49 protein-coding genes, 3 rRNA genes and 1 pseudogene (1 of these 53 only partly in view) are annotated in these 57,671 nt (G+C 68.7%); 17 read left to right on the top strand and 36 right to left on the bottom strand.

Features of this window, described 5'->3' with window-relative positions:
- The 3 genes from PBV52_RS27805 to PBV52_RS27795 form a co-directional block, all read left to right on the top strand.
- A protein-coding gene (locus PBV52_RS27805; protein ID WP_274241920.1) for an HAD family phosphatase crosses the window boundary here: on the top strand, positions 1-287 show its end. The gene continues 634 nt to the left of window position 1, outside the view; only the last 287 of its 921 coding nucleotides appear in the window; the start codon falls outside the window, past its left edge; its stop codon occupies positions 285-287.
- Positions 288-1,219: 932 nt separating this feature from the next.
- Positions 1,220-1,993, top strand: a complete 774-nt coding sequence (locus PBV52_RS27800) for an ECF subfamily RNA polymerase sigma factor, BldN family (RefSeq protein WP_078916693.1) — start codon at positions 1,220-1,222, stop codon at positions 1,991-1,993.
- 250 nt (positions 1,994-2,243) lie between these two features.
- Positions 2,244-3,491, top strand: a complete 1,248-nt coding sequence (locus tag PBV52_RS27795; RefSeq protein WP_274241918.1) for a DUF5667 domain-containing protein — start codon at positions 2,244-2,246, stop codon at positions 3,489-3,491.
- Positions 3,492-3,585: 94 nt separating this feature from the next.
- Here PBV52_RS27795 and PBV52_RS27790 read toward each other — a convergent pair whose 3' ends face one another.
- From PBV52_RS27790 to PBV52_RS27735, 12 genes and pseudogenes are all read right to left on the bottom strand, one after another.
- Complete coding sequence (locus tag PBV52_RS27790; protein ID WP_274241916.1) at positions 3,586-4,638, bottom strand: lysophospholipid acyltransferase family protein; 1,053 nt, start codon at positions 4,636-4,638, stop codon at positions 3,586-3,588.
- A 14-nt stretch (positions 4,639-4,652) separates the two neighbouring features.
- Positions 4,653-5,714 (bottom strand): NAD-dependent epimerase/dehydratase family protein, encoded by a 1,062-nt coding sequence (locus PBV52_RS27785; RefSeq protein ID WP_274241915.1) that lies wholly within the window; start codon positions 5,712-5,714, stop codon positions 4,653-4,655.
- A 269-nt stretch (positions 5,715-5,983) separates the two neighbouring features.
- Positions 5,984-6,082, bottom strand: coding sequence for a 30S ribosomal protein bS22 (locus PBV52_RS27780; protein WP_003948845.1), 99 nt, complete (start codon positions 6,080-6,082; stop codon positions 5,984-5,986).
- Positions 6,083-6,239: 157 nt separating this feature from the next.
- Entirely contained in the window at positions 6,240-6,452 is a 213-nt protein-coding gene (locus tag PBV52_RS27775; protein WP_004984898.1) for a helix-turn-helix domain-containing protein, read from the bottom strand.
- A gap of 129 nt (positions 6,453-6,581) precedes the next feature.
- Positions 6,582-7,397 carry a phosphatase gene (locus PBV52_RS27770; protein ID WP_274241821.1) on the bottom strand — a complete coding sequence of 272 codons (816 nt, stop codon included), beginning with the start codon at positions 7,395-7,397 and terminating at the stop codon, positions 6,582-6,584.
- A gap of 442 nt (positions 7,398-7,839) precedes the next feature.
- The gene (locus tag PBV52_RS27765; protein WP_274241819.1) at positions 7,840-9,012 is read right to left on the bottom strand and encodes an acetoin utilization protein AcuC; all 1,173 of its coding nucleotides are present in this window, start codon (positions 9,010-9,012) and stop codon (positions 7,840-7,842) included.
- Positions 8,981-10,192: an MFS transporter gene (locus PBV52_RS27760; protein ID WP_274241818.1), complete on the bottom strand. Its 1,212-nt coding sequence runs from the start codon at positions 10,190-10,192 to the stop codon at positions 8,981-8,983. Before PBV52_RS27760 ends, PBV52_RS27765 begins: the two co-directional genes overlap by 32 nt.
- Positions 10,189-10,659, bottom strand: a pseudogene (locus tag PBV52_RS51835) (VC0807 family protein); the annotation flags it as partial. The gene PBV52_RS27760 and the pseudogene PBV52_RS51835, both read right to left, overlap by 4 nt.
- A gap of 6 nt (positions 10,660-10,665) precedes the next feature.
- Positions 10,666-11,310 (bottom strand): HAD family phosphatase, encoded by a 645-nt coding sequence (locus PBV52_RS27750; protein ID WP_274241817.1) that lies wholly within the window; start codon positions 11,308-11,310, stop codon positions 10,666-10,668.
- 76 nt (positions 11,311-11,386) lie between these two features.
- Positions 11,387-11,503 (bottom strand): 5S ribosomal RNA (rrf, locus tag PBV52_RS27745).
- 89 nt (positions 11,504-11,592) lie between these two features.
- A 23S ribosomal RNA gene (locus PBV52_RS27740) occupies positions 11,593-14,712 on the bottom strand.
- A 307-nt stretch (positions 14,713-15,019) separates the two neighbouring features.
- A 16S ribosomal RNA gene (locus PBV52_RS27735) occupies positions 15,020-16,547 on the bottom strand.
- The 16S, 23S and 5S rRNA genes sit together here, the layout of an rRNA operon.
- 838 nt (positions 16,548-17,385) lie before the next feature.
- Here PBV52_RS27735 and trpS point away from each other — a divergent pair.
- A complete protein-coding gene (gene trpS, locus PBV52_RS27730; RefSeq protein WP_274241816.1) occupies positions 17,386-18,411 on the top strand; it encodes a tryptophan--tRNA ligase in 1,026 nt (341 codons plus the stop codon).
- A gap of 43 nt (positions 18,412-18,454) precedes the next feature.
- Here the strand turns inward: trpS and proC are convergent, their stop codons facing one another.
- The 6 genes from proC to PBV52_RS27700 form a co-directional block, all read right to left on the bottom strand.
- The gene (proC, locus tag PBV52_RS27725) at positions 18,455-19,267 is read right to left on the bottom strand and encodes a pyrroline-5-carboxylate reductase (RefSeq protein WP_274241815.1); all 813 of its coding nucleotides are present in this window, start codon (positions 19,265-19,267) and stop codon (positions 18,455-18,457) included.
- Positions 19,268-19,374: 107 nt separating this feature from the next.
- The gene (locus PBV52_RS27720; protein WP_274241814.1) at positions 19,375-20,166 is read right to left on the bottom strand and encodes an ABC transporter permease; all 792 of its coding nucleotides are present in this window, start codon (positions 20,164-20,166) and stop codon (positions 19,375-19,377) included.
- The gene (locus PBV52_RS27715; protein WP_274241813.1) at positions 20,163-20,963 is read right to left on the bottom strand and encodes an ABC transporter ATP-binding protein; all 801 of its coding nucleotides are present in this window, start codon (positions 20,961-20,963) and stop codon (positions 20,163-20,165) included. The genes PBV52_RS27720 and PBV52_RS27715 overlap by 4 nt, the downstream gene beginning before the upstream one ends.
- 244 nt (positions 20,964-21,207) lie before the next feature.
- Positions 21,208-21,978 carry a class I SAM-dependent methyltransferase gene (locus PBV52_RS27710; protein ID WP_274241811.1) on the bottom strand — a complete coding sequence of 257 codons (771 nt, stop codon included), beginning with the start codon at positions 21,976-21,978 and terminating at the stop codon, positions 21,208-21,210.
- A 352-nt stretch (positions 21,979-22,330) separates the two neighbouring features.
- Positions 22,331-22,834 (bottom strand): EamA/RhaT family transporter, encoded by a 504-nt coding sequence (locus PBV52_RS27705; protein ID WP_274241810.1) that lies wholly within the window; start codon positions 22,832-22,834, stop codon positions 22,331-22,333.
- A 134-nt stretch (positions 22,835-22,968) separates the two neighbouring features.
- Positions 22,969-23,331 carry an SH3 domain-containing protein gene (locus PBV52_RS27700; protein ID WP_274241809.1) on the bottom strand — a complete coding sequence of 121 codons (363 nt, stop codon included), beginning with the start codon at positions 23,329-23,331 and terminating at the stop codon, positions 22,969-22,971.
- Positions 23,332-23,511: 180 nt separating this feature from the next.
- Here PBV52_RS27700 and PBV52_RS27695 point away from each other — a divergent pair, with 180 nt between their 5' ends.
- Positions 23,512-25,698 carry a serine/threonine-protein kinase gene (locus PBV52_RS27695; protein ID WP_274241808.1) on the top strand — a complete coding sequence of 729 codons (2,187 nt, stop codon included), beginning with the start codon at positions 23,512-23,514 and terminating at the stop codon, positions 25,696-25,698.
- Between the two features lie 96 nt (positions 25,699-25,794).
- On the opposite strand, the gene ilvD is transcribed toward PBV52_RS27695, so the two are convergent.
- The 4 genes from ilvD to PBV52_RS27675 all read right to left on the bottom strand — a co-directional run bounded on the left by ilvD (position 25,795) and on the right by PBV52_RS27675 (position 30,764).
- Positions 25,795-27,648, bottom strand: coding sequence for a dihydroxy-acid dehydratase (ilvD, locus tag PBV52_RS27690; protein ID WP_274241807.1), 1,854 nt, complete (start codon positions 27,646-27,648; stop codon positions 25,795-25,797).
- 136 nt (positions 27,649-27,784) lie between these two features.
- Complete coding sequence (locus PBV52_RS27685; RefSeq protein ID WP_274241806.1) at positions 27,785-28,426, bottom strand: TetR/AcrR family transcriptional regulator; 642 nt, start codon at positions 28,424-28,426, stop codon at positions 27,785-27,787.
- On the bottom strand, positions 28,423-29,247 hold the full coding sequence (locus PBV52_RS27680) for a sugar phosphate isomerase/epimerase (protein WP_274241804.1): 825 nt from the start codon (positions 29,245-29,247) through the stop codon (positions 28,423-28,425). The genes PBV52_RS27685 and PBV52_RS27680 overlap by 4 nt, the downstream gene beginning before the upstream one ends.
- 584 nt (positions 29,248-29,831) lie before the next feature.
- Positions 29,832-30,764, bottom strand: a complete 933-nt coding sequence (locus PBV52_RS27675; protein WP_274241802.1) for a Ppx/GppA phosphatase family protein — start codon at positions 30,762-30,764, stop codon at positions 29,832-29,834.
- 74 nt (positions 30,765-30,838) lie between these two features.
- Here PBV52_RS27675 and PBV52_RS27670 point away from each other — a divergent pair, with 74 nt between their 5' ends.
- On the top strand, positions 30,839-31,723 hold the full coding sequence (locus tag PBV52_RS27670; RefSeq protein ID WP_274241801.1) for a hypothetical protein: 885 nt from the start codon (positions 30,839-30,841) through the stop codon (positions 31,721-31,723).
- 59 nt (positions 31,724-31,782) lie between these two features.
- Here PBV52_RS27670 and PBV52_RS27665 read toward each other — a convergent pair whose 3' ends face one another.
- Positions 31,783-33,591: a hypothetical protein gene (locus PBV52_RS27665; protein ID WP_274241800.1), complete on the bottom strand. Its 1,809-nt coding sequence runs from the start codon at positions 33,589-33,591 to the stop codon at positions 31,783-31,785.
- 182 nt (positions 33,592-33,773) lie between these two features.
- Between PBV52_RS27665 and radA the strand changes: the two genes are divergently transcribed.
- Positions 33,774-35,183, top strand: a complete 1,410-nt coding sequence (gene radA, locus PBV52_RS27660) for a DNA repair protein RadA (protein WP_274241798.1) — start codon at positions 33,774-33,776, stop codon at positions 35,181-35,183.
- 81 nt (positions 35,184-35,264) lie between these two features.
- The gene (gene disA / locus PBV52_RS27655) at positions 35,265-36,389 is read left to right on the top strand and encodes a DNA integrity scanning diadenylate cyclase DisA (RefSeq protein ID WP_128433552.1); all 1,125 of its coding nucleotides are present in this window, start codon (positions 35,265-35,267) and stop codon (positions 36,387-36,389) included.
- Positions 36,390-36,475: 86 nt separating this feature from the next.
- Here disA and PBV52_RS27650 read toward each other — a convergent pair whose 3' ends face one another.
- The gene (locus PBV52_RS27650) at positions 36,476-37,300 is read right to left on the bottom strand and encodes a hypothetical protein (protein WP_274241796.1); all 825 of its coding nucleotides are present in this window, start codon (positions 37,298-37,300) and stop codon (positions 36,476-36,478) included.
- A gap of 198 nt (positions 37,301-37,498) precedes the next feature.
- On the opposite strand from PBV52_RS27650, the gene PBV52_RS27645 reads away from it, so the two are divergent.
- Positions 37,499-38,128, top strand: coding sequence for a phosphatase PAP2 family protein (locus PBV52_RS27645; RefSeq protein ID WP_274241794.1), 630 nt, complete (start codon positions 37,499-37,501; stop codon positions 38,126-38,128).
- A gap of 22 nt (positions 38,129-38,150) precedes the next feature.
- Here the strand turns inward: PBV52_RS27645 and PBV52_RS27640 are convergent, their stop codons facing one another.
- Complete coding sequence (locus PBV52_RS27640) at positions 38,151-38,807, bottom strand: response regulator transcription factor (RefSeq protein ID WP_274241793.1); 657 nt, start codon at positions 38,805-38,807, stop codon at positions 38,151-38,153.
- Entirely contained in the window at positions 38,804-40,300 is a 1,497-nt protein-coding gene (locus PBV52_RS27635) for a sensor histidine kinase (RefSeq protein WP_274241792.1), read from the bottom strand. Before PBV52_RS27635 ends, PBV52_RS27640 begins: the two co-directional genes overlap by 4 nt.
- A 265-nt stretch (positions 40,301-40,565) precedes the next feature.
- Here PBV52_RS27635 and PBV52_RS27630 point away from each other — a divergent pair, with 265 nt between their 5' ends.
- The 5 genes from PBV52_RS27630 to cseC all read left to right on the top strand — a co-directional run bounded on the left by PBV52_RS27630 (position 40,566) and on the right by cseC (position 45,400).
- Positions 40,566-41,501 carry an A/G-specific adenine glycosylase gene (locus PBV52_RS27630; RefSeq protein WP_274241790.1) on the top strand — a complete coding sequence of 312 codons (936 nt, stop codon included), beginning with the start codon at positions 40,566-40,568 and terminating at the stop codon, positions 41,499-41,501.
- Positions 41,502-41,843: 342 nt separating this feature from the next.
- Positions 41,844-42,383, top strand: a complete 540-nt coding sequence (locus PBV52_RS27625; RefSeq protein WP_030961701.1) for a SigE family RNA polymerase sigma factor — start codon at positions 41,844-41,846, stop codon at positions 42,381-42,383.
- Between the two features lie 86 nt (positions 42,384-42,469).
- Complete coding sequence (locus tag PBV52_RS27620; protein WP_274249624.1) at positions 42,470-43,129, top strand: hypothetical protein; 660 nt, start codon at positions 42,470-42,472, stop codon at positions 43,127-43,129.
- 124 nt (positions 43,130-43,253) lie between these two features.
- Positions 43,254-43,958 (top strand): two-component system response regulator CseB, encoded by a 705-nt coding sequence (gene cseB, locus PBV52_RS27615; RefSeq protein ID WP_274241789.1) that lies wholly within the window; start codon positions 43,254-43,256, stop codon positions 43,956-43,958.
- Positions 43,847-45,400 carry a two-component system sensor histidine kinase CseC gene (gene cseC, locus PBV52_RS27610; RefSeq protein ID WP_274249622.1) on the top strand — a complete coding sequence of 518 codons (1,554 nt, stop codon included), beginning with the start codon at positions 43,847-43,849 and terminating at the stop codon, positions 45,398-45,400. The genes cseB and cseC overlap by 112 nt, the downstream gene beginning before the upstream one ends.
- Positions 45,401-45,416: 16 nt before the next feature.
- Here the strand turns inward: cseC and PBV52_RS27605 are convergent, their stop codons facing one another.
- From PBV52_RS27605 to PBV52_RS27595, 3 genes are all read right to left on the bottom strand, one after another.
- The gene (locus PBV52_RS27605) at positions 45,417-45,851 is read right to left on the bottom strand and encodes a VOC family protein (RefSeq protein ID WP_274241786.1); all 435 of its coding nucleotides are present in this window, start codon (positions 45,849-45,851) and stop codon (positions 45,417-45,419) included.
- 61 nt (positions 45,852-45,912) lie between these two features.
- Positions 45,913-46,353, bottom strand: coding sequence for a helix-turn-helix transcriptional regulator (locus tag PBV52_RS27600; protein WP_274241785.1), 441 nt, complete (start codon positions 46,351-46,353; stop codon positions 45,913-45,915).
- Positions 46,354-46,558: 205 nt separating this feature from the next.
- Positions 46,559-48,151, bottom strand: a complete 1,593-nt coding sequence (locus PBV52_RS27595) for an MDR family MFS transporter (protein ID WP_274241783.1) — start codon at positions 48,149-48,151, stop codon at positions 46,559-46,561.
- Between the two features lie 128 nt (positions 48,152-48,279).
- Here PBV52_RS27595 and PBV52_RS27590 point away from each other — a divergent pair, with 128 nt between their 5' ends.
- Positions 48,280-48,867: a TetR/AcrR family transcriptional regulator gene (locus tag PBV52_RS27590; RefSeq protein WP_274241782.1), complete on the top strand. Its 588-nt coding sequence runs from the start codon at positions 48,280-48,282 to the stop codon at positions 48,865-48,867.
- Positions 48,868-48,880: 13 nt separating this feature from the next.
- Here the strand turns inward: PBV52_RS27590 and PBV52_RS27585 are convergent, their stop codons facing one another.
- Positions 48,881-49,498 (bottom strand): M23 family metallopeptidase, encoded by a 618-nt coding sequence (locus tag PBV52_RS27585; protein WP_274249620.1) that lies wholly within the window; start codon positions 49,496-49,498, stop codon positions 48,881-48,883.
- A 505-nt stretch (positions 49,499-50,003) separates the two neighbouring features.
- On the opposite strand from PBV52_RS27585, the gene PBV52_RS27580 reads away from it, so the two are divergent.
- On the top strand, positions 50,004-50,663 hold the full coding sequence (locus PBV52_RS27580) for an HAD family acid phosphatase (protein ID WP_274241781.1): 660 nt from the start codon (positions 50,004-50,006) through the stop codon (positions 50,661-50,663).
- Positions 50,664-50,740: 77 nt separating this feature from the next.
- Here the strand turns inward: PBV52_RS27580 and PBV52_RS27575 are convergent, their stop codons facing one another.
- Positions 50,741-53,266 carry an ATP-dependent Clp protease ATP-binding subunit gene (locus PBV52_RS27575; protein ID WP_274241780.1) on the bottom strand — a complete coding sequence of 842 codons (2,526 nt, stop codon included), beginning with the start codon at positions 53,264-53,266 and terminating at the stop codon, positions 50,741-50,743.
- 430 nt (positions 53,267-53,696) lie between these two features.
- Here PBV52_RS27575 and PBV52_RS27570 point away from each other — a divergent pair, with 430 nt between their 5' ends.
- Positions 53,697-54,404, top strand: coding sequence for an SCO3374 family protein (locus tag PBV52_RS27570; RefSeq protein ID WP_274241778.1), 708 nt, complete (start codon positions 53,697-53,699; stop codon positions 54,402-54,404).
- 19 nt (positions 54,405-54,423) lie between these two features.
- Here the strand turns inward: PBV52_RS27570 and PBV52_RS27565 are convergent, their stop codons facing one another.
- From PBV52_RS27565 to PBV52_RS27545, 5 genes are all read right to left on the bottom strand, one after another.
- Positions 54,424-54,759 (bottom strand): Lsr2 family protein, encoded by a 336-nt coding sequence (locus PBV52_RS27565; protein WP_030959275.1) that lies wholly within the window; start codon positions 54,757-54,759, stop codon positions 54,424-54,426.
- Between the two features lie 225 nt (positions 54,760-54,984).
- Entirely contained in the window at positions 54,985-55,548 is a 564-nt protein-coding gene (locus PBV52_RS27560; RefSeq protein ID WP_274241776.1) for an amino-acid N-acetyltransferase, read from the bottom strand.
- Positions 55,549-55,557: 9 nt separating this feature from the next.
- On the bottom strand, positions 55,558-56,124 hold the full coding sequence (locus tag PBV52_RS27555; protein WP_373922028.1) for a BlaI/MecI/CopY family transcriptional regulator: 567 nt from the start codon (positions 56,122-56,124) through the stop codon (positions 55,558-55,560).
- A 197-nt stretch (positions 56,125-56,321) separates the two neighbouring features.
- A complete protein-coding gene (locus PBV52_RS27550) occupies positions 56,322-56,501 on the bottom strand; it encodes a hypothetical protein (RefSeq protein ID WP_274241774.1) in 180 nt (59 codons plus the stop codon).
- Positions 56,502-56,582: 81 nt separating this feature from the next.
- Positions 56,583-57,287 (bottom strand): hypothetical protein, encoded by a 705-nt coding sequence (locus PBV52_RS27545; protein WP_274249618.1) that lies wholly within the window; start codon positions 57,285-57,287, stop codon positions 56,583-56,585.
- Between the last annotated feature and the right edge of the window lie 384 nt (positions 57,288-57,671).

Genomic DNA, 57,671 nt, shown 5'->3' with positions numbered 1-57,671 from the left:
CGGAGGCGGTTCGCGCCCTGGCCTCGGCGGAGGGCCTGGACCTCTCCCGCTGCGCGGCGTACAGCGACTCGCACAACGACATCCCGATGCTCTCCCTGGTCGGCCACCCCTACGCCATCAATCCCGACACCAAGCTCCGCAAACACGCCCGCAAGCTGGACTGGCGCCTACGCGACTACCGCACGGGCCGAAAGGCAGCGAAGGTCGGCATCCCGGCGGCCGCGGGAGTAGGGGCAGTGGCCGGGGGGACAGCTGCGGCGATCGCACTGCACCGACGCCGCCGGTAGCCTCCGGCGGTTGGGCAGGGGTGCCTGCGGCGGCCTGTGCGGGGTGGTTGGGGGTGCGCGTAGCGCCTGCGGGTGCGTTGTGGGTCGGGGCCGTGCCGGGGGGTGTCCGTCCTCAGTCCGGCGGCTCGGTTCCTCAGAAGCGTGCCGTGTGTTGACGCCGACCGCTGCGGGCGGACACCCCCGGCACGTCCCCTTCCCGCCGTACGCGACTGCGGGCGGTGGAGGCACCGGCCCAATCCGCAATCCCAGCCCCATCCGACGCCATCTCGAACCCTCACCCCACTGGGGGCAGCACACGCTGCGAACGGTCACCCTCGACACCGGTCCAGGCACTCCATCCGGTCCGGCACTTGAGGACGACACCCCACCATCCCTAGCCCCCACCCACCCGCTGGGGGCTTCGCCTCTCGTCACTGCCGGTCGCTTCGCAGAGCCGGTCGGCATCATTCAGCCCGTCTGGGGGTGCCCCCTCTGGGGGAGTTTGAGGACGAGGCCCGTTCAGGGCCGAAGCGGGGGTCTGGGGGCCGCAGGCCCCCAGGGACCGGGGTGGAAGGGGCAGCGCCCCTGGGGGATGGGACGGGTAGGGGCGGCGGGGGCGAGGACTGCTCTTGGGCCACGCCCGGCCGAACAGCCAATCCGCACCCCATACCCCCACAACCCCCTGTCCAGTCCCCTTGGCTGCACACGGCCACAACACGCCCCGGAGTCAGCCGGAACACGGACGACTTCGATCAACAAACGGTCACTCTGCGGCACTTGATCGGGCGTCAATCGGTTACAGAAGAGACGCAATCGGTGATTTGAGCAACTGGGCGTAGCAGTGCCTGCACGAAGCGTTATTCTCCTCAGACGCAAACCGGTACCCCTCCGTCGCTACGACGGGTGAACGGTCCCGCACTGCACGTGATGGAAGCTCTGCCTCTGGGAGTCCCGTGTACCCACACGTCGGGGTTGACGCCTCGGGCCTGGCTACGCTGCGCGCAACGGTCAAAGACCTGTTGCGCGGCTTCGTCCCCACCGCGTACGCCGTCCCCGCCCTCGCCGTAACCACCGCGCCCGTAGGCCCGTGCTACGCGCTCGCCGACGGCAGCGCCGCCGTCGGCAGACGGGGACGCTCGGCCGGTGCGGCAACCGCTCGTCGGCCTGCCGCGGACAGCGACAGCGCTCGAATGATGGATCTCGTGGAACGCGCACAGGCCGGCGAGGCCGACGCGTTCGGAAGGCTCTACGACCAATACAGCGACACCGTTTACCGCTACATCTACTACCGAGTCGGAGGGAAGGCCACCGCCGAGGACCTCACGAGCGAGACCTTTCTGCGGGCGCTCCGGCGGATCGGCACCTTCACCTGGCAGGGCCGCGACTTCGGCGCCTGGCTCGTCACCATCGCCCGCAACCTCGTCGCCGACCACTTCAAGTCCAGCCGCTTCCGGCTGGAGGTGACCACCGGCGAGATGCTCGACGCCAACGAGGTCGAGCGCTCCCCCGAGGACTCCGTCCTCGAGTCCCTCTCCAATGCCGCCCTCCTCGACGCCGTACGGCGACTCAACCCACAACAGCAGGAGTGCGTCACCCTCCGTTTCCTCCAGGGCCTCTCCGTCGCCGAGACCGCCCGCGTCATGGGCAAGAACGAGGGCGCCATCAAGACCCTCCAGTACCGGGCCGTCCGCACCCTCGCCCGGCTACTCCCCGACGACGCGCGCTGAACGCGTCACCGCCCCCAATCGGCACTCTCCGCAACCATCAACTCACCGTCGGTGAAAGTCTGTTGACTTCGCGGTCCGTTCATCCGCCGTCCGTAACCCAAGTGCCGCGCCGCTCGTTGTGCGGGATGCAGGCTCCCTGTGGTCACTCCCTGGCCGACTCCGATCACTCGATCGTGTGGATTTGGTCAGGGCGTGCAACCCTCAGGACCCCCTGGGGAGTCGACCGTCATCACGAGAGGAGGTGCCGCCAGTGATCGCGAACGTATCGGCGCACCGGCGGGCGAACGCCTTCGCCCAGGCCCTGGAGGAGCTGACCGACCGGGGCTCGGCGGCCGAGCAGGCCGAGCAGTCCGATGGATCGGCACCAGCATCGGCTGCTGCGGAACAGACCGAGCAGGGGCGCCTGTTGGCCGTCACCGCAAGTCTCGACGAACTGCCCAAGCCCGTGCTCGACCCCGAGGTCAAGGTCGTTCAGCGGGCCCAGCTCGTCGCCGCGATGGAGGCCATGCTGCAGGAGGGCACGGTGGGAGGCGATGCGGATCCCGCGGTACCCGGGCAGCGCTCGAATCGGGCACCGGGCGCCCACCGGGCATCCCCGCTGGGGAAGTTGCGGCCGCGTTCGCGGCTGACCAAGGGCCTGGCCGCGGGCGGGCTCAGCGTCGGTGTCGCCGCGGGAGCCTTCGGTGGAGTGGCCGCGGCGAGTTCCGACGCGCTGCCCGGTGACTCTCTCTATCCCCTCAAGCGCGGCATCGAGGACTTCAAGCTCAATGTCATGGCCGACGGCGACGACGAGCGCGGGCGAACGTATCTCGACCAGGCCTCCACCCGGCTGAGCGAGGCCCGTAGGTTGATGGAGCGTGATCGCGGCGGACAGCTCGACCACGAGTCGCTCGGCGAGATCCGCCGCGCCCTGTCCGGCATGCGCCACGACGCCTCGGAGGGGCATCGCCTGCTCCGTGAGGCGTACGAGCGCGATCCGGGCTCCCTGGGGCCCATCCAGGCCCTCTCCGCCTTCTCGCGCTCCCACCGTGAAGTCTGGGGCCACCTCCGCGAGCGGCTTCCCCTCCAGCTCGGGGACGTCAGTGACCAGGTCTCGTCGGTGTTCGACGCCATAGACGAAGAGGTCGCCCCCCTGGAGTCCCTCCTCCCGCCGACTCCGGCACAGGGCGGGGACGGCAAGCAGCGGGGCGGTTCCGGCTCGGCGTCCACCGGTACATCGGGCTCCGATCGGTCGGCCCACCCCAGCGCTGGCGGCAGCGGCTCCTCCGACGGCAACCGGTCCAGCCGCCCCAGCAATTCGGCCGAGAGTTCCGGCAGCGAGAGCGAGGGCCTGCTCGGCGGAAACACCGGCGGCCTGCTCGACCCGCCGAAGGACACCAGCAGCACCGGCACCTCACCCTCCACATCGACCCCGAGCACCGAACCCGCCGTCACCCTGCCCCCACTCCTCCCGGGCCTCCTCCCCGGCCTGGGCATCGAAGGCGAGGACGCGAACTAGCGCCCGCAGAGCAGCGAGTCGTACGACGACGGGGCGCCCCTCGCATCAGGGGCGCCCCGTCGTCGTACCCACGCTGGGTACGTCGGGAGAAGCGTCAGAAGAAGACGGACCGCCGCTGCACCAACAACTTGTACAGCGTGTGCTGGATCTGCTCCCTCACCTGGTCGGTCAGGTTGAACATCAGCATCGGATCCTCGGCAGCCTCCGGCGGATAGCCATCCGTGGGAATCGGCTCGCCGAACTGGATCGTCCACTTGGTCGGGAGAGGAATCGCGCCCAGCGGACCCAGCCACGGGAAGGTCGGCGTCAGCGGGAAGTACGGGAAACCGAGCAGGCGGGCCAAGGTCTTCGCGTTGCCGATCATCGGGTAGATCTCCTCCGCGCCGACGATCGAGCACGGAATGATCGGGGCGCCGTTGCGCAGCGCCGTGGAGACGAAGCCGCCGCGGCCGAAGCGCTGGAGCTTGTAGCGCTCGCTGAAGGGCTTGCCGATGCCCTTGAAGCCTTCCGGCATCACGCCGACCAGCTCGCCCTGGCCCAGCAGCCGCTCGGCGTCCTCGGCGCAGGCCAGGGTGTGGCCGAGCTTGCGGGCGAGTTCGTTGACCACGGGCAGCATGAAGACCAGGTCGGCGGCGAGCAGCCGCAGATGCCGGCCCGCCGGGTGGTGGTCGTGCACGGCGACCTGCATCATCAGGCCGTCCAGCGGCAGCGTCCCGGAGTGGTTCGCGACGATCAGCGCGCCGCCCTCGGACGGGATGTTCTCCACGCCCTTCACCTCGACCCGGAAGTAGTTCTCGTACACCGGGCGCAGCAGGGACATCAGGACCTGGTCGGTGAGCTCCTCGTCGTACCCGAAGTCGTCGACGTCGTAGTCCCCGGTGAGGCGGCGGCGCAGGAAGGCCAGGCCGCTCGCGATGCGCCGCTCCAGGCCGCCTTCGTCCTGGGGCTTCTGGGGCGGCTGTTCCTCACGTGTCACAGGAACATCATCCTGCGCGAAGGACCGTCCGGGGAGGGGCTGGACCTCGCGTACCAGCGCGGATTCACCGTTCTTGCGCCGGCTCCCCGCACTCCGGCGCCGCTGCGGCCGCTGCACGGCGCTCCCACGGGACCGGTCGTCGTCGAACGGAATGACCTTGGCGTCCGCCATCGTTGATGCGCTCCTCAGTTGGCGCTCTGCGTCGGGAGGTGGCCGCCGCCCAGGACGGGCAGCGCGGCGATCCGGTCGACGGCCCCCGCAAGGGCCTCCGGCGGCAGGAGTCCGGGACCGCGGCTCTTCGCGAAGTCCGCGAACGTCTCCGCCGTCGTGTACTTCGGTTTGTATCCGAGCGTCTCTCGCATCTGGTCCGTCGACACCACCCGGCCGTGCGTGAGCAGCCGAATCTGCTCGGGTGAGAAGTCCGACATGCCCAGCGTACGCACCAAGGAGCCCGCCCAGGTGACCGCGGGGAGCAGGAGCGGCACGGTGGGGCGGCCGAGGCGCCGGGAGCACTGCGAGAGCAGCAGGACGCCGTCGCCGGCGATGTTGAAGGTGCCGCTGTTGAGCGTGCCCCGCTCCGGCTCGTGCGAGCCGATGCGCAGCACCTCGATCACGTCGTCCTCGTGCACGAACTGCAGCCGCGGATCGTAGCCGAACACGGTCGGCAGCACCGGCAGCGAGAAGTACGAGGCGAGCGGCGTGTCCGCGGTCGGCCCGAGGATGTTGGCGAACCGCAGCACACACACGGCGACGTCCGGCCGACGCCGCGCGAACCCGCGCACATACCCCTCGACCTCGACCGCGTCCTTGGCGAACCCGCCGCTGGGCAGCGACTTGGGCGGCGTGGTCTCCGTGAAGACGGCCGGGTCGCGAGGCGCGGACCCGTAGACGTTCGTGCTGGACTTGACCACCAGCCGCTTGACGTTGGGGGACTTCTGGCAGGCGCCGAGCAGCTGCATCGTCCCGATGACGTTGGTCTCCTTGACCGTGGTCCGGCTGCCACTGCCCAGCGCGGTTCCGGTCACGTCCATGTGTACGACGGTGTCGGCGCCGCTCTCGGCCAGCACCCGCGCGATGGTGGGCTGCCGGATGTCGGCCTGGATGAAGTCGGCACCGCCCAGATGATGCTCAGGGGGAACCGCGTCCACGGCGACCACCCGGTCCACCTGTGGGTCACGCTGGATCCGTCGTACGAACCGGCCCCCCAGTTGACGGGCCACTCCGGTCACGAGCACGACCTTGCCCAAGATCAGCGCCTTCCTTCCAGCACTCGTACACCTGCCGAGTTCCCCGTGTGCGGCCAACTTAGCGGGTCGGTGTTGCGCTGTGATGACCGCCCAATGCATGAAGTGACGAGAATTCCATGCGTACGACCGGACGGCTCACACCTCTGTCCAGTCATATGCACAGCGTTCGACCGTTCGCACAACTTCGCACAAGGACCTCGATACACGTGTGGCCCCCCACCGGATGTGGTGGGGGGCCACAAAGCACGCCACTTTCGCGGCGCGCGCGCTTACTTCTTGTTGCGACGCTGAACGCGCGTGCGCTTGAGCAGCTTGCGGTGCTTCTTCTTGGCCATCCGCTTGCGCCGCTTCTTGATAACAGAGCCCACGACTACCCTCGCTCACTTCTCATCACTCGGTGTTTGGGCGCCATGGGCCCACACGACCTACGAGGGGCTAGCCTACCCGCCCGAGCGCTGAGGTCGTAATCGAGGTGGCTCGGGGGAATCCTGAACAGCCCTGAGGATCCCCCCTCGCCCACTGCCGTCAGGCGGTTTCCACCCCCACATAGCTCTCGCGGAGGTATTCGTGAACCGCTTGCTCCGGGACACGGAACGAACGCCCGACCCGGATCGCGGGCAGATGACCGCTGTGCACCAGCCGGTACACGGTCATCTTCGACACTCGCATCACCGAGGCGACTTCCGCCACGGTAAGGAACTGAACCTCGTTCAGAGGCCTCTCGCCAGCTGCAGCCATGACACACCTGAACCTTCCGCACTCGACGGCCACCGGCTTCCCCTTCCGGTGACTCTTCGTCGCTGCGTGCTCACTCCCCAATGTAGGGGCGGGTGATGCGAGTGGGGAAGAGGTGCAGCCATCGGCGACCTACTGTGACAGACACGCTCGATTGAGTACGTAGCGGGTAAGCGGCTGGTAGTAATCAGACCGCACAGCGTCATCAAGTGGAACGACGGCCGACACGACCCCCTCGGCCTCCCCCACAAAGAGCGCGGGGTCATTCGTATCGGCAAGACCAATGGCCTCAAACCCCAGCTGACCTGCCCCGCAGACCCAGCCGTGGTCGCCGATCACCAGCTTCGGCAACGGCCCGTCGGCCTCCGCCGCGGCAGCCAGCACGGTACGAACCGGGAGCGGTGAGTGCGTGTGTGCGCCGGGCTCACGCCCGGTGCTCGGAGCGCCGGCTTCCCGCACCAACGCGACTCCTCGTACGTAGTCAAGGTTGTACGTGCGTAGGCCGAACCGGGTCGTTATGTCGACACAGCGACCATGCGCGGGGGTGAGGACGGCACATCCCGCCGCCGACAACGCGTCCGCCAAGGCGGCGTAGAAACCGAGCAGTCGATGCGGATGCCCGGTACCGAACAGCACGGGCTCGCTGCGCTGGGCGGCAGCGGCGACCCGGTCAGCGAAGGCATCCAGAGCGGTCAAAGTCCGCTCCGGATCGATCACATCCCGGCCGGAAACACACTCAGGATCGGCGGAAACCCCACACTTCGCCGCCATCAACTCAATCAAATCCCGCTGCCGCCAAGCCCCTTCCGGATCGAGCCCGATGAGCACACGGGGATCGCGAGCAGCAAAAAGCCGATAACTCCTGAGGCTCTCCTCCCGAGAGGTAGCCACGGTCCCGGCAAGCCGAGCGGCCAGGAGATGGGCGCGAAGGGCTCCGGTACTCAACACGAGAGCGATGGTGACGGACCGGAGGGCACGAGGGCGGGGGAACGGGAAAACACCGCACAGTTGGGCTAATGAGGCCGCGGAGAGCTTCCACCCCTATCCCCCACCCACCCGCAGAGGGCCTTCACCTCTCAACGCCAGCACGCGCATCTCGACCCGTCCGGCATCCGAGGACGACACCCCACCATCCCTAGCCCCCACCCACCCGCTGGGGGCTTCGCCTCTCGTCACTGCCGGTCGCTTCGCAGAGCCGGTCGGCATCATTCAGCCCGTCTGGGGGTGCCCCCTCTGGGGGAGTTTGAGGACGAGGCCCGTTCAGGGCCGAAGCGGGGGTCTGGGGGCCGCAGGCCCCCAGGGACCGGGGTGGAAGGGGCAGCGCCCCTGGGGGATGGGACGGGTAGGGGCGGCGGGGGCGAGAAAACTCCCAGCCCGCCCCCCACCCCACCTACGCCAACATCCCCCGCAACGGAAACACCGCCCGCCGAGTCGCCAGCACAGCCTGATCCAGCCGATCCGCAGGGTCGTACCCCGCCTCCCAGCCAGCCCACGAGACAGGCCACCGCCCATCAGTCATCCGCGCCGGCCCCAACTGCCGAGTCCGCGCAAAGACCTCCTGCCGCCACCCCTCCGGAATCATCGCCTCAGGCTCGATCGCCCGCCCCGCCGCGATCCCCACCAGATGCGTCCACGACCGCGGCACGACCTCCACCACGGCGTACCCGCCCCCACCCAGGGCGACCCACTTCCCGTCGGCGTACTCATGCGCCAGGTCATGACACGCCACCTGCACGGCCCGCTGCGCATCCAGCGAAACGGCAAGGTGCGCAAGCGGATCCTCGAAGTGCGTATCGGCCCCATGCTGGGTCACCAACACCTGCGGCCGAAAGTCAGCGATCAGCTCCGGCACCACGGCATGGAACGCCCGTAGCCACCCCGCGTCCCCGGTCCCGGCCGGCAACGCCACATTCACGGCAGTCCCCTCCGCGGACTCGGCCCCGGTCTCCTCCGGCCATCCGGTCTGCGGGAACAACGTACGAGGATGCTCGTGCAGCGAAACCGTCAGCACCCGCGGATCTTCCCAGAACGCCGCCTGCACCCCGTCCCCGTGATGGACATCCACATCGATGTAGGCGACCCGCTCGGCCCCCAGCTCCAACAGCCGAGCGACAGCCAGCGAGGCATCGTTGTAGATACAGAACCCCGAAGCGCCCCCCGGCATCGCATGGTGCAACCCACCCGCGAAGTTCACCGCATGCAGCGCCTCCCCCCGCCACACGGCCTCCGCCGCCCCCACCGACTGCCCCGCGATCAGCGCAGACACCTCGTGCATCCCCACGAATGCAGGGTCATCCAGCGTCCCGATCCCGTACGACTGGTCCGCCGCCCCCGGATCCACCGAGGCTGCCTTCACGGCCTCGATGTAGTCCTGCCGATGGACCAGCCGCAACGTCGACTCCCCGGCCGGCTGCGCCGCGACGACGTCCACGTCCTTGTCCAGCCCGAAGGCATCGACGAGTCTCCTGGTCAGGGCAAGCCGAACCGGGTCCATCGGATGGTCCCGGCCGAAGTCATAGCCCGTTACTGCCTCATCCCACATCAGCTGTGCGCGGCCGCTCATGCCCGTCACCGTATCGGGCCGGTTGAGCGGCGAACGACCGGGCGTACACAAGCGTCACCAGCACCAACACCATCGGCACAAGCATGGCCCCGCGATAGTTCCACGCATCGCCCAGCGCACCCACCAAGGGCGAACCGATCAAAAACCCCACGTAATTGAACACATTGAGCCGCGCAATGGCCGCATCCGAAGCCCCCGGCCCGTACTTCTCAGAAGCAAGCCGCCCGGCCGCCCCGAACGTCTGCGGCACCAGCACACACAACCCCAGCCCGAGCAGCGTGAACCCCAACATCCCGACCCACGCCCCCGGCGCCCCCGCCACCACCGCGAACCCGCCGGCCGCCACCAGCGCCCCTGCCCGCACCACCGCGACAGCCCCGAACTTCCGCACCCCGAAGTCCCCGATGGCCCGCCCGAGCAACGTGGTCACCATGTAGACGTTGTACGGCACGGTCGCCAACTGCTCCGAACTCCCCAGCACGTCCTGCAGATACTTCGCACTCCAGTTGGAGACGGTCGAGTCCCCGATATACGCGAAGGTCATCACCAGACACAGCGGCAGCAGCGCCTTGAAGGCGACGGACGGCCCCTCACCCCCGACCTCGCCCGCCACACGCACGGACCCCCCGTCGACGTACCACCGACTCCCCACCAGCGCGGCCGGCAGCAACACCACGACGACCGGCAGATACGACACGACCAGCGCCAGATCCCAGTGCGCTCCCACCCAGGCCAGCGAGGCCCCCACAATCCCACCCAGGCTGTACACCGCATGAAAACTGAGCATGATGCTGCGCCCGTACGACCGCTGCAGACTCACCCCGAGCATGTTCATCGAGGCGTCGAGCACACCCACGGCCAGCCCGAACACGGCGAGCGCGATCCCCAGTTCGACCATCCGCTGCCCCGCCCCGACCCCGAGCAGCGCCAGGAGCACGACGGGCTGGGACCACCGCAGCAGCCGGCTCGGCGGTATCCGCTTCACCAGCCGCTCGGTCGACACACTCCCGACGCCGGCCAGGATGGGGACGGCGGCGAGGAAAGCGGGCAGCAGCGCGTCAGAGACCCCGTACCGGTCCTGAATGGCCGGAATCCGGGTCACGAGCAGCGCAAAGGCAACACCCTGAGCGAAGAAGCTCAACGCCAACGAGGCCCTACCGCGCCGCAGCACATCAGTCATGGCGGCGAGCGTAGGGCCCCGGCGTACTGGTGGGTAGATCCAGCCAAAGATGAATTTTCCTCAGCTTTAATTTCTCTCACTCGGCAACGGCCCCCGCAGCCACGGGAACAGGGCCGACGGCCGAGTGGTCCGTGCCCTTGCCGCACACCTCCCTGGCAAGCATGGCCGCCCTCGGCCCGGCCGCCAGGGCCCCGCTGACGAGGAACCCGAGAACCATGGCGACGATCACGATGACGGTGCCCAGCCAGACCATCGTGTCCACCGCCAGCGTGTACGCCCCCACGATCGGCACCACACACTCGCCGAGCAGCACCACACCCCACACCACGGAGAACACCCGCTCGGCTCGACGGAAGTCCGCTGACCCGCTCTGCAGCCGCGCCCAGGCGGCCTCCCGCATCTCGTCGCCCTTGGACCAGCCACGGCTTCAGACCGGCGGTCATCATCGGCCTGCCCAGTGCCACTGACCAATGTCAGACCAGCAGGTCAGCCAACTCCCCCATGTCAGAGAAGAGTTGAGTGGCCGCCACCAGCCTCTCGGCCGACGTCATCGCGGTGAACCCGTACACATCCATCCCGGCCGAGACAGCCGCCTGCACCCCCAACGGACTGTCCTCGATCACCACACACCGGTCCGGCGCGACCCCCATCCGCTCGGCGGCATACAGAAACAGATCCGGCGCCGGCTTCCCCCGCCCCACATCCTGCGAACTGAAAATCCGCCGGTCATCGAACCACCGCTCCAGCCCGGTCTTCCGATGCCCTACCCGAATCCGCTCATGACTCCCGGAAGACGCGACACAGTACGGCACCCCGTCAGCAGCCAACTTCTCCAGCGCCTCGACGGCCCCGGCCACTGGCTCCAACTCCCGCTCGAAGGCCGCGAAAACCCGCCCATGAAAGACGTCATCGAAGTCCTCCGGCAACCTCCGCCCGGTCCGCTCCTCCACCAGATCGTGTACGCGGTGCATGGCGGCGCCCATGTAGTCGCGCAGGGACTCCTCGTACGAGGTCGGATGCCCGAGCTCGGTGAGATAGCCGGCGAGGAGCCTGTTGGAGATGGGCTCGCTGTCGACGAGCACACCGTCGTTGTCGAAGATGACGAGGTCATAGCGCATACCCAGACCCTAATCGACCCCAAAATGCAGAAAGCCCCCGTGCCGGTATCCCCGGCCGGGGGCTTTCTCAAAATTTGTTCGGCGGCGTCCTACTCTCCCACAGGGTCCCCCCTGCAGTACCATCGGCGCTGTAAGGCTTAGCTTCCGGGTTCGGAATGTAACCGGGCGTTTCCCTCACGCTATAACCACCGAAACACTATGAAACTATCCAGCCGCACCACACCGTGACCTGGCATGGGGCTGTTCGTGGTTTCAGAACCAACACAGTGGACGCGAGCAACTGAGGACAAGCCCTCGGCCTATTAGTACCGGTCACCTCCACACGTTACCGTGCTTCCAGATCCGGCCTATCAACCCAGTCGTCTACTGGGAGCCTTACCCCATCAAGTGGGTGGGAGTCCTCATCTCGAAGCAGGCTTCCCGCTTAGATGCTTTCAGCGGTTATCCCTCCCGAACGTAGCCAACCAGCCATGCCCTTGGCAGAACAACTGGCACACCAGAGGTTCGTCCGTCCCGGTCCTCTCGTACTAGGGACAGCCCTTCTCAAGACTCCTACGCGCACAGCGGATAGGGACCGAACTGTCTCACGACGTTCTAAACCCAGCTCGCGTACCGCTTTAATGGGCGAACAGCCCAACCCTTGGGACCGACTCCAGCCCCAGGATGCGACGAGCCGACATCGAGGTGCCAAACCATCCCGTCGATATGGACTCTTGGGGAAGATCAGCCTGTTATCCCCGGGGTACCTTTTATCCGTTGAGCGACGGCGCTTCCACAAGCCACCGCCGGATCACTAGTCCCGACTTTCGTCCCTGCTCGACCCGTCGGTCTCACAGTCAAGCTCCCTTGTGCACTTACACTCAACACCTGATTGCCAACCAGGCTGAGGGAACCTTTGGGCGCCTCCGTTACTCTTTAGGAGGCAACCGCCCCAGTTAAACTACCCATCAGACACTGTCCCTGATCCGGATCACGGACCCAGGTTAGACATCCAGCACGACCAGAGTGGTATTTCAACGACGACTCCACGAACACTGGCGTGCCCGCTTCAAAGTCTCCCACCTATCCTACACAAGCCGAACCGAACACCAATATCAAACTGTAGTAAAGGTCCCGGGGTCTTTCCGTCCTGCTGCGCGAAACGAGCATCTTTACTCGTAGTGCAATTTCACCGGGCCTATGGTTGAGACAGTCGAGAAGTCGTTACGCCATTCGTGCAGGTCGGAACTTACCCGACAAGGAATTTCGCTACCTTAGGATGGTTATAGTTACCACCGCCGTTTACTGGCGCTTAAGTTCTCAGCTTCGCACGCCCGAAAGCGCACTAACCGGTCCCCTTAACGTTCCAGCACCGGGCAGGCGTCAGTCCGTATACATCGCCTTACGGCTTCGCACGGACCTGTGTTTTTAGTAAACAGTCGCTTCTCGCTGGTCTCTGCGGCCACCCCCAGCTCGAGGAGCAAGTCCTCTCACCAAGCGTGGCCCCCCTTCTCCCGAAGTTACGGGGGCATTTTGCCGAGTTCCTTAACCATAGTTCACCCGAACGCCTCGGTATTCTCTACCTGACCACCTGAGTCGGTTTAGGGTACGGGCCGCCATGAAACTCGCTAGAGGCTTTTCTCGACAGCATAGGATCATCCACTTCACCACAATCGGCTCGGCATCAGGTCTCAGCCTTGATGAGCAGCGGATTTACCTACCACTCGGCCTACACCCTTACCCCGGGACAACCACCGCCCGGGATGGACTACCTTCCTGCGTCACCCCATCACTCACCTACTACAGGTCTGGTTCGTCGGCTCCACCACTCCCCTTTGCCCGAAGGCTCCGGGGCGGCTTCACGGACTTAGCATCGCCCGGTTCGATGTTTGACGCTTCACAGCGGGTACCGGAATATCAACCGGTTATCCATCGACTACGCCTGTCGGCCTCGCCTTAGGTCCCGACTTACCCTGGGCAGATCAGCTTGACCCAGGAACCCTTAGTCAATCGGCGCACACGTTTCTCACGTGTGAATCGCTACTCATGCCTGCATTCTCACTCGTGAACCGTCCACAACTACCTTCCGGTGCTGCTTCACCCGGCACACGACGCTCCCCTACCCATCACGATCCCCGTTGGGGGTACATATCGCAATGACACGACTTCGGCGGTACGCTTGAGCCCCGCTACATTGTCGGCGCGGAATCACTAGACCAGTGAGCTATTACGCACTCTTTCAAGGGTGGCTGCTTCTAAGCCAACCTCCTGGTTGTCTCTGCGACTCCACATCCTTTCCCACTTAGCGTACGCTTAGGGGCCTTAGTCGATGCTCTGGGCTGTTTCCCTCTCGACCATGGAGCTTATCCCCCACAGTCTCACTGCCGCGCTCTCACTTACCGGCATTCGGAGTTTGGCTAAGGTCAGTAACCCGGTAGGGCCCATCGCCTATCCAGTGCTCTACCTCCGGCAAGAAACACACGACGCTGCACCTAAATGCATTTCGGGGAGAACCAGCTATCACGGAGTTTGATTGGCCTTTCACCCCTAACCACAGGTCATCCCCCAGGTTTTCAACCCTGGTGGGTTCGGTCCTCCACGAAGTCTTACCTCCGCTTCAACCTGCCCATGGCTAGATCACTCCGCTTCGGGTCTTGAGCGCGCTACTATACCGCCCTATTCGGACTCGCTTTCGCTACGGCTTCCCCACACGGGTTAACCTCGCAACACACCGCAAACTCGCAGGCTCATTCTTCAAAAGGCACGCAGTCACGAGAATGTGCAAGCACATTCCGACGCTCCCACGGCTTGTAGGCACACGGTTTCAGGTACTATTTCACTCCCCTCCCGGGGTACTTTTCACCATTCCCTCACGGTACTATCCGCTATCGGTCACCAGGGAATATTTAGGCTTAGCGGGTGGTCCCGCCAGATTCACACGGGATTTCTCGGGCCCCGTGCTACTTGGGTGTCTCTCAAACGAGCCGCTGACGTTTCGACTACGGGGGTCTTACCCTCTACGCCGGACCTTTCGCATGTCCTTCGCCTACATCAACGGTTTCTGACTCGTCTCACGGCCGGCAGACCGTGAAAGAGAGATCCCACAACCCCGCATACGCAACCCCTGCCGGGTCTCACACGTATACGGTTTAGCCTCATCCAGTTTCGCTCGCCACTACTCCCGGAATCACGGTTGTTTTCTCTTCCTGCGGGTACTGAGATGTTTCACTTCCCCGCGTTCCCTCCACATACCCTATGTGTTCAGGTATGGGTGACAGCCCATGACGACTGCCGGGTTTCCCCATTCGGAAACCCCCGGATCAAAGCCTGGTTGACGACTCCCCGGGGACTATCGTGGCCTCCCACGTCCTTCATCGGTTCCTGGTGCCAAGGCATCCACCGTGCGCCCTTAAAAACTTGGCCACAGATGCTCGCGTCCACTGTGCAGTTCTCAAACAACGACCAACCACCCATCACCCTGCCCCTTGAGGCAAGTTCACTGGGGTCGGCATCACGAGGGGGTTCATTCCCTCAGATACCCAACAGCGTGCCCGACACCCTCGCCACTCGTGATCAGCGTTCCACGCTCCGAAGAGCAGTACTAACAGCCCGAGATGACTGACGGTGCCGAATAATCAACGTTCCACCCATGAGCAACCAGCATCAGACATTCGCTGATGTACTGGCCTCTGACCTCACCCCGAAGGGATCGGTAAGAAGTGCTCCTTAGAAAGGAGGTGATCCAGCCGCACCTTCCGGTACGGCTACCTTGTTACGACTTCGTCCCAATCGCCAGTCCCACCTTCGACAGCTCCCTCCCCACAAGGGGGTTGGGCCACCGGCTTCGGGTGTTACCGACTTTCGTGACGTGACGGGCGGTGTGTACAAGGCCCGGGAACGTATTCACCGCAGCAATGCTGATCTGCGATTACTAGCAACTCCGACTTCATGGGGTCGAGTTGCAGACCCCAATCCGAACTGAGACAGGCTTTTTGAGATTCGCTCCACCTCACGGTATCGCAGCTCATTGTACCTGCCATTGTAGCACGTGTGCAGCCCAAGACATAAGGGGCATGATGACTTGACGTCGTCCCCACCTTCCTCCGAGTTGACCCCGGCGGTCTCCTGTGAGTCCCCATCACCCCGAAGGGCATGCTGGCAACACAGGACAAGGGTTGCGCTCGTTGCGGGACTTAACCCAACATCTCACGACACGAGCTGACGACAGCCATGCACCACCTGTACACCGACCACAAGGGGGCGACCATCTCTGGCCGTTTCCGGTGTATGTCAAGCCTTGGTAAGGTTCTTCGCGTTGCGTCGAATTAAGCCACATGCTCCGCTGCTTGTGCGGGCCCCCGTCAATTCCTTTGAGTTTTAGCCTTGCGGCCGTACTCCCCAGGCGGGGAACTTAATGCGTTAGCTGCGGCACCGACGACGTGGAATGTCGCCAACACCTAGTTCCCACCGTTTACGGCGTGGACTACCAGGGTATCTAATCCTGTTCGCTCCCCACGCTTTCGCTCCTCAGCGTCAGTAATGGCCCAGAGATCCGCCTTCGCCACCGGTGTTCCTCCTGATATCTGCGCATTTCACCGCTACACCAGGAATTCCGATCTCCCCTACCACACTCTAGCTAGCCCGTATCGAATGCAGACCCGGGGTTAAGCCCCGGGCTTTCACACCCGACGTGACAAGCCGCCTACGAGCTCTTTACGCCCAATAATTCCGGACAACGCTTGCGCCCTACGTATTACCGCGGCTGCTGGCACGTAGTTAGCCGGCGCTTCTTCTGCAGGTACCGTCACTTTCGCTTCTTCCCTGCTGAAAGAGGTTTACAACCCGAAGGCCGTCATCCCTCACGCGGCGTCGCTGCATCAGGCTTTCGCCCATTGTGCAATATTCCCCACTGCTGCCTCCCGTAGGAGTCTGGGCCGTGTCTCAGTCCCAGTGTGGCCGGTCGCCCTCTCAGGCCGGCTACCCGTCGTCGCCTTGGTGAGCCATTACCTCACCAACAAGCTGATAGGCCGCGGGCTCATCCTGCACCGCCGGAGCTTTCAACCACCACCCATGCGAGTGGAAGTGATATCCGGTATTAGACCCCGTTTCCAGGGCTTGTCCCAGAGTGCAGGGCAGATTGCCCACGTGTTACTCACCCGTTCGCCACTAATCCCCACCGAAGTGGTTCATCGTTCGACTTGCATGTGTTAAGCACGCCGCCAGCGTTCGTCCTGAGCCAGGATCAAACTCTCCGTGAATGTTTTCCCGTAATCGGGACGACACCACGAGAGCGGAACAGCCAGGCGGAATAAGCCCGGCCGTTCACAGCGTCCTCGCTGTGTTTTTTCAAAGGAACCTCGTCCCAGCCTGATGGCCGGAGACGGGGTATCAACATATCTGGCGTTGATTTTTGGCACGCTGTTGAGTTCTCAAGGAACGGACGCTTCCTTTGTACTCACCCTCTCGGGCTTTCCTCCGGGCGCTTCCCTTCGTTCTTGCGTTTCCGACTCTATCAGATCTTTTTCCGATCCGATTTCCTCGGTGCTTTCCAGGTTCCCGCTCTCGCGTTTCCCTTTCCGGCGGTTCCGACTCTATCAGATCCTTTCGGGCCTGACTCCCAGTCAGCGGGCTTGTCTTCGCGGCTGTTGGGCCGTTCCGACGAGTGAGACTTTAGCGGATTCCTGCCCCCCGAGCTAATCGGGGGCTGCGCTCTTTCGAACGCGGATTCCTCATTACGTAAATACGCATGCCAATGACACGACGGCAGACAGATCGACTGTCGTCGAATGTTGGTTGGTACTTGCGGAATGGCTGTCCGGGGACCGACCGGAGTCGGCGCTCACGTCGGACAACTCGGAGAACAGTACGGATCGGCTCGGGGCGTGTCAACTTCGCTCCAAGTGACACCCCAGGGGCGTAGCCTGAGACGCATGACGACGCGTACGTGCACCCAGCTGTGGTGGGCCGCCTGACGGCGGCCGTAGTCACGTATGCACTCAACGGCCGCCGCCTCGGCGGCCGTTCTCGTATCTCCCTCCAGAGCTCCAGAGGGTCGGCCGACCGGGACGGCGGCCTCGACCAGGAGATGGAGAAGAGATGACTCGGGTCTTCAGTGGGGTCAAGCCGACGGGGCATCTGACGCTGGGGAACTACCTGGGAGCCATGCGACGGTGGGCTGCCGTGGATCAGCACGAGGCCGAAGCGCTGTTCTGCATCGTCGATCTGCATGCGCTGACCGTGGACCACGATCCGGCGCGGGTGCGCAGGCTGAGTCGGCAGGCGGCGACGTTGCTGCTGGCGGCGGGGCTGGATCCGGAGCTGTGCACCGTGTTCGTACAGAGTCACGTGGATGAGCACGCGCGGCTGTCGTATGTGCTGGAGTGCGTGGCCACCGACGGCGAGATGCGGCGGATGGTCCAGTACAAGGAGAAGGCCGTGCGCGAGCGGGAGCGGGGCGGGAGTGTGCGGCTGTCGTTGCTGACGTATCCCGTACTGATGGCGGCGGACATCCTGGCGTACGGGGCCGACGAGGTGCCGGTCGGGGACGACCAGACGCAGCATGTGGAGCTCACGCGGGATCTCGCGGTGCGGTTCAACCAGCGGTACGGCCATACGTTCGTGGTCCCTCGGGCCACGCATCCGCAGGTGGCGGCTCGGGTGATGAATCTGCAGGATCCGGCGTCGAAGATGGGCAAGAGCGACGACGCCGGGCCGGGGATCGTCTATCTGCTCGATGAGCCGGATGTGGTGCGCAAGAAGGTCATGCGGGCCGTGACCGACAGTGGGCGGGAGGTCGTGTACGACCGGGCCGCGCAGCCGGGGGTGGCAAATCTGCTGGAGATTCTGGCTGCCTGCGCGGGTGGGAACCCATCGGAGCTGAGCGGTGTATATGAGTCGTACGGCGCTTTGAAGTCAGCCACCGCGGAGGCCGTGGTCGAGGTCCTCAGGCCCGTACAGGAGAGGCACAGGGAGCTGTGCGCGGATCCTGGCTATGTGGAGGGGGTGCTGCGGGATGGTGCGGAGCGAGCTCGGGCGATGGCCCGGCCGACCGTGGATGCCGCGTATCGGGCGATCGGGTTGCTGCCGGCGGCTGCGGCTGCGGATATCGCGGTGACTGCTTAGGGGTGCGCTGGGCCGCCCCCTGAGGCAGGGGGCGGCCGGGACGTCAGGCGTTGTTGCCGGAGGCGAGTTCGCGGCTGCGGTCGCGGGCGGCTTCGAGGGCGGCGATGAGGGCGGCTCGTACGCCGTGGTTCTCGAGTTCGCGGATGGCGTTGATGGTGGTGCCGGCGGGGGACGTCACGTTCTCGCGGAGCTTGACGGGGTGTTCGCCGCTGTCGCGGAGCATCGTCGCGGCGCCGATCGCGGACTGGACGATCAGGTCGTGGGCCTTGTCGCGGGGCAGGCCGAGGAGGATGCCGGCGTCGGTCATGGCTTCGACCAGGTAGAAGAAGTACGCCGGGCCGGAGCCGGACAGGGCGGTGCAGGCGTCCTGCTGGCCCTCGGGGACGCGGAGCGTCTTGCCTACGGCGCCGAAGATCTCCTCGGCGTGGGCGAGGTCGGCTTCGCTGGCGTGGCTGCCGGCGGAGATGACGGACATGGCCTCGTCGACGAGGGCGGGCGTGTTCGTCATGACTCGGACGACCGGGGTGCCGGCGGCGAGGCGGGACTCGAAGAAGGAGGTGGGGATGCCTGCGGCTCCGCTGATGACCAGGCGGTCGGCGGGGACGTGCGGGGCGAGTTCGTCGAGGAGGGTGCCCATGTCCTGCGGCTTGACCGTGAGGATCAGGGTGTCGGCGGTCTTGGCGGCTTCCGCGTTGGTGACCGGGGTGACTCCGTAGCGGGTGCGGAGTTCTTCGGCTCGTTCCGCGCGGCGGGCCGTCACCAGGAGGTCGGCCGGAGCCCAGCCTCCGCGGATCATTCCGCTGAGCAGGGCTTCGCCGATCTTGCCGGTGCCGAGGACTGCGACTTTCTGGGTCATGGCTGGGGTGCCCTCCGGGGGTTGCGTCGTCCGGGTTCATCCTCGCACCGAGGGCGGCTCTCGACGTGGTGTGTCCGGTGGGCGGGATGGGTGGGGTGCTGCGGTGGTCACGCCGTCCTGCGGCGCAGAGTCGCCGCGCCCAGGCCCAGGACCAGCAGGGCACAGCCCGCCACGATCAGTACGTCGCGTACGAAGTTGGCGGTCATGTCGGTGTGCTTGAGGACCTCGTTCATGCCGTCGACGGCGTAGGACATGGGGAGGACGTTGGAGATGGCCTCGAGGGCGGGGTGCATGTTGTCGCGGGGAGTGAAGAGTCCGCAGAGGAGGAGCTGGGGGAAGATCACGGCCGGCATGAACTGGACGGCCTGGAATTCGGAGGCCGCGAAGGCCGAGACGAAGAGTCCGAGCGCGGTGCCGAGCAGCGCGTCGAGCAGGGCCACGAGCAGGAGCAGCCACGGGCTTCCGGTGACGTCCAGGCCGAGGAACCAGAGGGCGAGTCCTGTCGCCAGGGCGGACTGGATGATCGCGAGGGTGCCGAAGGCGAGGGCGTAGCCGGCGATCAGGTCGCCCTTGCCTAGGGGCATGGCGAGGAGGCGTTCGAGGGTGCCCGAGGTGCGTTCGCGCAGGGTGGCGATGGAGGTGACCAGGAACATCGTGATCAGCGGGAAGATCCCGAGGAGGGAGGCGCCGATGTTGTCGAAGGTGCGCGGGCTGCCGTCGAAGACGTAGCGCAGCAGGAACAGCATCACGCAGGGGACGAGGAGCATCAGGGCGATCGTGCGCGGGTCGTGGCGAAGCTGGCGCAGGACCCGGGCGGCAGTGGCGGTTGTGCGGGCCAGGTTCAGGGCGCCGGTGGGGGCGGGCCGGAGCGTCGTGGTCGGGCTCGTCGTCGTGGTCATCGCGTGGTCTCCTTCGCGCGGGCGGCCGCGGTCGCCTCGTCGACCAGGTGCAGGAAGGCCGCTTCGACCGTCTCGGAGTGCGTACGGGTGCGGAGGGCGTCCGGGGTGTCGTCGGCGAGAACCTGGCCCTCGCGCATGAGGAGGAGGCGGTGGCAGCGCTCGGCCTCGTCCATGACGTGGGAGGAGATGAGGAGGGTGGCGCCGCGGGAGGCGGCGATGTCGTGGAAGAGGTTCCACAGGTCACGGCGCAGGACCGGGTCCAGGCCGACCGTCGGTTCGTCCAGGACGAGGAGTTCGGGGGTGCCGAGCAGGGCGACCGCGAGGGAGACGCGGCTGCGTTGGCCGCCGGAGAGGTTGCCGGCCAGGGCGTCGGCGTGGCTGGTGAGGTCGACGTCGGCGATGGCGCGGGCGACGTTCTCGTGTCGCCGGTCGGCGGCCGCGTGGCCCGGGTCGAGGATCGCGGCGAAGTAGGCGAGGTTCTGGCGGATGGTCAGGTCGTCGTAGACGGAGGGAGCTTGGGTGACGTAGCCGATGCGGGTGCGCAGGGTGGGGTGGCCGGCGGGGCGGCCTAGGACGTCGAGGGTGCCGGTGACCTTGGCCTGGGTGCCGACGATGGCCCGCATCAGGGTGCTCTTGCCGCAGCCGGACGGGCCCAGCAGGCCGGTGATCTGGCCGCGCGGGACGCTGAAGTCGAGGTCGTGCAGTACTTGGCGGGTGCCGCGGACGACGTTCAGGGTCTCGGCTCGGACAGCGGGGTCGTCGGGAGGGTCGGATCGGGCGGACGGGTAATTCATCATACGATGAATAATGCTCCGACGGGACTGCGGCGTCAAGCGTCGAGGAGGGCAGGCGTGAGGCGCGTCGACGGCGTGGGCGGTACCCGCGAGCGAGGGGCTGGGCGGCGGCTCGGGTACCCCGGGTGCTCGGGCCGACTACGCCCGCCTTCCTCGGCTCGGCTCTGTGCCAGGTGTCCGGGGCCGTATGGGGAGGGCGGGCGTGAGGGGGCGTTGGCGGTGGGCCGTCGTGGGAGGGCGTGGGATGTCAGGGGGTGGTGGCTACGAGGAGGTCGACGTCGTAGGTCTCTTCGATGATTCCGTCCGGGAAGGCGGTGAGGAGGAGTTGCTTCTCCTCGGTGAGGAAGGCGGTGCTCGCCTCTGTGCCGTGGACCAGGAAGATCGAGTGGCTGCCGATGTTCGCCAGGTGTGTGTCGACGGGGACGCGGCGGCTCCAGCGGACCCTGCGGGTGGTGAAGGCGAGGCTGCCGGTGGGGTCGGTCAGGGCGGCTCGGGCGCCGCTGCCGTTCTGCTCGACGGCGGGGTGGGCTCCGAAGCGGCGCTCTATACGGCCCGCCTGCGCCCTGTGCCACGGGATGTCCATGGGCGTGGTGTTCCACCACAGTGCCAGCGTGCCGCCCGGGCGCAGCACACGGAGGGCCTCCGGGGCCGAGTGGGCGGGGTCGGTCCAGTGCCAGGCCTGGGCGTAGGTGACGAAGTCGGCGGAGGCGGTGGCGACGGGGAGGGCATTGCCGTTGCCGCGCACGATCGGTATGTCGGGGTTGGTGTCGCGGAACTGGGCTGCCATGCCGTCGCCGGGTTCCACGGCCAGGACGTCGGCGCCGCGCGCGCGGAGGAGGGCGGTGGCGATGCCGGTGCCCGCGCCCACGTCGACGACGCGCGCGCCGGTGAGGGGGCGGTCGGCCAGTTCCTCGATCGCGTCGAAGAGGGCGGGCGGGTAGGAGGGGCGGTTCGCGGCGTACTGGGCCGCGGCCGCGTCGAAGGAACGGGCTCGGTCGGTGTGGGAAGGGGCCGTCATACGGCCATGGTGGCGGTGGTGGGTGCGGGGTGCACCGAGTTTGCCTGGAGGTGGGCCTACGGGGGGCACTGGGCTCGGCGGGGGTCGGCGACTGCCGTGCGTACCGAGGGGGTGGCGGTTCCCTCTGTGTGGTGAGGCGTGGGCGGCACAGTCGGGGCAGTGGGTTGGGGCAGCCTGGGCCAGTTGGGGGGTGGGCGTGTCCCGGGCTGGGGCACTGTTCGGTGGGCAGGCGCCCAGGTCGGCCGCGGGCCGGGCTTTGATGTCGGGGGGGATCGGGCAGTCTGCGGCAGGTCGAGAAGCGACCCTGCCGCGTTCCGCGCAGACCGGCCAGGTGTCGTCGGTGCGTCTCTGGCTACGCGCGGCGGCGCTTCTTTGCCGGGTTGCCTGTGCGGCGGGTCGTGCGGGTCTCGTGTTGTTGGCGTGCCGCCTCGTATTCCTGGCGGTGGAGTTTCTCGCCGGGGGCCTCGGTGAGGGATCGGAAGGAGTAGGCGAGGAGCGAGCCGACGAAGCCGATGGCCAGCAGGCCGCGGAGGGAGGCCTGGCGGTCGGGGTCGGGGCGCTTGGTGAAGGCGTCCCAGGTGTGGCGGAAGGCGAGGGCGCTGCACACCGCGAACATCACGACCACCAGGACGGCGACGAAGCTGCCGACCTCGGCGATCTGGAGCCCCTGGTAGGCGAAGCGCAGGACCAGGCAGGAGGCGGCCGTGGTGGCGAGGGAGCCGACGGCTACCGCGATACGGCGGGCGGTGTAGCCGTTGGCGTGGTCGACCCAGGTCGTGCCGAAGAAGCGCAAGGGCTCGGGGCGGGGGCCCGTGGAGCCCGCGGGGGTGGCCGGGGTGCCGTTCTTCTCGCTCACGCGTCGATTATGGCTCCGGCGTGGCCGCGGGCTCCGTACGGGTTCCGGTGAACCGGACCAGAGAGCGGATCGGAGATCAGATCAGATCAGAGAGCGGATCGGAGATCAGCTCAGGGGTCCGATCGCAGGTCGGATCAGAAGGAGCAGCGTGGGCGGACGTAGCCGTCGCTGCCGGTGTTCACGTAGGCGTCCGAGACGAACTCGCCGTCGTCGATGTTGTCCCAGATGTTCGACGTGCCGTAGGGGCCTGCCACCGTGGTGCCGGGCGTCTGGCAGTAGATCGGGATCTTGGCGCCCTCAGGCAGCACGCGGACGAGGGCGTAGCCGGTGCCGGGGCCCCGGCGGACGTTCAGGCGGACGCCAGGGGCGACCGAGTAGTAGCGCAACGCCGTGGTCGTCGCCAGAGTGGCCGTAGCCGCAGTCGTTGTGACGGTCTCTTCGCCGCCGCCGTCGATCTCTTCGGCTCTTCTGACCTCTTCAGCGCGGTCTGCAGACATGAAAACCTCCCCCGTTGATCCCCATGACAGCCATGGGGCCCCGTTGATTCCCCTAAATCACGCCACGCACACATGTGCGTGTTTGGAACACGGAGGCTAGCAAGCCGCCTCTGTCTCGTACGAGTCATCGACTAGGCTCCGAGCGTCGCGCGCGCGGACGAACAGCACGGGGGTGGTCCCATGGCGCCACAGCAGGACGCCGGAGCGGGCGCGGAAGCGGAACTTCCGGAGTACGCCGGTCACTACCGTCTGGAGTCGCGCCTGGGGTCCGGGGGCATGGGCGTCGTACATCTGGCGCGGAGCACTTCGGGCATGCAGCTCGCGGTGAAGGTCGTACATGCCGAGTTCGCGAGGGATCCCGAGTTCAGGGGGCGGTTCCGGCAGGAGGTGGGCGCGGCGCGCAGGGTGAGCGGTGCCTTCACCGCGCCCGTGGTCGACGCCGATCCGGAGGCCGAACGGCCCTGGATGGCCACGCTGTTCATACCCGGCCCGACGCTTGCCGACCAGGTGAAGCGGAACGGGCCGATGGACCCGGCGCAGTTGCGGCGGCTGATGGCCGGACTGGCGGAGGCGCTGCGCGACATTCACCGGGTGGGCGTCGTGCACCGGGATCTGAAGCCGAGCAATGTGCTGCTCGCCGATGACGGTCCGAAGGTCATCGACTTCGGCATCTCTCGGCCAAAGGACAGCGAACTGCGCACCGAGACGGGGAAGTTGATCGGTACGCCGCCCTTCATGGCGCCCGAGCAGTTCCGGCGGCCACGGGAGGTCGGACCGGCCGCCGACATCTTCGCGCTCGGGTCCGTGTTGGTGCACGCGGCGACGGGACGAGGGCCGTTCGATTCGGACAGTCCGTACGTCGTCGCCTACCAGGTCGTCCATGACGAGCCGGACCTGACCGGCGTACCGGGGAATCTCGCTCCGCTCGTGGTGCGCTGTCTGGCCAAGGAGCCCGAGGACCGGCCCACGCCCGACGAGTTGATGCGGGAACTGCGGTCGGTGGCGGCGTCGTACGACACGCAGGCGTTCATTCCGGCGCAGCGGGCCGGGGCCGGCGCAGCGCCGCCCAAGCCGGAGCCTGATCCGGAGCTCGGTCAGGGGCTCGATCCGAAGCTCGGTCAGGGGCTCGGCCAAGAGCCGCAGGCGGCGCGAGGGGCGCGTGTCGGGGAGAAGCAGCCCGGGAAGCCGCCCCCCGGAAGGCGCCGGGGCAGACTGCTGGCTCTGGGGGCCGGGGCCATCGGGCTTACCGCGGTTGTCGCTCTGGCCTCCGTGCAGCTTCTCGGCGGTGGCGACCCGACGCCGGAGCACGAGAGCCCGCGGACCGCGTCGGCCGCTTTCGGCGCATGGGCGGCGGCACCGGCGCCCACGAAGGGCACGCCCCAGTGTTCGTACGGTGCGGGAAAGGTGCTGTGCGCCCAGACCGGGCTCGTCTTCGCGCTCGACCCGCTGGACGGCCGACTGCTGTGGCGGCACCCGGTCGACACGTCGCACGTGGACGGAGCACCGACCGTGGCGGGCGGCCTCGTGCACCCGTCGTCCGGGCAGGGCAACCGGCTGGAGGCACTCGATCCCGCGACCGGCAAGGCGCGTTGGCAGCAGAACATGCCCGCGCACAGCGGACCTGTGACAGCCGGCGGCATGCTGCTGCTCACCGGCGCCGACGGCACCGTCACCGGCGTGGACGGCGCCTCGGGCGACACGAAGTGGAGCCGCGCCCTACCGGGTCACCGGGCGCCGTTCTTCGTGTCCTTCGCCGGAGATCCACTGGCGTACACGACGACCACCTCCGACGACGATTCGAGCACCCGGGTCACCGCGGTGGACCCGGCCACGGGTGACGTGCGCTGGGACGCCCGGCTGAAGGGAGCGCTGGAGCTCATCGGTACGTCGGACGGGTCGGCCTTCTTCACCTCCATAGAGGGGATCTACAGCGACACGAAGGCCGTGGTCCGCTACTCCCCCACCGACCGGACCTCGCGGCGCGTGACTCTGCCCCTCCCGCTCCTGCAGGCACGCGGCACCGTGCACGGGGACGTCGTCTATCTCGTGGCCGGCGACGGTTCGCTGGTCGCCGTCGACATGGAGGCGCGCAGGCAGCTGTGGACCCTGGAGACGTCCCTGTTGCGCACGTCATCGCCGGTCGCCGACGGCCGGCATGTGTACGTCACGGCCCCCGACGGCCGGCTGCTCGCGGTGGATGCCCGCGACGGCCGGCTCCTGGGCCAGACGCCGCCCCGGCTCGGCCCGAACTCGGACCGGGTGGCGGCCGACCTGCCCGAGCCCGTGTTCGCCGACGGCCACGTCTACGCGAGCGCGCCCGACGGCACCGTCTTCGCCGTCGACGGCCACGACCCCGCAGCTTGGTGACGCCGTACGCGAAAGGCGCGTCGAACAGGCTCCGCGAATGTGCACAGCAAAAGGGCCGCCCCCGCACCAGCAGGAGGCGGCCCTTCGACGTGAAGGTCAGCCCAGCTTGCTGACGTCCCGCACCGCGCCCTTGTCGGCGCTGGTCGCCATCGCGGCGTAGGCCCGCAGCGCCGCCGAGACCTTGCGTTCGCGGTTCTTCGGGGCGTACGCCCCGTTCAACGCCTGCTCACGGCGGGCGAGTTCCGCCTCGTCGACCAGCAACTCGATCGAGCGATTCGGGATGTCGATGCGGATACGGTCGCCGTCCTCGACGAGGGCGATCGTGCCGCCGGACGCGGCCTCCGGGGAGGCGTGGCCGATGGACAGGCCGGACGTACCGCCGGAGAAACGGCCGTCGGTGATCAGGGCGCAGGTCTTGCCGAGGCCGCGGCCCTTGAGGAAGGACGTCGGGTAGAGCATCTCCTGCATGCCGGGGCCGCCCTTGGGGCCCTCGTAGCGGATGACCACGACGTCCCCGTCGGTCACCTGCTTGTTGAGGATCTTCTCGACGGCTTCTTCCTGCGACTCGCAGACGACCGCCGGACCCTCGAAGGTCCAGATGGACTCGTCCACACCCGCGGTCTTCACCACGCAGCCGTCCACGGCGAGGTTGCCCCGGAGGACCGCCAGGCCGCCGTCCTTGGAGTACGCGTGCTCGGCGCTGCGGATGCAGCCGCCCTCGGCGTCCTCGTCGAGCGCCTCCCAGCGCTCGGACTGCGAGAAGGCCTCGGCCGAGCGGACACAGCCGGGGGCGGCGTGCCACAGCTCGACGGCCTCGGGGGAAGGCGACCCGCCCCGCACGTCCCAGGTCTTCAGCCAGTCCCCCAGGGACGGGCTGTGAACGGCGTGCACGTCCTCGTTCAGCAGGCCGGCGCGGTGCAGCTCGCCCAGCAGCGCCGGGATACCGCCGGCGCGGTGCACGTCCTCCATGTAGTACGTGCGGTCCTTGGCGACGTTGGGCGCGACCTTCGCCAGGCACGGGACCCGGCGGCTGACCGCGTCGATCTGCTCCAGACCGAACGGAACCTCCGCCTCCTGGGCGGCGGCCAGCAGGTGCAGGATCGTGTTGGTGGAGCCGCCCATCGCGATGTCGAGGGCCATGGCGTTCTCGAACGCCGCGAAGGTGGCGACGTTGCGCGGCAGGACCGTCTCGTCGTCCTGCTCGTAATAGCGGCGGGTGATGTCCATGACCGTGCGGGCCGCGTCCTCGTACAGGGCTTTGCGGGCCGTGTGCGTGGCGAGCACCGAGCCGTTGCCGGGCAGGGACAGGCCGATGGCCTCGGTCAGGCAGTTCATCGAGTTGGCGGTGAACATGCCGGAACAGGAGCCGCACGTCGGACAGGCGTTCTCCTCGATACGGAGGATGTCCTCGTCCGAGATCTTGTCGTTCACGGCGTCGGAGATCGCGTCGACCAGGTCGAGCGTACGGACCGTACCGTCCACGAGAGTGGCGCGTCCGGACTCCATCGGGCCGCCGGAGACGAAGACCGTGGGGATGTTCAGCCGCAGGGCGGCGTTCAGCATGCCCGGGGTGATCTTGTCGCAGTTGGAGATGCAGATCAGGGCGTCGGCGCAGTGGGCCTCGACCATGTACTCCACGCTGTCCGCGATGAGGTCGCGGGAGGGCAGGGAGTAGAGCATGCCGCCGTGGCCCATGGCGATGCCGTCGTCGACGGCGATCGTGTTGAACTCGCGCGGGATGCCGCCGGCCTCCGTGATCGCCTCGCTGACGATCCGGCCGACGGGCTGGAGGTGGGTGTGGCCGGGCACGAACTCGGTGAAGGAGTTCGCCACCGCGATGATCGGCTTCCGGCCGATGTCCGCACCGGGTACACCAGAGGCGCGCATAAGGGCGCGGGCGCCCGCCATGTTGCGACCGTGGGTGACTGTGCGGGACCTCAGCTCGGGCATCGTCGCTCGCTCCTTCAGGACTGCAAAGACTGCGATCAGAGACTTCTGACTGCTAACGAGCGTACGCCGGTCATCCAGAGGTCGGGACGAGGTGTCCGGAATACGGGATGAATGTCTCGTGGAGCAGGCGGGTGACTCACCCGTCGGCGGCGTAGCGTCCGGTGAGATGCCCCTGCACCACCGGCGCCACGCGCGCGATGATCTGCTCCGGGTCCGCCGACGCGATCGGCTCGATCTTGATGACGTACCGCATCATCGCGATGCCCACCAGCTGCGCGGCCGCGAGCTCGGCACGCAGTTCCGCGTCCGGGGCGTCGATCTCCCCGGCGATGCGGCGCAGCAGCTGAGCGGAGACCAGCCGCCGGAACACGGTGGCCGCGGCCTCGTTGTTGACCGCCGACCGGACGATCGCGAGCAGCGGCTTGCGGGTCACGGGGTTCTCCCAGAGCCCGAAGATGGTGCGGGTCATGCGCTCGCCGACGCCGTCGAGGGGCCCTTCGAGCACCGCGTCCCGCACCTTGAGGGCGGGCGCGAAGGCGACCTCCACGGCCGCCTCGAAGACCTGCTCCTTGGTGCCGAAGTAGTGGTGCACGAGGGCCGAGTCCACCCCGGCCGCCTTGGCGATGCCGCGCACGGACGTCTTCTCGTACCCCCGCTCGGAGAACTCCTCGCGGGCCGCGTCCAGGATGCGGTCGCGGGTGTCGGCGGATTCCGTACGAGGGGGCCGGCCCCGGCGTCGGGAGCTCACCCCTCCCCGCCCCGAGGTGGCGTCGGTCACGGTCGGGACACCTTCACCGACGAGGCCAGATGCAGCCGCGTGAAGGCGAGGGCCTCGGCGAGATCGGCCTCGCGTTCGGCACTGGACATCGCGCGGCGGGTGTTGACCTCGATGACGACGTGGCCGTCGAAGCCGGACAGGGCGAGACGCTCCAGCACCTGGGCGCAGGGCTGGTTGCCGCGGCCCGGGACGAGGTGCTCGTCCTTGGCCGACCCCCTGCCGTCCGCGAGGTGCACGTGCCCCAGCCGGTCTCCCATGCGATCGATCATCTGCAGCGCGTCGCTGCGGGCCGTGGCGGTGTGGCTGAGGTCGATCGTGAAGTGCCGGTAGTCGTCCTTCGTCACGTCCCAGTCGGGGGCGTACGCGAGCATCTCGCGGTCGCGGTAGCGCCAGGGGTACATGTTCTCGACGGCGAACCGCACATCCGTCTCGTTCGCCATCCGCCAGATACCGGCCACGAAGTCTCGGGCGTACTGGCGCTGCCAGCGGAACGGCGGGTGGACGACGACCGTGGAGGCCCCCAGCTTCTCGGCGGCCGCCTGGGCCCGCTGGAGCTTGGTCCAGGGGTCGGTGGACCACACGCGCTGGGTGATCAGCAGACAAGGGGCGTGTACGGCGAGGATCGGGATCTGGTGGTAGTCACTGAGCCGGCGCAGCGCCTCCATGTCCTGGCTGACCGGGTCGGTCCACACCATGACCTCGACACCGTCGTACCCGAGGCGCGCGGCGATCTCGAAGGCCGTCGCCGTCGACTCCGGATAGACCGAGGCCGTCGACAGGGCGACCTTCGCATCCGGGATGCGCACCACTGGTTCTGCCACGAGGGACAGAGTACGGGGCGCCAACGAACGCCGGGGAACCGATGCCGGCCCGACCACCACGGGGGTCTGCAATCGGCCAGGGGCGCGAACTGGTCATATGCCGGACGGCTGGAGCGGGGGCGCGGGCGGGTGGTGTGGTGGGGTTCACGCGGTTGCGCGGGTGGCTGCGGTCGGCTTTTCGCCCCCGCCGCCCCTACCCGTCCCATCCTGAAGGGACTCCGCCCCTTCCACCCCGCCAGGGGGCTCCGCCCCCCCTGGACCCCCATCGGCCCTGAACGGGCCTCGTCCTCAAACGCCGGACCGGCTGAGTGATGCCGACCGGCGCTGGAAAGCGAGTGCGGCCTTGTGAGGCGTAGCCCTACGTACCCGCAGCCGCGTACGGCGGGAAGGGGACGTGCCGGGGGTGTCCGCCCGCAGCGGCCGGCGTCAACACACAGCACCTCCTGCGCAACCGAGCCGCCGGACCGAGGACGGACACCCCCCGGCACGTCCCCGCCCCACAACACACCCGCACGCGCTACGCGAACCCCACCCCACCCGCACAGGCCGCCGCAGGCACCCCCGCCCCACCGCCGAAGGCCCCGTCACCCCACCGACAAGTGATCCAACCTCCGCAAGATCACGCCCTCCCGCAACGCCCAAGGACAGATCTCCAGCGTCTCCACCCCGAACAGATCCATCGCCCCCTCAGCCACCAACGCCCCCGCGAGCAGCTGCCCCGCGCGTCCCTCCGAGACGCCCGGCAGTTCCGCGCGCTCGGCGACCGTCATGCCCGCCAGCTGCGGAACCCAGCCCTCCAAGGACTCCCGCTTCAGCTCGCGCTGGACGTACACGCCCTCCGCGGAGCGGGCCGCGCCGGCGAGGCGGGCAAGCTGCTTGAACGTCTTCGACGTGGCGACCACATGATCAGGAGCCCCGAAGCGGCTGAATTCGCCGACCGTACGGGCGATCTGGGCCCGGGCATGCCGCCGCAGCGCCCGTATGTCCTCAGGATCGGGCGGATCCCCCGGCAGCCAGCCGGCCGTGAGCCGCCCCGCACCCAACGGCAACGACACCGCCGCATCCGGCTCCTCGTCGATGCCGTACGCGATCTCGAGGCTGCCGCCCCCGATGTCCAGCACCAACAGCTTCCCGGCCGACCACCCGAACCACCGCCGCGCGGCGAGAAACGTCAGCCGAGCCTCCTCCGCACCACTGAGAACCTGCAGCTCAACCCCGGTCTCAGCCTTCACGCGCGCGAGGACGTCATCGGCGTTGCTGGCCTCCCGCACCGCGGAGGTCGCGAAGGGCAGTACCTCCTCGACACCCTTGTCCTCGGCGGCCTGCAACGCCTCGTGGACGACGCCGATCAGTTTGTCGACCCCCTCGGGACCGATGGCCCCGCTGTCGTCGAGGAGTTGGGCAAGGCGCAGCTCCGCCTTGTGTGAGTGCGCAGGCAACGGGCGCGCGCCAGGGTGTGCATCCACCACCAGCAGATGCACAGTGTTCGATCCCACGTCGAGGACACCGAGTCTCATGTACGGAACGCTACTGCCACCTGGGCGGTCCTCCGTCCTCGAAGGCGCGGCCGCGGACGCCGTACCCTGGTCCCGTGCCAAAGACGAAAAAGGCGAAGAACGAAAAGATGGACAAATCTCCCAAGGATTCCTCGAAGGGTTCCTCCCGGGGTTCTTCGCAGGCGAAGGCAGCAACCAAGCCCAAGAAGCCGAAGAGCGACTCCCCTGAACCGGACGAGAAGGGGCTCGACTTCGCGCGCGCATGGGTGGAGTTCCCTGATCCGGCGGACGACGAGCAGATCTTCCGCTGTGATCTGACATGGCTGACCTCCCGTTGGAACTGCATCTTCGGCAGCGGCTGCCAGGGCATCCAGGCAGGCCGCGCGGACGACGGCTGCTGCACGCTGGGCGCGCACTTCTCGGACGAGGACGACGAGAAGCGCGTCGCCGAACATGTGGCGAGGCTCACGCCGGAGATCTGGCAGCACCACGACGAGGGCACGGAGCACGGCTGGATCTCGGAGGACGAGGACGGCGACCGCCAGACGCGCCCCTACAACGGCTCGTGCATCTTCCAGAACCGCCCCGGTTTCGCGGGCGGCGCGGGCTGCTCGCTGCACATCCTCGCCCTGAAGGAGGGCCGCGAGCCGCTGGAGACCAAGCCGGACGTCTGCTGGCAGCTGCCGGTGCGGCGGACGTACGACTGGATCGACCGGCCCGACGACACGCGCGTGCTGCAGGTGTCGATCGGTGAGTACGACCGCCGCGGCTGGGGCCCGGGCGGCCACGACCTGCACTGGTGGTGCACCTCGGCGACCTCGGCGCACGGCGCCGGTGACCCGGTGTACGTGTCCTACCGGCCCGAGCTGATCGAGCTGATGGGCAAGGCGGGCTACGACCGCCTGGTCGAGTTGTGCGAGGCACGGCTGGCGTCCCAGCTGCCGTTGCTGGCACCGCATCCGGCGGATCCTGTCGGCTAGCAGGTCGGCCGGGACGTCGGCGGGGACCTCGGTCGGGAGACCGACCGGCGACCGGCGTACTACGACGTCGACGGGCTCGGATCGCCGCTGCCGCTGGGCGGCGGCGGCGAGTCCCCCGGACCGGATGGGCCGGACGGACCTGACGGGCCCGACGGCGACGGCTCGCCGGCCGTGGGTGACGGATCGGGCGACGAGGGCGGCGGCTCGCTGGGCGTGGGGTCGGGCGGAGCCGAGGTCGTCGGCGCCGGATCGGGCCCGGTGGACGACGGCGGGCTGCCGGGCGTCCCGGGGTCGGTCGGATCGCCGGGATGGGTGGGGTCGGTGGGGTACGGGTCCGGGCCCGGGCCGTGACCTGGGTCGGACGGGCTGGGGGCGGTGCCGTAGCCCTCGATGGAGACGAGAGCGCCGGCGGGTGAGATCGCCACGCGCGCGCTCCAGTACCCGGACGGCTCGCGCAGATGGTCGACGTACACCTTGATCGTCAACGACTCGCCGGGCGCCAGCGTTCCCGTCGACTGACTCAGATAGAGCCAGTGCGCACCGGTGGTCGCGGACCATCGCACCGGCGCGCGCCCCGTCGCCGTGAGGGTGACGAGCGTGGTGTCACCGCTGTTGCCGGCCGACACCTCCAGCTGCCCGGCGCCCGCCCCGCGCGCGCCTCCGACGCTGATGACCTCCACGGAGACATCGGGTCTGGCGCGATCACCGAAACGGTCGCCGCGCTTGGCGCTCGCGCTGCCGGCGTTCTCATAGCCGCCGTCCGCGGTCTCCCCGTCGAGGGTGCCGGGGCCGTGCGCCTCGCTCGCGCTGGCCGAGTGGCCGTCGACTCCCTCGCCGGTCGGGGTGGACCGGTAGGCGGCCCACAGGGCGAGGACCGGGGCGGCGACGACGGTGGCGACGACGGTCGTCGTGACGGCACGCGCGCGTAGCCGGTCCCTGCGGGCGGCACGGTCCTTCGGGTCCATCGGGAAGCCACGCCGGTCGAAGCGCGGCACGGCAGCGCCCCGCGCGCGCGGGTGGTGCGCCAGGGCCACGTGCAGGGCCGCGCGGGGTGCCTCCAGGACGGGCAGTTCGGCGGGGGTGACGGCCGCGCCGGGCCACCGGCCGGGGATCGCGCGCTCGGCGGTACGGCGGCAGCGCGGGCAGTCGTCGACGTGCCGGACGAGCTCGCGGCGCAGGGCCGTGCCGAGCACGAGCTGGTTGTCACCGGTGAGCCGGGCGACGCTCGGACAGGTGCCGGTCTCGACGACGGCGAGGGCCGCGCGCGTGCGCTCGACCTCGCAGGCGGCGGAGGCGAGCAGTTCGCGGGCGGCGGCCAGGTCCATGCCGAGGACGGCGGCGACCTCGTGTGCGGCGAGGTGGTGGCGTACGGCGAGTTCGAGGGCCTCGCGCTGCTCCGGGGTGGTGCCGGCGGCCTCCGGCCAGGCGAGCAGGGCGAGTTCGCGGCGCCGCTGCTCCTGGACCTCCTCCGCGACGGGCGGGCCGGCGGCCTGCGCTCCCGCCTGCCGATGGGCGCCGGGCCGGCTCGCCGCATGGCTGCCCGGACGTTTCTGCTTGGCCTCGGCCAGCTTGCGCAGGCATGCCCAGCGGGCCAGCGCGTACAGCCAGGGCCGGCGGTCCGCGGCGGCCTGCGGCACCCGCTGGCCGCGCCGCTCGGCGAGCGCGAGGACGTCGCCGAGGGCGGCGGTCGCGGCGTCGTGGTCGCACAGGACGGACAGGCAGTAGGTGAACAGCCCGTCCAGGTACGGCTCGTAGCGCGCGGGCGGCCGCTGCGCCAACGTACGCGCCGCCGCCCGGTCACGCGCCTCCCGGTGCGCTCGATGGGCGCCGGTGGTGCGGGTCGAGGTCTCCGGACTGCTGCTCATCATTGGTGGACCGTAGGGGGCCGGAAGTGGCGCCTTCTCCCTGCTTGAGCTCTTTTAATCCATACGGGTGAAACGATCCCTCAATAGAGGACAGGAACGCCGAATTCCGTGGTTTGTGCATGACGAAGCGGCGCTGTCCACGCAGCCGTACGGCGTTGTCAGTGGGCTCGGTTACGGTTCTTCGCATGGCTGCCCGTACCAAGACCACGAAGGACCGCCCGTCCTACCGCTGCACGGAGTGCGGCTGGCAGACGGCCAAGTGGCTCGGCCGCTGCCCCGAGTGCCAGGCGTGGGGGACGGTCGAGGAGTACGGCGCGCCCGCGGTCCGTACGACGACGCCGGGGCGGGTGACGACGTCCGCGGTGCCCATCGGGCAGGTCGACGGCCGGCAGGCCACCGCGCGGTCCACCGGCGTGCCCGAGCTGGACCGCGTGCTCGGCGGCGGACTGGTGCCCGGCGCGGTGGTGCTCCTCGCGGGCGAACCCGGCGTCGGCAAGTCCACGCTCCTGCTCGACGTGGCGGCCAAGTCGGCGAGCGACGCGCACCCCACGCTCTATGTCACCGGTGAGGAGTCGGCGAGCCAGGTGCGCCTGCGCGCCGACCGCATCGGCGCCATCGACGACCATCTCTATCTCGCCGCCGAGACCGATCTGGCCGCCGTGCTGGGCCACTTGGACGCGGTGAAGCCGTCGCTGCTCATCCTCGACTCCGTACAGACCGTGGCCTCCCCGGAGATCGACGGCGCGCCCGGCGGCATGGCACAGGTCCGCGAGGTCGCCGGCGCCCTGATCCGGGCGTCCAAGGAGCGCGGGATGTCCACGCTCCTTGTGGGACACGTCACCAAGGACGGCGCCATCGCCGGACCTCGCCTCCTGGAGCACCTCGTGGACGTGGTGCTCAGCTTCGAGGGCGACCGGCACGCGCGTCTGCGGCTCGTACGGGGCGTCAAGAACCGCTACGGCGCGACGGACGAGGTCGGCTGCTTCGAACTGCACGATGAGGGCATCGTGGGCCTTGCCGACCCAAGCGGACTTTTCCTGACCCGTCGTGCCGAACCGGTCCCGGGCACTTGCCTGACGGTGACCCTGGAGGGCCGCCGCCCCCTGGTGGCCGAGGTCCAGGCGCTCACGGTCGACTCGCAGATCCCCTCCCCCCGCCGCACGACATCCGGCCTGGAGACGTCCCGCGTCTCGATGATGCTGGCCGTGCTGGAGCAGCGCGGGCGGATCAGTGCGCTCGGCAAGCGGGACATCTACTCCGCGACGGTCGGCGGAGTGAAGCTCTCGGAGCCCGCGGCGGACCTCGCCGTCGCCCTCGCGCTGGCCTCCGCCGCCAGCGACACCCCCCTGCCCAAGAACCTCGTCGCGATCGGCGAGGTGGGCCTCGCGGGCGAGGTCAGACGGGTGACGGGCGTGCAGCGCAGGCTCGCCGAGGCGCACCGCCTGGGCTTCACGCACGCGCTCGTGCCGGGCGACCCGGGCAAGATCCCTGCGGGCATGAAGGTGCTGGAAGTGGCCGACATAGGGGACGCCCTCCGGGTCCTTCCGCGCTCGCGTCGGCGAGAGGCCCCACGGGACGAGGAGGACCGCCGGTAGACTTTGCCCTGGTCTCGCCCGTCCGTACGAACCAAGTGTGCGAAACGGGAGCGCCCCAGAACCTGCGACCGGAGGAGTGCAGTGGCAGCCAACGACCGGGGAGCAGCTCCCGGAAAGTCCGGTGGGAGTGCCGGTTCCGATGGCCTGATGCGCGCCTCGCTGAGCGCGGTGGCTCCCGGCACGGCCCTGCGCGACGGACTGGAGCGAGTGCTCCGCGGCAACACCGGCGGGCTCATCGTGCTCGGCTTCGACAAGACCGTAGAGACGATGTGTACGGGCGGATTCGTCCTGGATGTCGAGTTCGCGGCGACCCGGCTGCGGGAGCTGTGCAAGCTCGACGGCGGCATCGTGCTGTCGTCCGACCTGTCGAAGATCCTGCGGGCGGGCGTGCAGTTCGTGCCTGACGCGACGATCCCGACGGAGGAGACGGGCACCCGGCACCGCACGGCGGACCGGGTCAGCAAGCAGGTCGGCTTCCCGGTGGTGTCGGTCTCCCAGTCGATGCGGCTCATCGCGCTGTACGTCGACGGTCAGCGCCGCGTCCTGGAGGACTCGGCGGCGATCCTCTCCCGCGCCAACCAGGCCCTGGCGACCCTGGAGCGCTACAAGCTCCGCCTCGACGAGGTCGCGGGAACGTTGTCAGCACTGGAGATCGAGGACCTGGTGACGGTCCGCGACGTCTCCGCGGTCGCCCAGCGACTGGAGATGGTCCGCCGTATCGCGACCGAGATCGCCGAGTACGTGGTGGAGCTGGGCACGGACGGCCGCCTTCTGGCGCTCCAGCTGGACGAGTTGATCGCGGGCGTGGAGCCCGAGCGCGAGCTCGTGGTGCGCGACTACGTCCCCGAGCCGACGGCCAAGCGTTCCCGCACGGTCGACGAGGCCCTGTACGAGCTGGACGCCCTCACCCACGCCGAGCTCCTCGAACTTGCCACCGTGGCGAGGGCATTGGGCTACACGGGATCCCCGGAGGCGCTGGACTCGGCGGTCTCCCCGCGCGGCTTCCGCCTCCTGGCGAAGGTGCCGAGGCTGCCCGGCGCGATCATCGACCGCCTGGTGGAGCACTTCGGCGGCCTGCAGAAGCTGCTCGCGGCGAGCGTGGACGACCTGCAGACCGTGGACGGCGTGGGCGAGGCCCGGGCGCGGAGCGTGCGGGAGGGGCTGTCGCGACTGGCCGAGAGCTCGATCCTGGAGCGGTACGTCTAGCTGGATCCTGGAGCGGTACGTCTAGTCGGCGCCGGTACATCCAGTAGACAGCCGACGGCCCCGTCGCGGATCTCCCGGCGGAGCGCTCAGTCGTTCTCCAGCACGAACGACGTCTGCGCCGTCCCGAACCCGGGCGTCTTGGCCTCCACCAGATACGTCCCCGCCTCGGCCGACCCCGCGGCGGGCGTCGCGCACTGCGGAGCGCTCGCCTGGCGGTCCCACTTCACCGTGTACGTGATCTTCGAACCGGCGGGCACCCGGAACACCAGGCTTCCGGAGACCTTGGGGCAGTCGGCGGAGGACCAGAAGTCGTCCTCGGCTCCCGCCTGAGTGATCGTCACCACCGAGTTCTTCGGGCCGAGATCGATCTTGCAGTCGTAGCTGGAGGTGTTCGTCGCGGTCAGCAGCAGGGCGGGCGTCCGGCCGGGCTCGTACGCGTTGTGGAGGCTGCTCACCGTCAACTTCACCGCGCCCGCGATGCAGTCGGTCAGCGTGGAGCCCGCAGCGACCGTGTCGTCCACGCCGACGCCGGTCCCCGAGCCGCCACCCGCGGATCCGCTGCCCGAGTCGTCCGACCCGCCGGAGCCGTCGGAACCGTCGTCCCCGGTCCCCGTGCCGGAGCCGTCACCGGAGCCCGACCCGCCAGAGTCCCCGCCGCCGGGCGACTCGTCCCGCCCGCCCGGCGCTTGACTGATCGCCGGCCCCGAAGTCGACGGGCCCGGCGTGATCGTCGAGGGCTCGGGATTCTTGCCGTCGGATCCGCCCGCGTTGTTCTTGCCGCCTCCGCCCCCCGAGGTGAGCACCCAGGTGGTCAGCAGCGCCAACACGGCGACCACGGACAGCATGACGACCCTCCGTCGCCAGTAGATGGAGGAGGGAAGCGGCCCGACAGGATTGCGCAGAGATCCCACGGCGCAAACTGTACGAGAGATCGGTGCGTCTCCTTGCTCCACCCGCCGCCGAAGGCCGCAACTTTTCCGGATCATCATCCCGGAAGCCCGCTCGGCAACCACTCCGCGACGACCACCCCACCCCTGTCTTCCGTCGGGTGCGGCACCTGACGATCGCAGGATGTGACGGTATCGGCCCGCCGCCTACGGTCCGTGACCATGGACTTCGAGGACGCCGAGCTCTACCGGGACATCACCGACTTCGCCCAGGACACCCCAACGTGGGTACAGCACACCGCCGAGATATGGACGGAGGCCGGACTGCTGCTGTTCGCCGCGCTGTTCGTCACCACCTGGTGGCGAGCGCGGCGCGACACCACCCGGACGTTCGCGATCGCGGCCCTTGCACCTCTGGCCACGGCCACGGCGTACCTCTGCAGTGAGCTCCTCAAGTCCGTTGTCACGCAGGAGCGTCCGTGCCGGGCGGTCCCGGAAGCAGTCACCCCGCTCAGCACCTGCCCGCCGCCCGGCGACTGGTCCTTCCCCAGCAACCACGCCACCATCGCGGGCGCCGCCGCCGTCACCCTGGCCCTGACCAGGCGCGCACTCCTGTGGCTGACGGCACCCCTGGCCCTTCTCATGGCCTTCTCCCGCGTCCTCGTCGGCGTGCACTACCCGCACGACGTCGCCGCGGGCCTCGCCCTTGGCGCGCTGGTCGCGATGACGGCCGTACGACTGGCCACCGGCCCGGCGACGCGGCTGGCGGAGGCGATGCGCGCGGCGGCCGCACCGGCGTTCGTGCGGTGGTTGACCAGGCGGGCGCGGTCCGGACAGCCGTATCGCCGTTGAACCTCACGGCACTTCCTCGCGGCTACTCCACCATCCCCGCCTCGTACGCCACGATCGCCGCCTGTACCCGATTGCGCACCCCCAACCGGTCGAGCACCGCGCTCACATACGCCTTCACCGTGCCCTCGACGAGGTGCAGCCGGGCGGCGATCTCCGGGTTGGACAGGCCCGCGCCGACGAGCCCGAGCACCTCGCGCTCACGCGGGCTGAGCTCGGCCACGCGCGCGCGTGCGGTGGCCTCGCGGCCGAGTCGCCCGTCGCTGCCGCCCAGGCCGTCGATGACGTACCGCGCCACCTTCGGCGACAGAAAGGCCGCGCCGCCCGCCACCGCCCGTACGCCGGCGATCAGTTCGTACGGGTCCCCGGACTTCAGCAGGAAGCCGGTGGCGCCGCCGCCGAGCGCACGGGCCACGTAGGCCTGTTCGGAGAAAGTGGTGAGCATCGCCACGGCTGTGCCGGGGACGGTCCGTACGATCTCCTCGGCCGCCGCGAGCCCGTCCAGGCGGGGCATACGGATGTCCAGCAGGGCCACGTCCGGCCGGTGCGCCCGGGCCAGCTCGACCGCCTCGCGCCCGTCACCCGCCTCCGCGACGACCTCGGTCTCACCACCACTCGCCAGGATGGCGCGCACACCGGCCCGCACCATCGCCTCGTCGTCGGCCAGCAGTACGCGGATCACCGTACGAACTCCTCATCTGCGGAGCGGCGTTGGGACAGGCCGGCTCTGGGGATCACGTCCTTGGCGACCAGCCGTTCGTCGTCGTCGAAGCAGAGTCTGAAGTGGTCGACGGAGACGAGGAGTTCGCCACTCGCGCGGTAGTAGCGGCAGTCGCCGTCCTTCGGGGGCGGCACCGGCGCGCGCTCCACGGGCGCGTCGCGCACGGTGCGATCCGGCAGGACGTGAGCGAGGTCGTGGGCCGACGCCCCGAGCCGCAGCTCGGCGTAGGCCGCGGGCGACAGCACCGAGTGCGTCTCCGTGTACGCGTACCAGGCGAACCCTCCGCCGACGAGTACGACGCCCGCGCCGGCCGCACCCACGAGGGCGAGGGCGATACGACGGCGCGCCTGGGTGAAGGGCGCGGTGTGCGGGGCCGGGGTCGGCGTCGGCCGTACCGTCGTAGCGACAGCCTGCTCGGGGACGTACGCCCGCACCCGGAAGCCGTCCCCGTACGGACCGGCCTCGAAGTCGCCGTCGACGGCGGTGACGGCGGCGCGGAGGGATTGCAGGCCGGTGCCGCCGGAGCGGGTCGGCGTGACCGACGAGCCCCGTCCGCTCGTCACCGTGACCGTCGTACCGTCGGCTTCCCTTTCCTTGGCCGCTGCCACGGTGACCTCGGCACCCGGCGCGTGCCGGGCCGCGTTGGTCAGCGCCTCGCGGACCACCCGGTACAGGACTCGCTCGGCGACCCCGCCCGGTTCCGGCGGGGAGTGGACCGTCTCCCACCGCACCGGCAGCCCCGACTCGGCGGCGCGTGCCACGAGTTGCTCGACGGTCTCCCCCGGCGGAGTCAGCGAGAGCGGCTCGTTCTCCTCCCGCAGGACGCCGATGATGCGGTGCAGCCGGTCGGTGGCGTCGGCGGCGGCCGCGCGCAGGTCGGCGGCGGCGGTGCGGTGGTGGTCCGGGAGGTCGGGGGCGACCTGGAGGGCGCCCGCGCGCAGGGCGATCAGGCTCAGCTCGTGGCCCAGGGAGTCGTGCATGTCCTGGGCGATCCGGGCCCGTTCGCGCAGCCGGGCCCGCTCCTCGGCGATGCGCTGCTCGCCCTCCAGCCGCGCGGCCCGCGTCCAGCCGGCCTCGGCCAGCTCACGGCTCTGCCGCCAGTAGCGGCCACCGAGCCAGGGGAACACACAGCCGAAGAGCAACGTGCCCGTCAGCACCACCCATTCCGGCGCCGGATCGACCCCGAGGAGCGCGATCCTCGCCGCACCGAGACAGCCGACGGCCCCGAAGACGACCGCCGCCGGGCGCACCCGGTCCGCGCGCAGACCGAGCAGCAGCGCGAAGACGCCGAGCGCCGGGCCGTAGGAGACGGTGAACAGGGCGGGCGCGGCGGCCAGACTCAGTACGGCCGTCAGCCCGAAGGCCACCAAGGGGTGTCGCCGGGCCCCGGCGACCGCGGCGGCGAGCACGACCAGCCCGGCCACCTGCTGCCACACGGCACGCGGCTCGTTCATCCCGAGACGGTCGGCCGTGAGCGCGGGCGACGCGAGGGCAGCCCAGCAGAGGCAGGCCCGCCATGTGCGAGGACGTTCCATCCGCCCGACGCTACAAGCGGCTGGCGGGGAGCCACTGCTGCCGATCGTCAGGTGCGATGCGCTCTTTGCGCCCCAGGCCCGGGGAACCGCAACCCACCGCAACTCACCACAACCAGCAGCCACAACGCACCGGCACCCGCACCTACCCACCCGACCGCCACCGGCATGGCAGGATCGGAAGGCCATGACTGCGCCCACGAAACCCCCGCACAGCCACCGCGCCGACGCCGGCTCGGACGCCCCCCTCGCCCTGCCTCTGCAGGAAACCGTCATCGACTGGTTCGACGAGAACGCCCGCGACCTCCCCTGGCGGCGCCCCGAGGCCGGGCCCTGGGGGGTGATGGTCAGTGAGTTCATGCTGCAGCAGACGCCCGTGAACCGCGTCCTGCCCATCTACGAACAGTGGCTCGCCCGCTGGCCCCGCCCGGCCGACCTGGCCAAGGAGGCCCCCGGCGAGGCCGTGCGTGCCTGGGGCCGGCTCGGCTACCCGCGCCGCGCGCTGCGGCTGCACGGCGCCGCCGTCGCCATAGCGGAACGGCACGGCGGGGACGTACCGACCGACCACGCCCAGCTCCTCGCGCTGCCCGGCATCGGCGAGTACACGGCGGCCGCGGTGGCCTCCTTCGCGTACGGCCAGCGGCACCCCGTCCTGGACACCAACGTCCGCCGGGTCTTCGCCCGCGCCGTCACCGGCGTGCAGTACCCGCCGAACGCCACCACCGCCGCCGAGCGCAAGCTCGCCCGCACCCTGCTCCCCGACGACGAGCGCACCGCCGCCCGCTGGGCCGCCGCCTCCATGGAACTCGGCGCGCTGGTGTGCACCGCGAAGAACGAGTCGTGTCACCGCTGCCCGATCGCCGCACTGTGCGCCTGGCAGCTCGCGGGCAAGCCCGAGCACGACGGCCCGCCGCGCCGCGGCCAGACGTACGCCGGCACCGACCGCCAGGTGCGCGGCAAGCTGCTCGCCGTGCTCCGCGAGGCGCACACGCCCGTCCCGCAGGCGGCCCTCGACCGGGTGTGGCACGAGCCGGTGCAGCGCGCCCGTGCCCTGGACGGCCTTGTCGCGGACGGTCTGGTGGAGCCGCTGCCGGGCGGGATGTACCGACTGCCGCTGACCTGATGCCCGCCCTGGCCCGCGAGTCGGCCTGACGCACAGTCACATCACAGCCGTAGGCCCTCTGCAACACACGACACACAGCGGCCGCATGGCTACTGCACCGCCATCACCCCACCAAATCACCCCATACCTGCTCCAATCGATCGACCGTTTTACCCCTTTCCTGATTCCGTTACACAACCGACGGACAGCCGAGCGCTAGCCGCAGGCTGCTTCGGACAGCGCCGTGACAACGCCTCCGTAGCTTCATTTCCGTACCCGACAAGCGGGGACGACTACGAACCACAGGCAGTGAGACCGACGGCGAACGGGCCGGCCGGACACGGGGAATCGGAGGCGGTCAACATGGCGCAGGGAGAGGTGCTCGAGTTCGAGGAGTACGTCCGCACCCGGCAGGACGCGCTGCTGCGCAGCGCCCGCCGACTGGTCCCGGACCCGGTGGACGCCCAGGACCTGCTGCAGACGGCGCTGGTGCGGACGTACCACCGCTGGGACGGCATCGCGGACAAGCGGCTCGCGGACGCCTACCTGCGCCGCGTCATGATCAACACGCGCACCGAGTGGTGGCGGGCCCGCAAGCTGGAGGAGGTGCCCACCGAGCAGCTCCCGGACGCCTCGGTCGAGGACTCCACCGAGCAGCACGCCGACCGCGCCCTGCTGATGGACATCATGAAGGTGCTGGCACCGAAGCAGCGCAGTGTCGTGGTGCTGCGACACTGGGAGCAGATGTCCACGGAGGAGACGGCCGCCGCCCTCGGCATGTCGGCCGGAACGGTCAAGAGCACGCTGCACCGGGCGCTCGCCCGGCTCCGCGAGGAGCTGGAGAGCCGCGATCTGGACGCACGCGCGCTGGAGCGTGAGGAGCGGGAGCGTTGCGCGGCCTAGGCACCACAGCGGGCGGCACCGGGCACCCGGGCAGGACCGGGCACACGGACAAGGGTGACAGGGACACGGACGGGGATTCCGAGGACGTGGGCCCCGAGCGCCCCGGGCCCGCACCCGCCCGGGGAACCTTGCAGGCGGCGTTCACGGCGGTGGCCGTGGTCGTCGCCCTCGCCCTTTTCGCCTCCGCGTGCGCCACCGGCGGCACCGGCGCCCGCGACGAGGGACCGGCGCACGACGCGGCGGGCGGCTCGGCCGTCTCGGCGTCGCTCGCCGCATCGCCCTCCGCCTCGGCTACCCCGGATCCGGGGGAGGCCGTCCGGCTGGTCAAGGCGGACCCCGCGGTCTCGGCGGAGGTCAAGCGCGAGCTGAAGCCGTGCGTGTCCGACGACTATCCCGTCGACGTGTCCTACGGCGACCTGACCGGCGGACCGGCGGACGACATCGTGGTCAACGTCCTGTCCTGCAGCGATCAGGTCGGGGTCGCCTCGTATGTGTACCGCGAGCAGCGCGGCGCCTACCGCAATGTGTTCAAGACCGAGGAGCCGCCGGTCTACGCGGAGATCGACCGCGGCCTGCTGGTGGTGACCAAGCAGGTGTACGCCAAGGACGACGCGCTGTCGAACCCGTCCAGCGAGTACGTGATCCAATACCTGTGGACCTCCGACCGCTTCGTCCAGAAGCACCGCTGGCGCACCGACTACGGCACCCTCGGTGGCGGTGACGAGTCGGCGGCGCCCGACAGCTGAGGGCCGTCCGCGACAGCGGTGAACGCATCGGACGCTCCACGCGTCCCCCAAGTGGACACACACGACGCACCTCCAAGTACACACGGCATACGGCACACGGCACACGAGGACTGAGAGCACCGGGATGGCAGACCAGACCCACGTTCTGTTCGTCGAGGACGACGACGTCATCCGCGAGGCCACCCAGCTCGCCCTGGAGCGGGACGGCTTCGCGGTCACCGCCATGCCCGACGGGCTGTCGGGCCTGGAGGCGTTCCGGGCGGACCGGCCGGACATCGCGTTGCTGGACGTCATGGTCCCGGGCCTGGACGGCGTCAGCCTGTGCCGCCGTATCCGCGACGAGTCGACCGTGCCGGTGATCATGCTGTCGGCGCGCGCGGACTCGATCGACGTGGTGCTGGGCCTGGAGGCGGGCGCGGACGACTACGTCACCAAGCCGTTCGACGGTGCCGTGCTGGTCGCGCGGATCCGCGCCGTGCTGCGCCGCTTCGGGCACGCCGGCCGTGATGAGCGGGCGGACGGCGCCGGATCGGCGGCCAGCGGCGGGGTGCTGGCCTTCGGCGATCTGGAGGTCGACACCGAGGGCATGGAGGTGCGCAGGGACGGGCAGCCGGTGGCGCTCACGCCGACCGAGATGCGGCTGCTGCTGGAGTTCTCCTCCGCGCCGGGCACGGTGCTGTCGCGGGACAAGCTGCTGGAGCGCGTGTGGGACTACGGCTGGGGCGGCGACACCCGCGTCGTCGACGTCCATGTGCAGCGACTGCGTACGAAGATCGGCCAGGACCGCATCGAGACGGTCCGCGGCTTCGGCTACAAGTTGAAGGCCTGAGCGGGGCGGGCATGAGGGGGACCTTTCGACACCCGGCCGCGTCCGGCGCCGGGCACGCGAGCCTCACGGACTCGGCGGACATCGCGGGCCAGGCCATGATCGGCCGTACGGGCAGGCGCGCGAGCAGACGCATGGGCGGCCGGGTCGCCATTCGTACGGGCCTGAGGTGGAAGCTGAGCGCGGCGATCGCGCTGGTCGGCGCGCTCGTGGCGGTCGTGCTGAGCCTGGTCGTGCACAACCAGGCCCGGGTCTCGATGCTGGACAGCGCGCGCGACCTCGCCGACGAGCGCATCCAGATCGCCCAGCGCAGCTACGAGCAGTCCAAGCGGCTGAACTTCCCCAACGCCACGATCGACGACCCGGAGCTGCCGGCGGCGCTGCGGGAGAAGGTCGAGGAGGGCCGGCGGGCGACGTACGTGACCGACACGCCGAGCGGCGCGCCGGACATCTGGGCGGCCGTACCGCTCAACAACGGGCATGTGCTGTCGCTGCGCAGCGGCTTCACCGACCGCAGCGGTCACATCCTCAACCGCCTCGACCAGGCCATGATCATCGGCTCCATCTCGGTCGTCCTCGGCGGCAGCGCGCTCGGCGTGCTCATCGGCGGGCAGCTGTCGCGCCGGCTGCGCAAGGCGGCGGCCGCGGCGAACCAGGTCGCGAGCGGGGAGCCGGACGTGCGGGTGCGGGACGCCATCGGGGGTGTCGTACGGGACGAGACCGACGACCTGGCGAGCGCGGTGGACGCCATGGCGGACGCGCTGCAGCAGCGGCTGGAGGCGGAGCGCCGGGTCACCGCGGACATCGCGCACGAGCTGCGCACGCCGGTGACCGGTCTGCTGACGGCGGCCGAACTGCTGCCGCCCGGCCGGCCCACCGAGCTGGTCCTGGACCGGGCGAAGGCCATGCGCACGCTCGTCGAGGACGTCCTGGAGGTGGCCCGCCTGGACAGCGCCTCGGAGCGGGCCGAGCTGCAGGGCATCATGCTGGGCGAGTTCGTCAGCCGACGGGTGGCGGCGAAGGATCCCGCCATCGAGGTGCGGGTCATCCACGAGTCGGAGGTCACGACCGACCCGCGGCGCCTGGAGCGAGTGCTGTTCAACCTGCTGGCGAACGCGGCCAGGCACGGCAGGCCGCCGATCGAGGTCAGCGTCGAGGGCCGGGTCATCCGGGTCCGCGACCACGGCCCCGGTTTCCCCGAGGACCTGCTCGCCGACGGCCCCAGCCGCTTCCGCACCGGCAGCAGCGACCGCTCCGGCCACGGCCACGGCCTCGGCCTGACGATCGCGGCAGGTCAGGCCCGGGTCCTCGGCGCCCGCCTGACCTTCCGCAACGTACGTCCGGCGGGCGCCCCGGAGCATGTGCCGGCGGAGGGCGCGGTGGCCGTCCTCTGGCTCCCGGAGCATGCGCCGACGAACACGGGGAGCTACCCTATGCTGCCGTAGCGGCGCCGGGGCAGGCTCACCCGAACGACTTGGAGAAGTCGAGCTCCTCACTCCGCTCGGTCAGCGAGTACCAGTTGCCGTTGTCGTCGCGGAAGATCGCCTCTATGCCGTACGGCCGCTCCTGGGGCTCCTGGATGAACTCCACCCCGCGCGCCTTGAAGGTCTCGTAGTCCCTCCGGCAGTCATCGGTCCGGAACGCCCCGGCCCCGATGACCCCCTTCCCGACGAGCTTCTTCAGCGCCTCGGAGGACTCGGGGTCGAGCCCCGGCCCATCGAGACTCATCAGCGCGAGCTCGACATCCGGCTGATCCTTGGCGCCCACGGTGACCCACCGCATATCGCCCATGGAGAGGTCGTTCCGCACCTCGAAGCCGATCTTCTCGGTGAAGAACGCCTTGGTGCGCTGCTGGTCAAACGTCCATACGGTGGTGATGCCGAGGCCCTTGATCATGACGCTGCTCTCCCGTGCTCTGGCTTGTCGTTCCTCTCCGTCACGGTAGGCAGGGGCGAGGTCAGCACGCTTCTCCAGAGTTGCTCTCCTGCGCCTGCGCCTCATCCGCCCGCCGCCGAAAGCCCCCGGCCCACAACATCGCGTAGCACCCCGGTATCAACGCGGCCCCGCGCCCGACATGCTTCTCCCGGTACTCGGTCGGGGTCAGCGCGGTCCGCGCCTTGAACTTCGCCGAGAACGTACCGACGCTGCTGAACCCGACCAGATGGCAGATCTCCGTCACGGCCAGATCGGCCCCCCGCAGATACTCCTCGGCCCGCTCGATCCGCCGATGCGTCAGATACTGCCCCGGCGTCTGCCCGTACGCCGCCTTGAACGCCCGCACGAAGTGATACCGCGAGTACCCGGCATGCGCGGCCACGGCATCCAGGTCGAGCCCGGGGTCGGCCCAGTCCCGATCCATGGCGTCCTTCGCCAGCCTCAACTGCCGCACTTTGCCCATACCGCCGATGGTGACACGCCCCACTGACAATGCCGGCGGTCGCCTGCCGGCGCCGGTCGGCATCACTCAGCCGGTCCGGCGTTTGAGGACGAGGCCCGTTCAGGGCCGACGGGGGTTCAACAAAAGGCAGCGGCCCCCGGGCAGAACATCCCCCGAGGGCCCCACACGCACCGCCTGATCAGACGGCCTACTCAGACGGCCTAGGTCAGACCGCCTCCACCACCGCAGCCTTGGCCGCCGCATCGTCCGCAGCCCCAGCGTCCCCCTTCGGCCCCGCCCCCCTGAGCGGCACCTCCTTCACAAACACAGCCGCCACCAAGGCCACCACAGCGATCACGGCCCCCAGCAGAAACGCCGAATGCGTCCCAGAAGACACCGCATGCTGATACGCCTCCTTCACAGCGACCGGCAACCTCTCCAGACCCGCCGCATCCAGCTGCGCCGACTGCTCGGTCACCTTCGCCCCCAGCGCCCCGCCCCGCTCGGCCATGACGTCCTGCACGCGGCTGTTGAACAGCGCCCCCATGATCGCGACACCGAACGAGGACCCGAGCGTACGGAAGAGCGTGGTGGACGAGGACGCGACGCCCATGTCCTTCATCTCGACACTGTTCTGCGCGACCAGCATCGTGATCTGCATCAGACAGCCCATACCGAGCCCGACCACGGCCATGTAGACACCGGACGTGAACCGGCTGGTCCCGGTGTCCATCAGCGACAGCAGATACAGCCCGGCGATCATCAGCACACTGCCGACCACCGGGAACGCCTTGTACCGTCCGGTGCTCGTGGTCACCCGCCCCGCGACCATCGAGGTGACCAGCATCGCCCCGAGCATCGGCAGCAACAGCAGCCCGGAATTGGTGGCGGTAGCACCCTGCACCGACTGCTGATACAGCGGCAGGAACAGCGTCGCACCGAACATCACGAACCCGGTGATGAACCCGATCACGGACATCAGCGTGAAGTTCCGGCTGCGGAAGATGTGCAGCGGCACGACCGGCTCCGCCGCCTTGGTCTGCCAGAACACGAACCCGACGAGCGCCGCGACCCCGATCCCGATGAGCTCCATGATCACCGCGGACGTCCAGGCGTACTCCGTACCGCCCCACGTGGTGACCAGCACGATCGCGGTGATCCCCACGGTCAGCAGCGCCGCCCCCAGGTAGTCGATCCGCGCCTGCGTCCGCTTCTTCGGCAGATGCAGTACGGCACTGATCGCGGCGAGCGCGACGATACCGAGCGGCAGGTTGATGTAGAAGGCCCAGCGCCAGCCCCAGTGGTCGGTGATGGTGCCACCGACCAGCGGCCCGCCGATCATCGCGAGCGCCATCACGCCGGCCATCATGCCCTGGTACTTGCCCCGCTCCCGCGGCGGAATCAGATCACCGATGATCGCCATGACGCCGACCATCAGGCCACCGGCACCGAGCCCCTGCACCGCCCGGAACGCGATCAGCTGCCCCATGCCGTGGGCCATGCCGCTCAGCGCGGAGCCGATCAGAAACAGCACGATCGACGACATGAAGACGCCCTTGCGTCCGTACATGTCGCCGAGCTTGCCCCACAGCGGAGTGGAGGCCGCGGTCGCCAGCGTGTACGACGTCACGACCCACGACAGATGCTCCAGACCGCCCAGATCACCCACGATCGTCGGCATCGCCGTGCCCACGATCATGTTGTCGAGCATCGCGAGCATCATCGTGATCATCAGCGCAAGCAGCACGACCCGTACGCTCTTCGGCTGTTTCCCGCCCGGCTCCGCCGCCCCCGACTCAACTGACTTCGTGTCCGCCATGATTCCCTCTCCCCCGGCCACTCGCTTGCACTTACTTGCCGCCCGGCTAGTTGTCTACACTCAGGGAAGGTAGGCGCGTAACTAGCCGGGCGTCAAGTAAGTTTTGTGGAAAGCCGAGGAGTACGAGGATGGGTGGCACCATGGACGGCACCAAGCAGCGGCGCCGCGGGAACACCCGCCAGCGCATCCAGGACGTAGCCCTCGAACTCTTCGCCGAACAGGGCTACGAGAAGACCTCCCTGCGCGAGATCGCTGAGCGCCTGGAGGTCACGAAAGCGGCCTTGTACTACCACTTCAAGACCAAGGAAGAGATCATCGTCAGCCTCTTCGAGGACCTGACGAAGCCGATCGAGGACCTGATCGAGTGGGGCAAGCAGCAGCCGCACACACTCGAGACCAAGCAGGAGATCGTGCGCCGCTACAGCCAGACCCTGACCGGCGCGGCCCCGCTGTTCCGCTTCATGCAGGAGAACCAGGCCACGGTCCGTGAGCTGAGCATCGGCGAGATGTTCAAGAACCGCATGCTCAGCATGCGCGACATCATCATCGATCCGGACGCCGACCTCGTCGACCAGGTCCGCTGCATCAGCGCCCTGTTCACGATGCACGCCGGGATGTTCGTCCTGAAGGACCTCGAAGGCGACCCCGAGGAGAAGCGCAAGGCCGTCCTCGAGGTCGCCACGGATCTGATCACCCAGGCGCACAAGGGCGCCTGACCGGCTCAGAGACTCAGATCTTCAGACCCTTGGCCCGCAGGAAGGCGACGGGGTCGACCGCGGAGCCGTAGTTGGCGGTCGTACGGATCTCGAAGTGCAGGTGCGGCCCGCTGGAGTTACCGGTGTTGCCGGACTTGGCTATGTGCTGCCCGGCCTTGACGACCTGGCCGACCTTCACGTCGATGCGCGACAGGTGGGCGTACTGGGAGTAGGTCCCGTTGCCGTGCTTGATGACGACGGCGTTGCCGTACGCGGGACCGTCACCTGCGCCGTTGCCGCCGGCCTTGACGACGGTGCCGCCGTGCGCGGCCACGACCTGGGTGCCGCTGGCGACGGCGAAGTCCTGCCCGCTGTGGGTGGACTGCCACATGCCGCCCGCCTGGGCGAAGCTGGCGGACTTCGTGTACTTCTTCACCGGGCTCACCCAGGAGACGGCCTTCTTGGCGGGGGCCTTCTTCGCGGCGGCCTGAGCCTGTACGGCGGTGGAGACACCGGTGGCGGAGGTCATCTCGGCGGCGACCGCGCCTCCGGCGCCCAGCACGACCGAGGCCCCCAGGCCGGCGGCCAGCACAGCGGCACGGTTGCGGATCGAGGACGTACGGGACGGACGGAACGAGAAGCGCGGGGACATTCGAAACCTCATGGGGACGACGACAGAGAGAACCACCCGGCGCACAAGCCCTCACCGGATGGCCATCCCTTGGTAACCCGGCTCCCCTCGAACCCCAAAACCCCTGATCTACGACGGACGCTAGTACTCCCCCACAAAAATCCCCGCATCTTGACAGAGCACTCAATACGGACGAACCAGTATTGACGCCGAAATCAGACGCAGGATGACGCGGGATTTCGAGTTGAACATCCCTTTTGTCCGTGATCCCGTTTCCACTATTCCCGCTAGTAACGGACAAATCGCCTGTGCGGCACATCACCGCCGAGCGCAATCGCGAGACCCCGGAATGTGACGGGCGCTACGCCTTCCACTCCGCTTTTCCGCAACAAATCGGCGCCCAACTATGTGAGCGACGCCTCAAGTTGAGCTACCGTCCGGTAACCCGCTGGTTCCCCACCAGCCACCCGCACCCACGAACATGCACGCGACAACCCAGCGCACGTGACGTGAGAGGACCCCCCACATGACGCTTCGCCCCTGGGCTCGCCGAATAACGGTCAGCACCGTCTCCGCGGCAGCCCTCGTGGCACTCGCGGTCCCCGCGGACGCCATGACGACCGCGACCACGAGCACCTCCGCCACCACCACCGCCGCCACCGCCACCGGCACCGGCACGGCAGCAGCCGAGGATGTCGACTACGACACCTGGCAGAAGGACTGCCAGGCGGTGATGGACCAGGCGTTGCCGTACCTGAAGCAGCGGATCGCGAACACCAAGCCGGGTGAGAAGCAGGCGATCGTCTTCGACATCGACAACACCACCCTGGAGACGGACTTCGGCTTCAGCTACCCGCAGCCGGCCAACGGGCCGGTCCTGGCGGTCGCCAAGTACGCCCAGGAGCACGGCGTCTCCCTGTTCTTCGTGACCGCCCGCCCGGGCATCATCTACTCGGTGACCGACTACAACCTCAAGCACGTCGGTTACCAGGTATCCGGCCTCTACGTGCGCAGCTTCGTCGACCTCTTCAAGAACGTCGCCGACTACAAGACGGCCCAGCGCGTCGACATCGAGTCGAAGGGCTACACGATCATCGCGAACGTCGGCAACAGCACCACCGACCTGTCGGGCGGCCACGCCGAGAAGACGTACAAGCTGCCGGACTACGACGGGCAGTTGTCGTAAGCCACCCCGTCCTGGGCATGCGAAAGGGGCCGGTGCTGGAAAGCACCGGCCCCTTTCTTCGGCTCAACCCCGGAGGATCAGGCGTCCTTGCTCAGGTTCGGCCCGGTTCCACCGGCCGCCTGCTCGATCGGCGGAACGTCCGGCAGCGCCGCCTTCTCCTCACCGCGGAAGGTGAAGGTCTTGGCTTCGCCCTCGCCCTCGGTGTCCACGACCACGATGTGACCGGGACGCAGCTCGCCGAAGAGGATCTTCTCCGACAGCGAGTCCTCGATCTCGCGCTGGATCGTGCGGCGCAGCGGCCGGGCGCCCAGCACGGGGTCGTAACCCTTCTTGGACAGCAGCTCCTTGGCGGACTGGGAGAGCTCGATGCCCATGTCCCGGTCCTTCAGGCGCTCGTCCACCTTGCCGATCATCAGGTCGACGATCGCGAGGATGTCGTCCTGGGTCAGCTGCGGGAAGACGACCACGTCGTCGACGCGGTTGAGGAACTCGGGCCGGAAGTGCTGCTTGAGCTCGTCCGAGACCTTGTTCTTCATGCGCTCGTAGTTGGTCTTCGTGTCACCCGAGGCCGCGAAGCCCAGGTTGAAGCCCTTGGAGATGTCCCGGGTGCCGAGGTTGGTCGTCATGATGATGACCGTGTTCTTGAAGTCCACGACCCGGCCCTGGGAGTCGGTCAGACGACCGTCCTCCAGGATCTGCAGCAGCGAGTTGAAGATGTCCGGGTGGGCCTTCTCGACCTCGTCGAAGAGGACGACGGAGAACGGCTTGCGGCGGACCTTCTCGGTCAGCTGGCCGCCCTCTTCGTAGCCCACGTAGCCGGGGGGCGAACCGAAGAGACGCGACACCGTGTGCTTCTCGCTGAACTCCGACATGTCGAGGGAGATCAGCGCGTCCTCGTCACCGAAGAGGAACTCGGCGAGGGCCTTGGACAGCTCGGTCTTACCGACACCGGACGGGCCGGCGAAGATGAACGAACCACCCGGACGCTTCGGGTCCTTCAGACCGGCACGCGTACGGCGGATCGCCTTCGACAGCGCCTTGACGGCGTCGACCTGGCCGATGACCCGCTTGTGGAGCTCGTCCTCCATGCGCAGCAGACGCGAGGACTCCTCCTCGGTCAGCTTGAAGACCGGGATGCCGGTGGCCGTCGCGAGGACCTCGGCGATCAGCTCGCCGTCGACCTCGGCGACGACGTCCATGTCGCCGGCCTTCCACTCCTTCTCCCGCTTGGCCTTGGCGGCCAGGAGCTGCTTCTCCTTGTCGCGGAGAGAGGCGGCCTTCTCGAAGTCCTGCGAGTCGATCGCGGACTCCTTGTCGCGGCGGACGCCGGCGATCTTCTCGTCGAACTCGCGCAGGTCCGGCGGCGCGGTCATCCGGCGGATACGCATCCGGGAACCGGCCTCGTCGATCAGGTCGATCGCCTTGTCCGGCAGGAAGCGGTCCGAGATGTACCGGTCGGCCAGGGTGGCGGCCTGGACCAGCGCCTCGTCCGTGATGGACACGCGGTGGTGGGCCTCGTACCGGTCACGCAGACCCTTGAGGATCTCGATCGTGTGCGGCAGGGACGGCTCGGCGACCTGGATGGGCTGGAAGCGGCGCTCGAGGGCCGCGTCCTTCTCCAGGTGCTTGCGGTACTCGTCCAGCGTGGTCGCACCGATGGTCTGCAGCTCACCGCGGGCCAGCATCGGCTTCAGGATGGAAGCCGCGTCGATGGCGCCCTCGGCGGCACCCGCACCGACCAGCGTGTGGAGCTCGTCGATGAACAGGATGATGTCGCCGCGGGTGCGGATCTCCTTGAGCACCTTCTTCAGGCGCTCCTCGAAGTCACCGCGGTAGCGGGAGCCGGCGACCAGCGCGCCGAGGTCCAGGGTGTAGAGGTGCTTGTCCTTGAGGGTCTCGGGCACCTCGCCCTTGACGATGGCCTGGGCGAGGCCCTCGACGACGGCGGTCTTGCCGACGCCGGGCTCACCGATCAGGACCGGGTTGTTCTTGGTACGGCGGGACAGCACCTGCATGACCCGCTCGATCTCCTTCTCGCGCCCGATGACCGGGTCGAGCTTGGACTCACGAGCGGCCTGGGTGAGGTTCCGGCCGAACTGGTCGAGGACCAGGGACGTCGAGGGCGTGCCCTCGGCAGGCCCGCCGGCGGCGGCGGTCTCCTTGCCCTGGTAACCGGAGAGCAGCTGGATGACCTGCTGCCGCACCCGGTTGAGATCTGCGCCCAGCTTGACCAGGACCTGGGCGGCGACGCCCTCGCCCTCACGGATCAGGCCGAGCAGGATGTGCTCCGTGCCGATGTAGTTGTGGCCCAGCTGAAGGGCCTCGCGGAGCGACAGCTCCAGGACCTTCTTGGCACGGGGGGTGAAGGGGATGTGCCCGGACGGGGCCTGCTGCCCCTGCCCGATGATCTCCTCCACCTGCTGGCGGACCGCCTCGAGCGAAATCCCGAGGCTCTCAAGGGCCTTGGCGGCGACACCCTCACCCTCGTGGATCAGGCCCAGGAGGATGTGCTCGGTGCCGATGTAGTTGTGGTTGAGCATCCGGGCTTCTTCCTGAGCCAGGACGACAACCCGCCGCGCGCGGTCGGTGAACCTCTCGAACATCGTTAATCGCTCCTCAGAGCGGTCAGGCAGTGGGGGGAACTTCCCCTCCCTGTCCTTCCGCAGCTTAGTCCCGCAAGCGGGGACCGCTCATTCCAACTGCCGACACCGTCGATGGCCTCCTGACCCGTGACGCCGACATCTGCTCCAACCCGATGGTGCGAGACGATGTTCCCGCAGGCCAGGTGGTTACCCTCACCATCAGTACGCCGATGGCGAACGTGAGACCCACTGTCCTGCGTGTCGCCCCCTCCCACTAGGGATGTCTTACCCGCTGGGACTGACACTCCATGCCGCGCCCCCCGGTTCCCTCCGCTACGGGCGAACAACCTTGCGCCACCCCACACCCCCGCGCGCCCCCTCTTTCCGCACTCTGCGCATTCACCTGGACACCCAGCGTAACCCGCACGCCCATTCGGCGGTTTCACTTGGCATGGTCGGCACCCGACCCGTGATCACCACGGACTTCGCCACGATTCCCTTCCCCCGCCGGCCGCTCGCTCCGAGCGATCAGGTCCGCCGGTGGTATGAGAACGAACTGGGCTGGCCGGTGGTGCCCGGCACCCCGGGATCCCCCCTGAGCCTTCGCGTGGGTCTGCGCTTCGACGTCCTGGACGTCCCCGCCGAGGCGGGCCGCGCGGCACTGCGCCACCTGACGCCTCACTCCCCGGTGGCCGTCCGGGGTGAGCGGATGCGGCTGCTCATGTCCGCGGGCAGCGCGGAGGAGGTGCCGGGGGTGCTGGACTGGCTGGAGTGGGGCACGCTGCCCCTGGACCTGGCGACGCTCGGCGAGGGCGACCTCATGGAGGCGCCCCTGCCACCCGAGCAGGGGCCGGTCATGGCCGTACGGCCTCTCGATACGCGATCGAACAAGGCCGTACGACATCCTGGCGTGCCGGAGCCCGGCGAGGTGCGGCCGCTTCCCCGGGGCCGCACCGACGCCGTGCAGGGGGCCGCCGTGTGGCTGCGGCCCCCCGAGCCTGGGGGCGAGGTCGAGGACTCGCTGCCGACACTGTCGGCCATGGGGGGCGGTGGGGGCGCCCCCGACCTGGTTCGAGTTCTGGACACGGTGGCAACGCAGTGCCACCGCCTGCGACTGCGGCTGCGGCACGGGGGCGCCCAGCCGTCGGCCGATTTGTAGATCAGGCGTTGCCCTGGAATCAGGCGTTGGCCTTCTCGTAGGCCTCGCGAATGGACGCCGGAACGCGGCCGCGGTCGTTGACCTCGTAACCGTTCTCCTTCGCCCACGCGCGGATCTGCGCGGTGTCCTGGCTGCCACCGGAAGCGGCACGCGCCTTTCCACGCCCGCCCGAAGCGCGACCTCCGGTACGACGACCGCCCTTCACGTAAGGGTCGAGAAGGCCACGGAGCTTGTCCGCATTGGCAGTCGTGAGATCGATCTCGTACGTCTTGCCGTCCAGCGCGAACGTCACGGTCTCGTCCGCCTCGCCGCCGTCGAGGTCGTCGACAAGAAGGACCTGAACCTTCTGTGCCACCGGATTTCCTTTCATCGATAACTTGAGGGCCGGGGGTCTGCGGCGTCCGCCGTTTCGCCGTCCCCTGTTATATGCAGTACTGCAGTACGTCGGAAAGCAAACCGCTTTTGCTGGAAAAACACAAACCCCCGGGAGAGACCCACAGGCCGACCGCGGTCCGGAAACATGCGCGTTTCGGACATAGGGCACCTGGGCAGGGTCACCCGCCGGAATAGAGGGCGGCGATCACAGATGCAGAAGCATCCGGCTGTTGCCCAAGGTGTTCGGTTTCACTCGTTCGAGACCGAGGAACTCCGCCACGCCCTCGTCATAGGAACGCAGCAGCTCCGCGTAGACATCGGTGTCAACCGGGGTCTCGCCGATCTCGACGAAGCCGTGCTTGCCGAAGAAGTCCACTTCGAAGGTCAGACAGAAAACCCGTCGAACGCCGAGCCAGCGCGCGGTGTGCAGCAACTTCTTCAGCAACTGATGACCGACGCCGGCGCCCTTCAGGCCGGGCTTCACCGCCAGAGTGCGGACTTCCGCCAGGTCTTCCCACATCACGTGCAGGGCGCCGCAGCCGACGACCTCGCCGTTGTCGTCGCGTTCGGCGACCCAGAACTCCTGGATGTCCTCGTAAAGCGTCACCGTGGCTTTGTCGAGCAGGATGCGACGCTGGACGTACTCGTCAAGGAGACGACGCACCGCCTCGACATCGCTGGTGCGGGCCCGCCGGACGGTGATGGCTTTTGCGGTGACTTCTGGGCTCTCCGCCGAGGAGCTCTCGGCCGAGTGGCTCTCTGCTGACATGAGCGGACGCTATCGCCCGTCGGGCTCCTGCGCCGAGCCGGGGTTCTCACTGCCGGTATCGGTACGGGTATCCGGGCTGGTATCGCCGCTGGTATGGGGGGCCGTATCGGTGCCGGTATCGGTGCCGCGGGTATCGGTGCCGCGGGTATCAGTGCTGCTCGTATCGGTACTGCTCGTATCGGTGCTGTCGGTATCGGCACTCGTAACGCGGTGCGTATCGGGCGGTGGCGGTGGCGCGGGTTCGGGCGTTTCCGGGCCCTGGACGATGCGTACGGCGTCCCGCAGGGACGTGCGCTGTTCCTCGCTCATCATGCCGAAGAAGGCGACGAGTGCGGCGGCGGGGTTGTCGCTCTGCGACCAGGCGTCGTTCATCAGGGCGGCGGCGTAGGCGGCTCGTGTGGAGACCGCCTCATATCGATAGGCCCGGCCTTCCGCTTCGCGGCGTACCCAGCCCTTCTGATGGAGATTGTCCAAAACGGTCATCACCGTGGTATAGGCGATGGACCGTTCCTGCTGGAGATCTTCCAGGACTTCTCGAACGGTCACCGGGCGGTTCCACTTCCACACCCGCGTCATGACCGCGTCTTCGAGTTCTCCCAATGGGCGAGGCACAGTTCAGCACAATAGTGGGAGATCTGGATGTTCGCGTGCCGAACGTGCACTTCATCTGGCAAACAGAAACAAAAAGGGCGTACGACTCGACAAGCGCTGGGGCTTGGAGTCGCAGGCCGTTGAGCGCGCCGACGGGCGGCTGCTCGGGCGGACGTCCGGGCTCAGGCGTCCGGGGTCGCGGGGGTCTGGCGGGTGACCTCCACGCGCGCGAGGGCGGCGTCCACGGCCGCGTCCTCCTTGGCCTTGTTGGCTCCGCCCTGGGTCTTCACGATCACCCTGATCAGACCGATGAAGAAGACGGCCATGACGGTCGGGGGGAGGAGTGCGGAGACGTAGTCCATGCGTCCAGGGTAGCCAGGGGGTGGGGGCGCGGCGGGCGCCGGGGGTTTCGGAGCCCACCACGCCTCAGCCCTGGGTTGCGCTCAGCCTGCGGCGAGCTGCTGGGGCGGGTTGGCGGGGGGTGGGGTCGGCTTGCGGCGCGGGAAGACCTCGCCGGGAGTGGGGATGGGGCGCGCCGGCTTCGGGGCGGCGGGTTCGGGGCTTGGGGCTCGGTCGGGGCCGGGGCCGGGTCTGGGGGCTGCCGGCTTTTCGGCTGGCCTCTTCCGGGGCTGCTTGCCGGGTTCCTCGCCGGCGTCTTGGGCGGGGAGGTGGACCGCGGGGCCGGGCAGGCCGTCGGAGAGGCCTCCAGGGAGGGCCAGGAAGCGCGTACGGGAGCCGGGGATGGTCGGCGTGACGCGGGGGGCCGGGCCAGCGGTACCGCGCGCGAGGCGGGCTCGTACGTCCTGCTCGGCGAGTGCCCGGCAGCGGCCCAGGAGGGTGGCGGCGGTGGGGTTGCCGCGCAGGGCCCGGAGGGCGGCGAGATCGTCGGGGGTCGGGTGGTACCCGGCGCCCAGGGCCTCCTCGAGGAGGGTGAGGTAGCCGGCCGCGGTGCCGGGGAGGGTGGCGCGGCAGCGGGCGAGGTCGGCCACCAGGAAGGCACGCATCCGGGCGCCCTCGCGCATCGCCTCGTCGAGCGACTCGGCTAGGCGGAGACAGTCCTGGACGTCCTCGGCCTTGGCGGGGCTGGGGTGAAGGGCGAGGGCGAGAGCGCGGCGGAGCACACGCAGCTCCTCCACACCGAACGCCATGCCGCCGCGGGATCCGTATGGCGTGGGCATGCGCCGACGATACGCGCTAATCAGACAAACGCGGCATAACGGGGGTGGGTGTGGCGTGGGGAGCCACTCGGGTGGTGGGGGGGTGCGCGTCGATGCCTGCGGCGGCCTGTGCGGGGTGGTTGGGGGTGCGCGTAGCGCCTGCGGGTGCGTTGTGGGTCGGGGACGTGCCGGGGGGGTGTCCGTCCTCGGTCCGGCGGCTCGGTTGCGCAGGAGGTGCTGTCTGTTGACGCCGGCCCCTGCGGGCGGACACCCCCCGGCACGTCCCCTTCCCGCCGTAAGCGGCTGCGGGTACGGCCATCCGCGGGCAGTCGTGCCGCTGGCGCGGCACGGGTGGGCGCGGGCGGCGTCCCGTCA

Origin of the sequence: Streptomyces sp. T12 (genome assembly GCF_028736035.1) — a bacterium.
In the GTDB taxonomy this organism is placed as follows: domain Bacteria; phylum Actinomycetota; class Actinomycetes; order Streptomycetales; family Streptomycetaceae; genus Streptomyces.
Note: the sequence above shows the minus strand (reverse complement) of the source record. Positions and strands in the feature narration are given on the sequence as shown.

Coding starts and splice junctions, on each gene's coding strand:
- PBV52_RS27790 (WP_274241916.1), bottom strand. CDS start 4,638: ATGGCGGACGCCAAGGTCATTCCGTTCGACGACGACCGGTCCCGTGGG.
- PBV52_RS27775 (WP_004984898.1), bottom strand. CDS start 6,452: ATGGCTGCAGCTGGCGAGAGGCCTCTGAACGAGGTTCAGTTCCTTACC.
- PBV52_RS27765 (WP_274241819.1), bottom strand. CDS start 9,012: ATGAGCGGCCGCGCACAGCTGATGTGGGATGAGGCAGTAACGGGCTAT.
- PBV52_RS27760 (WP_274241818.1), bottom strand. CDS start 10,192: ATGACTGATGTGCTGCGGCGCGGTAGGGCCTCGTTGGCGTTGAGCTTC.
- PBV52_RS27750 (WP_274241817.1), bottom strand. CDS start 11,310: ATGCGCTATGACCTCGTCATCTTCGACAACGACGGTGTGCTCGTCGAC.
- trpS (WP_274241816.1), top strand. CDS start 17,386: ATGACTCGGGTCTTCAGTGGGGTCAAGCCGACGGGGCATCTGACGCTG.
- proC (WP_274241815.1), bottom strand. CDS start 19,267: ATGACCCAGAAAGTCGCAGTCCTCGGCACCGGCAAGATCGGCGAAGCC.
- PBV52_RS27720 (WP_274241814.1), bottom strand. CDS start 20,166: ATGACCACGACGACGAGCCCGACCACGACGCTCCGGCCCGCCCCCACC.
- PBV52_RS27715 (WP_274241813.1), bottom strand. CDS start 20,963: ATGATGAATTACCCGTCCGCCCGATCCGACCCTCCCGACGACCCCGCT.
- PBV52_RS27710 (WP_274241811.1), bottom strand. CDS start 21,978: ATGACGGCCCCTTCCCACACCGACCGAGCCCGTTCCTTCGACGCGGCC.
- PBV52_RS27700 (WP_274241809.1), bottom strand. CDS start 23,331: ATGTCTGCAGACCGCGCTGAAGAGGTCAGAAGAGCCGAAGAGATCGAC.
- PBV52_RS27695 (WP_274241808.1), top strand. CDS start 23,512: ATGGCGCCACAGCAGGACGCCGGAGCGGGCGCGGAAGCGGAACTTCCG.
- ilvD (WP_274241807.1), bottom strand. CDS start 27,648: ATGCCCGAGCTGAGGTCCCGCACAGTCACCCACGGTCGCAACATGGCG.
- PBV52_RS27675 (WP_274241802.1), bottom strand. CDS start 30,764: ATGAGACTCGGTGTCCTCGACGTGGGATCGAACACTGTGCATCTGCTG.
- PBV52_RS27665 (WP_274241800.1), bottom strand. CDS start 33,591: ATGATGAGCAGCAGTCCGGAGACCTCGACCCGCACCACCGGCGCCCAT.
- radA (WP_274241798.1), top strand. CDS start 33,774: ATGGCTGCCCGTACCAAGACCACGAAGGACCGCCCGTCCTACCGCTGC.
- PBV52_RS27645 (WP_274241794.1), top strand. CDS start 37,499: ATGGACTTCGAGGACGCCGAGCTCTACCGGGACATCACCGACTTCGCC.
- PBV52_RS27635 (WP_274241792.1), bottom strand. CDS start 40,300: ATGAACGAGCCGCGTGCCGTGTGGCAGCAGGTGGCCGGGCTGGTCGTG.
- PBV52_RS27630 (WP_274241790.1), top strand. CDS start 40,566: ATGACTGCGCCCACGAAACCCCCGCACAGCCACCGCGCCGACGCCGGC.
- PBV52_RS27625 (WP_030961701.1), top strand. CDS start 41,844: ATGGCGCAGGGAGAGGTGCTCGAGTTCGAGGAGTACGTCCGCACCCGG.
- cseB (WP_274241789.1), top strand. CDS start 43,254: ATGGCAGACCAGACCCACGTTCTGTTCGTCGAGGACGACGACGTCATC.
- PBV52_RS27605 (WP_274241786.1), bottom strand. CDS start 45,851: ATGATCAAGGGCCTCGGCATCACCACCGTATGGACGTTTGACCAGCAG.
- PBV52_RS27600 (WP_274241785.1), bottom strand. CDS start 46,353: ATGGGCAAAGTGCGGCAGTTGAGGCTGGCGAAGGACGCCATGGATCGG.
- PBV52_RS27595 (WP_274241783.1), bottom strand. CDS start 48,151: ATGGCGGACACGAAGTCAGTTGAGTCGGGGGCGGCGGAGCCGGGCGGG.
- PBV52_RS27590 (WP_274241782.1), top strand. CDS start 48,280: ATGGGTGGCACCATGGACGGCACCAAGCAGCGGCGCCGCGGGAACACC.
- PBV52_RS27585 (WP_274249620.1), bottom strand. CDS start 49,498: ATGTCCCCGCGCTTCTCGTTCCGTCCGTCCCGTACGTCCTCGATCCGC.
- PBV52_RS27580 (WP_274241781.1), top strand. CDS start 50,004: ATGACGCTTCGCCCCTGGGCTCGCCGAATAACGGTCAGCACCGTCTCC.
- PBV52_RS27575 (WP_274241780.1), bottom strand. CDS start 53,266: ATGTTCGAGAGGTTCACCGACCGCGCGCGGCGGGTTGTCGTCCTGGCT.
- PBV52_RS27570 (WP_274241778.1), top strand. CDS start 53,697: ATGGTCGGCACCCGACCCGTGATCACCACGGACTTCGCCACGATTCCC.
- PBV52_RS27560 (WP_274241776.1), bottom strand. CDS start 55,548: ATGTCAGCAGAGAGCCACTCGGCCGAGAGCTCCTCGGCGGAGAGCCCA.
- PBV52_RS27555 (WP_373922028.1), bottom strand. CDS start 56,124: ATGACGCGGGTGTGGAAGTGGAACCGCCCGGTGACCGTTCGAGAAGTC.
- PBV52_RS27550 (WP_274241774.1), bottom strand. CDS start 56,501: ATGGACTACGTCTCCGCACTCCTCCCCCCGACCGTCATGGCCGTCTTC.
- PBV52_RS27545 (WP_274249618.1), bottom strand. CDS start 57,287: ATGGCGTTCGGTGTGGAGGAGCTGCGTGTGCTCCGCCGCGCTCTCGCC.